The 57,671-nt window shown below is 43.8% G+C and carries 50 protein-coding genes and 4 pseudogenes; 24 read left to right on the top strand and 30 right to left on the bottom strand.

Annotated features, from left to right (window positions below; all coding sequences use genetic code 11):
• Positions 1-360 precede the first annotated feature (360 nt).
• Entirely contained in the window at positions 361-1,101 is a 741-nt protein-coding gene (locus tag QWZ07_RS04800) for an abortive infection system antitoxin AbiGi family protein (protein ID WP_192854275.1), read from the top strand.
• Between the two features lie 138 nt (positions 1,102-1,239).
• Here the strand turns inward: QWZ07_RS04800 and QWZ07_RS04795 are convergent, their stop codons facing one another.
• On the bottom strand, positions 1,240-2,439 hold the full coding sequence (locus QWZ07_RS04795; protein WP_132982278.1) for an IS4 family transposase: 1,200 nt from the start codon (positions 2,437-2,439) through the stop codon (positions 1,240-1,242).
• Between the two features lie 138 nt (positions 2,440-2,577).
• On the opposite strand from QWZ07_RS04795, the gene QWZ07_RS04790 reads away from it, so the two are divergent.
• The gene (locus QWZ07_RS04790) at positions 2,578-3,174 is read left to right on the top strand and encodes a DJ-1/PfpI family protein (RefSeq protein WP_009845952.1); all 597 of its coding nucleotides are present in this window, start codon (positions 2,578-2,580) and stop codon (positions 3,172-3,174) included.
• A gap of 134 nt (positions 3,175-3,308) precedes the next feature.
• Positions 3,309-4,010 carry a lipoate--protein ligase family protein gene (locus QWZ07_RS04785; RefSeq protein WP_192853610.1) on the top strand — a complete coding sequence of 234 codons (702 nt, stop codon included), beginning with the start codon at positions 3,309-3,311 and terminating at the stop codon, positions 4,008-4,010.
• A gap of 57 nt (positions 4,011-4,067) precedes the next feature.
• On the opposite strand, the gene tsaA is transcribed toward QWZ07_RS04785, so the two are convergent.
• Positions 4,068-4,469 (bottom strand): tRNA (N6-threonylcarbamoyladenosine(37)-N6)-methyltransferase TrmO, encoded by a 402-nt coding sequence (tsaA, locus tag QWZ07_RS04780; RefSeq protein ID WP_192853611.1) that lies wholly within the window; start codon positions 4,467-4,469, stop codon positions 4,068-4,070.
• Between the two features lie 33 nt (positions 4,470-4,502).
• Entirely contained in the window at positions 4,503-5,393 is an 891-nt protein-coding gene (locus tag QWZ07_RS04775; RefSeq protein ID WP_192853612.1) for a DMT family transporter, read from the bottom strand.
• A gap of 119 nt (positions 5,394-5,512) precedes the next feature.
• Between QWZ07_RS04775 and QWZ07_RS04770 the strand changes: the two genes are divergently transcribed.
• Entirely contained in the window at positions 5,513-6,103 is a 591-nt protein-coding gene (locus tag QWZ07_RS04770) for a TetR/AcrR family transcriptional regulator (RefSeq protein WP_192853613.1), read from the top strand.
• 62 nt (positions 6,104-6,165) lie between these two features.
• Here the strand turns inward: QWZ07_RS04770 and QWZ07_RS04765 are convergent, their stop codons facing one another.
• Complete coding sequence (locus QWZ07_RS04765; protein WP_192853614.1) at positions 6,166-6,975, bottom strand: SDR family NAD(P)-dependent oxidoreductase; 810 nt, start codon at positions 6,973-6,975, stop codon at positions 6,166-6,168.
• 357 nt (positions 6,976-7,332) lie between these two features.
• Positions 7,333-9,405 carry an alkyl/aryl-sulfatase gene (locus QWZ07_RS04760; RefSeq protein ID WP_065111578.1) on the bottom strand — a complete coding sequence of 691 codons (2,073 nt, stop codon included), beginning with the start codon at positions 9,403-9,405 and terminating at the stop codon, positions 7,333-7,335.
• Positions 9,406-9,593: 188 nt separating this feature from the next.
• On the opposite strand from QWZ07_RS04760, the gene QWZ07_RS04755 reads away from it, so the two are divergent.
• Complete coding sequence (locus tag QWZ07_RS04755; RefSeq protein WP_076671067.1) at positions 9,594-10,508, top strand: LysR family transcriptional regulator; 915 nt, start codon at positions 9,594-9,596, stop codon at positions 10,506-10,508.
• 88 nt (positions 10,509-10,596) lie between these two features.
• Here the strand turns inward: QWZ07_RS04755 and QWZ07_RS04750 are convergent, their stop codons facing one another.
• Complete coding sequence (locus QWZ07_RS04750; RefSeq protein ID WP_029226067.1) at positions 10,597-11,427, bottom strand: DMT family transporter; 831 nt, start codon at positions 11,425-11,427, stop codon at positions 10,597-10,599.
• A gap of 265 nt (positions 11,428-11,692) precedes the next feature.
• Here QWZ07_RS04750 and QWZ07_RS04745 point away from each other — a divergent pair, with 265 nt between their 5' ends.
• Together QWZ07_RS04745 and QWZ07_RS04740 are read left to right on the top strand one after the other, a co-directional pair.
• Positions 11,693-12,082: a VOC family protein gene (locus tag QWZ07_RS04745; protein WP_099167080.1), complete on the top strand. Its 390-nt coding sequence runs from the start codon at positions 11,693-11,695 to the stop codon at positions 12,080-12,082.
• A 51-nt stretch (positions 12,083-12,133) separates the two neighbouring features.
• Positions 12,134-12,661, top strand: a complete 528-nt coding sequence (locus QWZ07_RS04740) for a hypothetical protein (RefSeq protein ID WP_192853665.1) — start codon at positions 12,134-12,136, stop codon at positions 12,659-12,661.
• Between the two features lie 74 nt (positions 12,662-12,735).
• Here QWZ07_RS04740 and QWZ07_RS04735 read toward each other — a convergent pair whose 3' ends face one another.
• From QWZ07_RS04735 to QWZ07_RS04725, 3 genes are all read right to left on the bottom strand, one after another.
• Entirely contained in the window at positions 12,736-13,650 is a 915-nt protein-coding gene (locus QWZ07_RS04735) for a DMT family transporter (protein ID WP_192853615.1), read from the bottom strand.
• Between the two features lie 73 nt (positions 13,651-13,723).
• Complete coding sequence (locus QWZ07_RS04730; protein WP_225998500.1) at positions 13,724-14,962, bottom strand: hypothetical protein; 1,239 nt, start codon at positions 14,960-14,962, stop codon at positions 13,724-13,726.
• Positions 14,963-15,179: 217 nt separating this feature from the next.
• On the bottom strand, positions 15,180-16,742 hold the full coding sequence (locus tag QWZ07_RS04725; RefSeq protein WP_192853617.1) for a bifunctional metallophosphatase/5'-nucleotidase: 1,563 nt from the start codon (positions 16,740-16,742) through the stop codon (positions 15,180-15,182).
• Between the two features lie 317 nt (positions 16,743-17,059).
• Here QWZ07_RS04725 and QWZ07_RS04720 point away from each other — a divergent pair, with 317 nt between their 5' ends.
• From QWZ07_RS04720 to QWZ07_RS04710, 3 genes are all read left to right on the top strand, one after another.
• Positions 17,060-18,499 carry a 6-phospho-beta-glucosidase gene (locus QWZ07_RS04720; protein ID WP_192853618.1) on the top strand — a complete coding sequence of 480 codons (1,440 nt, stop codon included), beginning with the start codon at positions 17,060-17,062 and terminating at the stop codon, positions 18,497-18,499.
• A 99-nt stretch (positions 18,500-18,598) separates the two neighbouring features.
• The gene (locus QWZ07_RS04715; RefSeq protein ID WP_192853619.1) at positions 18,599-19,597 is read left to right on the top strand and encodes a LacI family DNA-binding transcriptional regulator; all 999 of its coding nucleotides are present in this window, start codon (positions 18,599-18,601) and stop codon (positions 19,595-19,597) included.
• Between the two features lie 193 nt (positions 19,598-19,790).
• The gene (locus QWZ07_RS04710) at positions 19,791-20,351 is read left to right on the top strand and encodes a sugar O-acetyltransferase (RefSeq protein WP_192853620.1); all 561 of its coding nucleotides are present in this window, start codon (positions 19,791-19,793) and stop codon (positions 20,349-20,351) included.
• A gap of 152 nt (positions 20,352-20,503) precedes the next feature.
• On the opposite strand, the gene QWZ07_RS04705 is transcribed toward QWZ07_RS04710, so the two are convergent.
• The 8 genes and pseudogenes from QWZ07_RS04705 to QWZ07_RS04670 form a co-directional block, all read right to left on the bottom strand.
• The gene (locus QWZ07_RS04705; protein ID WP_192853621.1) at positions 20,504-21,862 is read right to left on the bottom strand and encodes a GGDEF domain-containing protein; all 1,359 of its coding nucleotides are present in this window, start codon (positions 21,860-21,862) and stop codon (positions 20,504-20,506) included.
• 37 nt (positions 21,863-21,899) lie between these two features.
• Positions 21,900-22,769, bottom strand: coding sequence for a hypothetical protein (locus QWZ07_RS04700; protein ID WP_192853622.1), 870 nt, complete (start codon positions 22,767-22,769; stop codon positions 21,900-21,902).
• Complete coding sequence (locus tag QWZ07_RS04695) at positions 22,738-25,176, bottom strand: fimbria/pilus outer membrane usher protein (RefSeq protein ID WP_192853623.1); 2,439 nt, start codon at positions 25,174-25,176, stop codon at positions 22,738-22,740. The genes QWZ07_RS04700 and QWZ07_RS04695 overlap by 32 nt, the downstream gene beginning before the upstream one ends.
• Positions 25,177-25,220: 44 nt before the next feature.
• Complete coding sequence (locus QWZ07_RS04690) at positions 25,221-25,895, bottom strand: fimbria/pilus periplasmic chaperone (protein WP_048609919.1); 675 nt, start codon at positions 25,893-25,895, stop codon at positions 25,221-25,223.
• Positions 25,896-25,947: 52 nt separating this feature from the next.
• Positions 25,948-26,616 (bottom strand): hypothetical protein, encoded by a 669-nt coding sequence (locus QWZ07_RS04685; RefSeq protein WP_076671095.1) that lies wholly within the window; start codon positions 26,614-26,616, stop codon positions 25,948-25,950.
• Positions 26,617-26,738: 122 nt separating this feature from the next.
• Positions 26,739-27,383 carry a response regulator transcription factor gene (locus QWZ07_RS04680; protein ID WP_065111565.1) on the bottom strand — a complete coding sequence of 215 codons (645 nt, stop codon included), beginning with the start codon at positions 27,381-27,383 and terminating at the stop codon, positions 26,739-26,741.
• Between the two features lie 31 nt (positions 27,384-27,414).
• Positions 27,415-28,173, bottom strand: coding sequence for a helix-turn-helix transcriptional regulator (locus QWZ07_RS04675; protein WP_192853624.1), 759 nt, complete (start codon positions 28,171-28,173; stop codon positions 27,415-27,417).
• 389 nt (positions 28,174-28,562) lie between these two features.
• Positions 28,563-28,757 (bottom strand): annotated as a pseudogene (locus QWZ07_RS04670) (MFS transporter); the annotation flags it as partial.
• Between QWZ07_RS04670 and QWZ07_RS04665 the strand changes: the two are divergent.
• Positions 28,738-29,487, top strand: a pseudogene (locus QWZ07_RS04665) (LysR substrate-binding domain-containing protein); the annotation flags it as partial. The pseudogenes QWZ07_RS04670 and QWZ07_RS04665 overlap by 20 nt on opposite strands.
• 150 nt (positions 29,488-29,637) lie before the next feature.
• Here QWZ07_RS04665 and QWZ07_RS04660 read toward each other — a convergent pair.
• Entirely contained in the window at positions 29,638-30,135 is a 498-nt protein-coding gene (locus QWZ07_RS04660; protein ID WP_102382762.1) for a hypothetical protein, read from the bottom strand.
• A 494-nt stretch (positions 30,136-30,629) separates the two neighbouring features.
• Here QWZ07_RS04660 and QWZ07_RS04655 point away from each other — a divergent pair, with 494 nt between their 5' ends.
• Complete coding sequence (locus tag QWZ07_RS04655; protein WP_192853625.1) at positions 30,630-32,159, top strand: phospholipase D family protein; 1,530 nt, start codon at positions 30,630-30,632, stop codon at positions 32,157-32,159.
• A 120-nt stretch (positions 32,160-32,279) separates the two neighbouring features.
• Here QWZ07_RS04655 and nfsA read toward each other — a convergent pair whose 3' ends face one another.
• From nfsA to arcC, 3 genes are all read right to left on the bottom strand, one after another.
• The gene (nfsA, locus tag QWZ07_RS04650; protein ID WP_017087636.1) at positions 32,280-33,002 is read right to left on the bottom strand and encodes an oxygen-insensitive NADPH nitroreductase; all 723 of its coding nucleotides are present in this window, start codon (positions 33,000-33,002) and stop codon (positions 32,280-32,282) included.
• Between the two features lie 95 nt (positions 33,003-33,097).
• A complete protein-coding gene (locus tag QWZ07_RS04645; protein WP_192853626.1) occupies positions 33,098-33,718 on the bottom strand; it encodes a TetR/AcrR family transcriptional regulator in 621 nt (206 codons plus the stop codon).
• A gap of 124 nt (positions 33,719-33,842) precedes the next feature.
• Positions 33,843-34,751: a carbamate kinase gene (gene arcC, locus QWZ07_RS04640; protein WP_192853627.1), complete on the bottom strand. Its 909-nt coding sequence runs from the start codon at positions 34,749-34,751 to the stop codon at positions 33,843-33,845.
• Positions 34,752-35,147: 396 nt separating this feature from the next.
• Here arcC and QWZ07_RS04635 point away from each other — a divergent pair, with 396 nt between their 5' ends.
• From QWZ07_RS04635 to QWZ07_RS04605, 7 genes are all read left to right on the top strand, one after another.
• Positions 35,148-36,584, top strand: a complete 1,437-nt coding sequence (locus QWZ07_RS04635) for an APC family permease (RefSeq protein WP_192853628.1) — start codon at positions 35,148-35,150, stop codon at positions 36,582-36,584.
• A 16-nt stretch (positions 36,585-36,600) separates the two neighbouring features.
• Positions 36,601-37,692 (top strand): agmatine deiminase, encoded by a 1,092-nt coding sequence (gene aguA / locus QWZ07_RS04630; protein ID WP_192853629.1) that lies wholly within the window; start codon positions 36,601-36,603, stop codon positions 37,690-37,692.
• Between the two features lie 132 nt (positions 37,693-37,824).
• Positions 37,825-38,871, top strand: coding sequence for an ornithine carbamoyltransferase (gene argF / locus QWZ07_RS04625; RefSeq protein WP_192853630.1), 1,047 nt, complete (start codon positions 37,825-37,827; stop codon positions 38,869-38,871).
• A 175-nt stretch (positions 38,872-39,046) separates the two neighbouring features.
• Complete coding sequence (locus tag QWZ07_RS04620; RefSeq protein WP_192853631.1) at positions 39,047-40,312, top strand: RidA family protein; 1,266 nt, start codon at positions 39,047-39,049, stop codon at positions 40,310-40,312.
• 177 nt (positions 40,313-40,489) lie between these two features.
• On the top strand, positions 40,490-41,473 hold the full coding sequence (locus tag QWZ07_RS04615; protein ID WP_192853632.1) for an HAD family hydrolase: 984 nt from the start codon (positions 40,490-40,492) through the stop codon (positions 41,471-41,473).
• Positions 41,474-41,678: 205 nt separating this feature from the next.
• Complete coding sequence (locus QWZ07_RS04610; RefSeq protein WP_192853633.1) at positions 41,679-42,374, top strand: aspartate/glutamate racemase family protein; 696 nt, start codon at positions 41,679-41,681, stop codon at positions 42,372-42,374.
• A gap of 643 nt (positions 42,375-43,017) precedes the next feature.
• Positions 43,018-43,254 (top strand): HP1242/YdcH family protein, encoded by a 237-nt coding sequence (locus QWZ07_RS04605; RefSeq protein WP_012600119.1) that lies wholly within the window; start codon positions 43,018-43,020, stop codon positions 43,252-43,254.
• A 273-nt stretch (positions 43,255-43,527) separates the two neighbouring features.
• Here the strand turns inward: QWZ07_RS04605 and glpD are convergent, their stop codons facing one another.
• The 5 genes and pseudogenes from glpD to QWZ07_RS04580 all read right to left on the bottom strand — a co-directional run bounded on the left by glpD (position 43,528) and on the right by QWZ07_RS04580 (position 49,736).
• Positions 43,528-45,087: a glycerol-3-phosphate dehydrogenase gene (gene glpD, locus QWZ07_RS04600; protein ID WP_048669081.1), complete on the bottom strand. Its 1,560-nt coding sequence runs from the start codon at positions 45,085-45,087 to the stop codon at positions 43,528-43,530.
• 270 nt (positions 45,088-45,357) lie between these two features.
• Positions 45,358-46,147: pseudogene (locus tag QWZ07_RS04595) on the bottom strand (DeoR/GlpR family transcriptional regulator).
• 275 nt (positions 46,148-46,422) lie between these two features.
• On the bottom strand, positions 46,423-47,943 hold the full coding sequence (gene glpK, locus QWZ07_RS04590; RefSeq protein WP_017108878.1) for a glycerol kinase GlpK: 1,521 nt from the start codon (positions 47,941-47,943) through the stop codon (positions 46,423-46,425).
• A 59-nt stretch (positions 47,944-48,002) separates the two neighbouring features.
• A complete protein-coding gene (locus tag QWZ07_RS04585; protein ID WP_004732234.1) occupies positions 48,003-48,857 on the bottom strand; it encodes an MIP/aquaporin family protein in 855 nt (284 codons plus the stop codon).
• A 448-nt stretch (positions 48,858-49,305) separates the two neighbouring features.
• Positions 49,306-49,736, bottom strand: a pseudogene (locus tag QWZ07_RS04580) (PACE efflux transporter).
• Between the two features lie 127 nt (positions 49,737-49,863).
• Here QWZ07_RS04580 and QWZ07_RS04575 point away from each other — a divergent pair.
• Positions 49,864-50,745, top strand: a complete 882-nt coding sequence (locus QWZ07_RS04575; protein WP_076677256.1) for a LysR family transcriptional regulator — start codon at positions 49,864-49,866, stop codon at positions 50,743-50,745.
• Positions 50,746-50,837: 92 nt separating this feature from the next.
• Here QWZ07_RS04575 and arsB read toward each other — a convergent pair whose 3' ends face one another.
• The 3 genes from arsB to QWZ07_RS04560 all read right to left on the bottom strand — a co-directional run bounded on the left by arsB (position 50,838) and on the right by QWZ07_RS04560 (position 52,996).
• Complete coding sequence (gene arsB / locus QWZ07_RS04570; protein WP_017108881.1) at positions 50,838-51,893, bottom strand: ACR3 family arsenite efflux transporter; 1,056 nt, start codon at positions 51,891-51,893, stop codon at positions 50,838-50,840.
• Between the two features lie 102 nt (positions 51,894-51,995).
• Positions 51,996-52,337 carry an ArsR/SmtB family transcription factor gene (locus tag QWZ07_RS04565; protein WP_192853634.1) on the bottom strand — a complete coding sequence of 114 codons (342 nt, stop codon included), beginning with the start codon at positions 52,335-52,337 and terminating at the stop codon, positions 51,996-51,998.
• A gap of 134 nt (positions 52,338-52,471) precedes the next feature.
• The gene (locus tag QWZ07_RS04560; protein ID WP_192853635.1) at positions 52,472-52,996 is read right to left on the bottom strand and encodes an HPP family protein; all 525 of its coding nucleotides are present in this window, start codon (positions 52,994-52,996) and stop codon (positions 52,472-52,474) included.
• Positions 52,997-53,134: 138 nt separating this feature from the next.
• On the opposite strand from QWZ07_RS04560, the gene QWZ07_RS04555 reads away from it, so the two are divergent.
• The 4 genes from QWZ07_RS04555 (at position 53,135) to QWZ07_RS04540 (ending at position 56,656) form a co-directional block, all read left to right on the top strand.
• Entirely contained in the window at positions 53,135-53,707 is a 573-nt protein-coding gene (locus QWZ07_RS04555; protein ID WP_076668465.1) for a TetR/AcrR family transcriptional regulator, read from the top strand.
• Between the two features lie 78 nt (positions 53,708-53,785).
• A complete protein-coding gene (locus QWZ07_RS04550) occupies positions 53,786-54,583 on the top strand; it encodes a Cof-type HAD-IIB family hydrolase (RefSeq protein WP_102249465.1) in 798 nt (265 codons plus the stop codon).
• Between the two features lie 197 nt (positions 54,584-54,780).
• Positions 54,781-55,428 (top strand): DsbA family oxidoreductase, encoded by a 648-nt coding sequence (locus tag QWZ07_RS04545; protein WP_192853636.1) that lies wholly within the window; start codon positions 54,781-54,783, stop codon positions 55,426-55,428.
• A gap of 34 nt (positions 55,429-55,462) precedes the next feature.
• The gene (locus tag QWZ07_RS04540) at positions 55,463-56,656 is read left to right on the top strand and encodes a winged helix-turn-helix domain-containing protein (protein ID WP_192853637.1); all 1,194 of its coding nucleotides are present in this window, start codon (positions 55,463-55,465) and stop codon (positions 56,654-56,656) included.
• A 28-nt stretch (positions 56,657-56,684) separates the two neighbouring features.
• Here QWZ07_RS04540 and QWZ07_RS04535 read toward each other — a convergent pair whose 3' ends face one another.
• Positions 56,685-57,623 (bottom strand): LysR substrate-binding domain-containing protein, encoded by a 939-nt coding sequence (locus QWZ07_RS04535; RefSeq protein ID WP_192853638.1) that lies wholly within the window; start codon positions 57,621-57,623, stop codon positions 56,685-56,687.
• Positions 57,624-57,671 lie beyond the last annotated feature (48 nt).

Genomic DNA, 57,671 nt, shown 5'->3' with positions numbered 1-57,671 from the left:
CACTGTCAATTAAAAACATAGAAGTTTCTCTCCTGTATTATCAGAGCTTTTCTTGTTGCTTAGGGGATAGTGTTACCGCATAGATGAAGCAAGTAATGTCGTCGGTTCTCATGCTGATATACGTGGATTGCTCATCGTTTGATGAGTAGAGCCTACCTTACTTGTTCCGTCGTGGCACCTGTCTTCAGTCTATGCTCGTGGTTCAATACAGCCGAAGCTATATTGCCGTCCTAACGCCGTCGGTGTTTGTGCCACTCCCGATGCATTTAAGTACCACATAAGTGTGGCAGATCCTCGGTAGGGGAGAATCCATGTCATTCGTTAGTAGCTTCCAAACAAATAAAATTATGAGGTAACAAAATGGCTCCAAAGTCACATACTTTGTTTCACTTTACTCAAACAAAAGAAACTCTAAAACTAGTGTTTAAAAATGGTTTCTGGCCAAGGTACTGTTTAGAAGATATTCGATGGGTGAATCAGGATGATGCTGATTATATGGCATTTCCTATGGTGTGTTTTTGTGATATTCCACTAAGCCGAATTTCAGAACATGTTGGATTTTACGGTTATTATGGTTTAGGTATGACTAAAGAATGGGCGAATGCTAATGGTTTAAACCCGATTTTATATCTAGCTTCAGATAATAACTTAATGGCTGAAACTAGAGCATTAAATCACCATGCTCATCGTTGTTCTGAAAAAGATGAAATTACTGCGGCCAAAGAAACGATGCGATATCTATACATGCATATCAAGCCATCAGATGGCAACATGATTGTTGATGGAAAGCCGGTGGAAAAAGAGTTTTATCAAGAGTCTGAGTGGCGCTATGTACCAAAAAATGAAAATATTGAAGCTTATTTGACAAAGGCCAAGTTTGACGACTTAGAATTACTCCAAGTTGCCAATGCCGAAACGAAAGAACATGCAGCATTAAAGTTTTCACCAAAAGATGTAAAATACATTTTCGTGAAAAATGATGCTGATATTCCTGATATGATAAATTTTATTCAAAATGATCTGGACTTTCATTTGGCCGCAGATCTGAAAGTACTAATGTCTCGAGTGGTTTCACTAGAAAGTATCCAAGCAGACTTATAGTATGCTACTAACAAATGCATTAACACGATTTACTACACTCGGCAATCTCAGTTTGCCGAGTGTTTCTCGTTTTAAGGTGTCAATATTAAGTATAATTGCATAGTAGTAAATGTGTTATGCAGGCGCTGACGGATCCCCTCATAATTTCCCTAGTCCTGCGTTGTGTGTGAGCCTTTGATATTCGAACATTCCCCATTGATATTGGGATTCATTAATTTGATATCGCCGATGATTTCGTACCTCTCTCCCTAGACGAGGTATGGATAGAACTCGGCGGTGTTTAATGCTGTTGGCTTGGAAGTCAAAATGCCATTTGGCTTGTACTGCAATTAGGCCATTCCACCACATCAAGATTTCAGCGAGCAACGCAATAAGAAGCAGGATATCTAATCGCTTAGTACAGCGAGTTCTGTTGTGACGAAGTGCGATCCCATAGGCGGTACTCTTTAGATCGCGGAAGGCTTCTTCTATCTGCATACGCTTGGCGTACAGATTGGTAATTTGTACTTCATTTAAGATATGTCGAGGGACATTAGTCGCGAGTAGCCACGGCTCCTTTGCACTGCGTTGATAGAGATGTGTAGCGGAGTGTTTTTGGCTGGTTCTACTATGGCGCTGGGCTTTTCGGCCTTTTTCTAATCCCTTATAAACATAGGCTTCACAAGATATCGGTGATCTCTTTGCTAATAAGCAGTTGCCAAGATATTTGGGTTTATGGACAGCGTTTGGATAAAAGGTTTTATTTGAGACCCAAGGTTTTTGAGGTTGTTTGATTGATACTTCACCTCGGACACGACCTAACCAAAACCAACCTTTCTCCTGAACTTGGCGGAACCAAGTATTTCTAAAACCCGCATCAGAAACGATGATCGGACTGATTTTATTCGGCAAAATACTCTGCAATTTATCGAGGAATGTTTGGTGACTTTTCGGTGAATTGTATTGGCCATACTCAAAAACTTGTTCAAAGATTGTGACGGCTCGACCATCAAGTGCAACGGATGCTCTTAACGTCATATAACGAAGTTGTTCACGAACATCAGACCAATCCACAAGGATCACAGGGCATGGGTTAGCGCCCGTTATTAAGTAGGCATGCCATTTATAAATAAGGTCTTTTTCACGATGTAGTTGGCGATTTCCAAGCAGTCTATCAACGCGTTTGATCGCATGTTTTACCGTGGTATTAGTTTCTAGTTTGCGACCTAGTTTAGTCAGCGTTAAGTCTGAGCCGTCAAGTACACTTTTTGTAGCAAGTATCAGAGAACTAACGCGTTTTTTGTGAATGGAGGGGCATTGGTTTTGTATGGTTTGTTGTAGAATCTGAATGTCGCGCATTATTAACCCACTTGTTCGAAATGTGTGTTCAGCGATATTCATTAGATCAAAGACGGCGATGCACGTCTACCTCATTGTTTTTAAGCCTGATTATGAGGGGATTCGCAAGATGCAGGCGTTAGGCAAATAGGAATAAATATGGATATTGCTGTACTAACTTTTAACGGATTTAATGAACTGGATTCATTTATAGCTGCGGGCATTTTGAACCGCATGAAAGACGCCGGTTGGAATGTGCAAATAACGAGTCCATCTCAATACGTCACTTCAATGAACGGAGTGACAATCAAATCTCAACAGCCTCTCGAGTTTGCTAACCAAGCCAACGTCGTATTATTTGGCAGTGGTGCACTAACGTGCGATATTGCGAAAGACAGAGATATACTTTCAAGGCTAAAGCTAAACCCTGAAACTCAGTTAATTGGTGGACAATGTTCAGGTACGTTGCTCATGTCAGTACTTGGTTTACTGCATCAAATACCAGCTTGTACCGATTTAACAACGAAACCTTGGGTTGTCGAATCAGGAGTTACCGTTTTAGACCAACCCTTTTATGCTAAAGGTAATCTTGCGACAGCAGGTGGTTGTTTGTCATCAAAGTACTTGGCTACCTGGGTAATTAGCAAGTTGTCGAGTAGGGCGGATGCTGAATCGGCAATTCATTATGTCGCGCCAGTCGGTGAAAAAGAAAGCACGGTTCAGCACTGTATGTCAGTAGTCGGTGCGTATCTGTAAATTTTGCCTAACAAACGACTATAGTGCCAATAACTAACTTTTGGCGCTGTTTTCATTCCACATAGTCCCATATGTCATCAACCATCCCAGAACGCTAAATACTAAGTCACCACAATCTGTAGAGGAAAAGTGCATTGAAGTTAACGAATAAACTCGTACGTTACCCGCACATTGATGTTGATCGTGCGTTTGAAAAAGAAGCTGAGTTATTGCAGCAAATACAGACCGGTGAGATTGCGCAAGCCTTAATGCTTTGGCAAGCAAAAACGCCGACACTCGTTTTGCCTGCAGGTAAGAAGTGGCCAGTGAAGGTAGAGTCTAGAAAGCAGCTTGCGGAACAAGGCTGGCAACTCACCTCACGAAAAACCGGTGGCGCTCCCGTTCCCCAATTGCCGGGGATCATTAACCTATCGCACATTTACCATTGGCCTCGTGATGAAGCATACAATATCCAAAAAGCGTATCGACATTTATGCGATGTATTAACCCTGTTTTTTAAAGAACTGGGCATCGATGTGGATGTACACGCAACCCCCGGTTCTTATTGTGATGGTGACTACAACCTCAATATCAATAAACAAAAAATAGTGGGTACTGCGCAGCGTGTATTGCTTAAACAAGGGGGCGGCCAAATTGTACTTTCGCAAGCTTGTATCTTGTTAGATGCCGACTTGGAGAACATCGTTGCGCCTGTGAATTTTTATAATCAAATTTGCGATAACCCGACCGTGGTGGATGCGCAGGTTCATACACTGTTGTCCGCGCACTTGACGAGCCTTCCCAACGTAGATTCACTCTTTCAGCGGTTAAGCCAAGCTTTCATCAAGTATGCGTAATGTCTTCCTTTCGCTAACGCACAGCTCGATCTTGGTTTAGGAAGGCCAGTTTCTCGCTTATCCCTTCTCTTTATAGATTGCAGGCTTGATATCCAACAGCGGTGTGTTGTTCAAGCAATCTAAGCCTCTTACGGTCACTGTGCCATTCTCTATTTTTTCAATCGGCAGTACGGCAGCACCGATTGGGTTTGGCCTGTGTGGTGAGCGCAGTGCGAAGGTGCCTTTGGTCGGTGTCTCTTCATCCCGGCTTTGGATCAATTCATCTCGTTTGCCGCCTTCTAACCAATACAAGATCAATATGTGGTCGCCACGGTTTAAGCCAAGCAAGCCTTGTTGGTAAACGTCATCTAAGATTATTTCACAGATTGGGCCGTTGTCCGGTTGGATGTTATTCGGACACTCCGAAATCGAGTGATACGGCGTAGTAATTCGACCAATTAATTTCAGCTCTTCAGACATGTTTAGCTCCTATTTAATTCTTTATTAGTCTCTTTATTTGTCATCATTTTTCATCGTCACTAAGGTGTAGATGAAGATCGTAATCAAGATCACCACACCACCGATAATACTGGTCGTTGGCGGGATCTCGGTGAAGAAGACAAACGCCCAAACTGGCGCTAACACCGTTTCTAACATCAGAGTCATTGATACCTCTGGTGCGGTAATGTGGCGTGTTGCGACCATAGATAACACTCGTCCAACCGGTGCGGTAAACAAGCCCATCATGCCCATGATTAACCACGTTTCAACGCTGTAGCTTGATGGTGTTGCGAAGAAAAACATCACAACCGCGAGCAACAAGCCACCTAGGCCAACGCTCGCTAATCGGCTGACGTCTTGATATTTACGCAGCAAGGTAAACATCATAGATAAACAGATCACAGCGAATACCGCTAAAGCATCACCCATCCAATTACCCGAAGAAAACGAGCCTGAAACGACAATCGTAATACCAACCATCACAGCCACAATCGCAACCAAAGTCGAACGGCTGGTGGCTTCTTTCAATATTAACCAGCTGAAAATGGCGGCAACCGCAGGGGCTGCACTGAGGATCACAAAGGTATTAGCGATTGAAGTCATCTTGATGCTGAACACCAAGCCCGATGCGCTGCCGAGCATAAGAATACCCGCTGCTAACAATGGCCAACCGCTTTGTGCTACTGCCTTTCGTATTCCGCGTTTGTCGTTGAATTTAAGCAAAATCGGCATCGAAATTGCGCTGAATAAGCCGAACAAGAAGGCCGTATCAAATCCGCTGACACCCGCATAACGAATAAAGATGGGGTCAATACTCATTAATACGGCACCTGCGATCGCAAAGGTAAAGCCGAGGGTTCGAGTGTTTCTTACTTCAGTTTTAGGGAGGTTCATTGTTGTCATTTCTCTATCCAATTATCTGTTATCAATAAATCATACTCACGAGTATGATTTTAAAAATTAGTTGAGTCAACACAAATCATACTTTAAAGTATGATCTCTGTTTTGGGGTGGATGAAGTAATGAGCAAGATTGAGCAGAATAAAGAGAAGAAACGACAGGCTATTTTGAAAGCGGCTAAAGCTGTTTTTTTAGCTGAAGGTTTTACGCTCGCGAGCATGGATGTGATCGCAAGTGAAGCCCAGGTGACTAAACAAACGCTCTATCGATATTTCTCATCAAAAGATGTGTTGTTCAAAGCGACATTGCAGCAAATGGGGGCTCAGTTTGATGAGCATTCTGTCGAGCAGTTAAAAATCTCTGATAATTATCAGGCATTGTATGGGTTCGCGACGGCCTTTTTGGCGTTTCATTTGTCGGACGAACATATCGCTACGTTGAAGCTATTGATTGCAGAAGACGGTAAGTCTCCCGCTATCTTGGAAAGCTTTATGTCGGTAGGTGAAAACGAAACCGATATTGCACTCGCTCAGTTTTTCACGGATAGGTTTGATACCGAAGATGTCGCCACGAAGGTTACTCTGTGGACGGGGATGCTATTAAGCTTAAGAAGTGGTGTGTTAATGGGGATGGTCAAACCAAACCTACAAGATATTGAGCAACATGCTCGCGCAAGTACGGAATTTTTGTTGGCTGCGCTGAATACAGATTGATGTTATGGAGTGCTCCCAAATACGGAGCACTCATTGTATCTGACTAGTGAGCGTGGCATTAGCTAGAGCTGTTCTGCAAGCAACTGGTCGAGAGTCGTCACCAGCTTCTGATTTTTATCCGAATTTAATGCATCAGCATGAGGGTCTTTAAATAGCCCTGAGTCATTATCAAAATACTTCCCAGAAGCGTTAGAAAACTCTTCCGATAGTGCCGCTCGGCATAAGATATCAGCGCCAATCCCTAAGTCATTACCTTCCAAACCATACGCATCTTTAACCAATTTACTGCCAAGAAATGAGGCCGGATTAACGGGAATGATTAGGGGGCCTTGATCTCCTAATTGGTGCGCAAGATGGATTGACCACATCGTTAACGCTAATTTACTTTGTGCGTAGATGGGGCCATCTAAAGCGTCAGGATTTGGGCTGATAAGCGCCTCGAGATCGACCGATGACTGAGCGGCTGAAGATAGATTGACGATGCGACCGTTGGCATCAAAAAGTGGTAGCAGCTTTTGAGTCAGTAAATAAGGGGCAATGGTGTTGACGCTAAATCGGACATCGAGATTGTCTTTGGTGGTGATCTCGGAAACCTTGTAGACGCCAGCGTTGTTAATGAGTACATCGAGCTGTTCATGCTTCGACGTTATTTGGTTGGCGAGGGCTTCAACTTCAGAAAGAGAAGAGAGATCAGCAACATAACTTTCGATAGTCGCATCCTTGGATAATCGAGAAAGGCCGGTTTCTACTTTGCTGAGTTTTGTTGGGTTACGCCCATGGATAAGGATGTGATGCCCTTGTTGGGCTAACATTTTCGCGGTCTCTAAACCGATACCATCTGTCGCACCTGTAATCATGATCTTTTTTCGCATCTTCCTTCCTTGAATAAAGAGTCCGGACAACTTTTATAACAAAGTTTGATTGCACAAAGTTTCTACTACTTCACATGCTGAGATATAGAAAGTACGGATGTGTATTGCGATTGAGAAACCGTGAAACAAGGGTGTGGTTTAACAAACACAGTACTGTTTTTCTGGGCTTGATAAGAAGTTTTACTCAATGCTATTTGAGTGCTGTGAGTGGGGGTTCTTATTTTATTTTCTTGATATCGAATAAAGCTCAAATCAAAAAAGCCTCAACCAGTTTAATGGTTGAGGCTTGGTCGTATTAGCCTTGTTTCAGCCTATTTAGGCCAGTTTGACGTTGTAATTATTTTACCTTAGAGCGGCTTAGTGAGCGTGCTCGTGTGAATCTTGGTACAACTCTGCATCAACTTCTTCGCCTTTGTTTGGACGAGGAACAATCTCAAAAGAGGTATCCGCTTCAGTCAATGAAGACAGCAGTTTGTTCAACGATGTTTTGTCTCCTTTCACGCCCGCTTGGCCATCTTCCAATAATTGGTTGAGTGTCGTTTTCTTCAGTACGATGTCTGATACATCTGATTTGTTGATGATCAGTGTGGTATCGGCATCTTGAAGTTCAGCTACTTGAATGTTGTTGAGGTTGCCGTTCGACATCTCTACGTAGTAGAACTCTTTCACGTCAGGTAATTGGATATTCATGGTAAACGGCGTGTCTTGCGCCTTCAATGAATCCACTTTTACCGCTAAGTAATCCAGCAAGTTTTCGATGGTCATGTTCGCCAATACATCCGGAGAAGCCGTTTTTGGTGCGCCCGGCTGTGTGCCGATACGCAGTTCTTGAGCACCCGTTAGGTAGATGTTTCTCCAACCTGCACCTTCTGATTGGTAGCCTAGCTGTTCATAAGTGTCGGCCAGTAAACCACGCGCTTTTTTGTTCTCTGGTTCCGCTTGGACAACCTTGTTCAGTGCTGTTGCAACGAAGCGATATTCGCCTTCTTGGAAATCTTGCTGCGCTTTCTCAATCACTGCGTCACTGCCACCCATGTATTCAACAAACTTAACCGACTCTGGGTGAATCTGTAGCGGGTTCAGATTAGCTGGGTTCATGTCGAAGTAACCAAGGTACATGTTGTACACCGCACGAGCGTTATGCGAGTAAGTACCGTGGTAACCATTAGTGTGCCAAGACTGTTGAATACTGTCTGGCATGACTTTGTAGATCTCGTCGCCAATGTCTTGCAGAACGACACCATTGTTCGCAAGGCGAAGTGTTTGGTTATGAGTGAAACCGTAAGCGTCACGCTGCATTTTTAGGTAGTCAGAGATTTCTTGTTCGCCCCAAATTGGCGATGAGTGAGAGGCAAATAACACCTCGGTATCTTCACCCCAAGTGACCAACATCTCGTTGATTTTCTTAGACCACTTCAAGCCATCACGTACTTTTGCACCGCGTAATGTGTAGAGGTTGTGCATGCCTTGATACGTTAGTTCACCAGTCCAAAGTGCCTTCATGCTCGGAATGTAGGTCACCATTTCTGATGCCGCTTCAGTGCCTGATGCATCCATGAATTGCATTTCTAGGCCGTCGATAACCAGCGTTTCAATTTCTTCGTTATGGTTAAGTTCGTAATCCGGCAATACGTAAGTAATGGTACCTGTCGACAAGCCTTTCGCGAGTGCCGCATCCACAATACCGTGCTCATGACGATTCAGTGTTGCGCCATATTGATAAGCGGTACGACGAGACATCGCATTACCTGCCAGTACGTTTTCGTCGACGATTTCTTTAGTGATGTTTTTAGAACCGTATACTTTTACGTCTGGGTAAGCTTCTTTGATTGCTCGTGCACCACCAAAGTGATCGGCATGTGAGTGTGAGTAAATCATCGCTACGACAGGTAAGTCGCCACCATCGGGCACGTTGTTCTTAAAGAACTTTAATGACTTAGCCGCGGATTCTTTTGTGAGAAGAACGTCGTAAGCAATCCAACCATTGTCACTGCGGATGAAAGATATCGACGCCAGATCAGCACCACGAACTTGATACACCTTGCCCGGGACAACTTCGTACAAACCTTCAGCAGCTTGGTTCAGCACGGCTTGACGCCAAAGCGAAGGGTTCACTGAATCGGGCGCTTGATCGGCATTGTTCACGCTAGGGTCGATGAAGTTGAAGCTGTTACGAATAATATCGCCAGTTTCTTGATCGAAGCTCGCAATCAACCCTTTGTTGTTATTGTCGAACGCGCGAGTGTCTTCGAAGTTCAGCGTTTTCGCGAATTCTTGGTTTGCTTTCGTCGTCATCTCGGTCGCGTTTTTGCCACCCTGATCGCCGATATCGCTAAAGTGTGCATGGTCATGGTTAGCTGCAACAGCAGGAAACGCAAGAGAGATTGCTAGGAACAGTGATGCATTTTTGAAAGTGCGTGATGGAGTCATAGGTGCCTCTTCAATTCGGGATTTCGTTTCGTTGAGGTAATTATATGACTAAGACATATAGCAAAAAATAAAGTAAGCTTTAGTTAATACATCACGATTGGCTATGTATTGAGTCGTGTAATGGTTAGGGAACGAAGATAAAACCTGACCTATGATTGGTTAAGACCACATTGACAGGGAGAGTAACGGTGAGCGACGTGGAAAAGTTGGATTTAAATCTATTGAGCGTGTTCTTAGAAGTGTATCGATTAAAATCGATCACACTTGCATCGGAATCGCTTGGTATGACTCAACCTGGAGTCAGTGGCGCTTTGAAACGGCTGCAAGCACAATTGGGTACAGACCTTTTTATTCGAGAGGGTAGAGGTATAACGCCGACCAATGCAGCGATGCAGTTGGCGTTACGTGTAGAGCCCGCACTGGACGGGATAACCAGCGCGGTCAGTACGCTAAAGCAGTTCGATAATCAGCAGCATCATGTGTTTCGAATTTTGGTCAACGAGATCGGTTTAACCAAGCTTCAGCCTCTTGTGGAAAAGGACGATACGCTTGGTAACATCTCGATTGAATTCAATATGGTGCCAAGCAATGAAGAAGATCTGCTGCAGAGTTTGAGCATGCAGCAAGCCGACTTAGCGATCGATATTCACTATCCACAAGTGAATGGTTATATGAACCAGAAAGTGATCGAAGATGAGCTCGTGTTGATCGCAAAGAAAGGGCACCCAAGGATTGATGGATCGGTGACGGAAGCGCAGTATTATCATGAGAAACACATCACCTTCAGAATGCGTCGTTCTCGCCTTTATACCGCAGATTACTTTACGAAAAGCCCGATACAACAGCGAAAAGTCAGCTCCGAATGTGATTCATTGATGACGATGTGTGTGTTGGTCTCTGGCTCCGACTGTGTTGGTAGTACGTCTCGTGATTTTGCTAATCAGTTTGCGGAGCGATTCCAATTGCAAGTGCTCGACCAGCCGTTCGAGGTCTTGCCCATGAAGCAGTATATGATTTGGCATAAACGAACAGATTTAAACCCGGCACATCAATGGTTAAGAACCAAGATTCAGCAATACATGACGAGTTCTCAAAGCTGTTAACGATTTAATGAAAAACGGCCTCCATTTGGATGCCGTTTTTGTCTCTGTTACATCAGAATTTTAATTAAGGTTTTTGGGTTAAGCCTGTTTATTGCGCGCGTTTTTGACGAGCGGCTTTGAGCATTTTCATTGGCGACATTCCAGTCACCAACATGGTGCCTGTGATAACAAGAATCGAACCAATGATCGTGTTGATACCGATGGCTTCATCTAAGAACAAGTTGCCCCAAAGAATACCAAATACTGGAATCAGGAAGGTCACCGACAATGCCGAAGGTGCGCCCAATTCAGAGATGAGATTGAAATAAAGTAAGTATGCTAAACCAGTACACACCGCGCCGAGCAAGATGACCGAAGTCGTGATCGTGAGATCGGGTGCTTCTCTCATCGGAATAAAGAACACAAATGGCAATACGATCAATACTGCCGCCCACATACTGCCGTGTGCGTTATTGAACGCCTCAACTTTTGGTGCTGTTTTGGTGTAGTTAGAGGCGATGCCGTAGCTGAATGCAGCCATCACGGCAGCGAAAATTGGCACAATCGCTTCTTGGCCGATGTTCATCGCGTCCCAACCGACCAACACACATACGCCCGTGACACCAATACCTAACCCGAGTAACACCTTCTTCTCAAGTGCGGTTTTTGTCCATATCGCCCCGATGATCGCAGCCCAAATTGGCGCTGTGGAGTTAAGGATGGCAAGGGTCGACGCATTGAGTGTTTGAGCCGCATAAGCGAAAAACAAAAAAGGAAGCGCAGTGTTAAACAAGCCAAGAATGAAAAAGTGTTTCGCATGAGCATTAAAAGAGAGCTTCCTTTTCAGATAAAAAGAAACCAAGAGTAGGGTGATTGCCGCGCACAGAACTCGCGCTTCAATTAGGACTGCTGGGCCTAAAGGATTGGCTGCAATTCTCATGAAAAGGAACGAGCCTCCCCATATGGCAGCTAGCATGATCAGTTTTAAAAAGCTCACAGTTAAATCTCGGATTATGTAAAACACCGACTATTGATCAAAGCTATATATTACACAAGCTTAGATGTTAATACTGTGCAGCTAATTGTTGTGATTTTGATAATTAAATGACTTATAAAATAGGAACACCGTTGATCAATTATGTTCTGTTTATCCTTCCTGATTTGGCAAGTAATCTAGTGTCATACGTAAACATGAGGTGATAAAAATGAAGATCGAACACATCGCGATTTGGACCAAACAACTCGAAGTGCTTAAACGCTTTTATGAGGATTACTTTGGTGCGAAGTCTAACCAGAAATATCACAATCCAAGCAAAGGTTTCTCTTCATATTTCTTGTCTTTTGAAAGTGGTAGTCGCTTAGAGATCATGGAAATGGATTCGGTTCCTGAATCGAAAGATGATATCTATGATCAATTCACGGGCTTCATTCATATGGCGATTTCACTAGGATCTGAAGAGGCGGTCGATGAACTCACAAGTCGCCTAATTGAGGATGGATATGAGCGCCTAGACGGACCAAGACGAACAGGTGATGGCTATTATGAGAGCTGTGTACTCGATCCCGATGGTAATCGCTTGGAACTTACCGTTTAATGTAGAGACTTAATTGAGTTACTCATCTACTAACGGAACTGAGGTATGACAATGATGAAGCTTGCTGTAACTTTCCTTTTTAGTCTTGGGCTTATGGGATGTGCTACCTCAGAACCGGTGTATGAACCAGAAGCTGACTCGAAGCCTGAGCAACCATCACAGCCAATAGGCTACCTTGGTTTTAAAGCTCACCAAGAGTGGGCCATTCAATTTAATGACTGTACTGTCTACGATTTTACAGGAGCACAACCCTACCAGTGGTTTGATCGCACTTCCGCCTCTGTAAGCTGTTATACATTTAAGCCAAACGATGCTATTAAGCCTCTGTTGGTTTACTCCGATGCTGACTTCAACAGCAATATACTGACTCCAATTGACCGTTTTCAAGAGTTGCAGGTATCAGAATCCGGCTGGGGCAGTTTCCCCATCGTCTACGAGACAAACGGCACCAATTGGTTGAAAGTTAAAGAAGGTTGGATTCACCTCACTTTAGCCGATCAGACACTTGTTCAGTTCTATCCTGGAACCCAAGACCAATCTGGAAAATCTCAACATGACCAGTATTTCGAGCAGCATTGATTTGAGAGAAGAGAAGCCCCAATTTAATACAATAGGGGCTTGATGGTATGGATGTAGCAGTGATTAGCTTCGAGTTATTTGTTCTTTTTAGCCTTGATTACAAAAGGCATGATGGCACTCAATACGATAACAGCTGCGCCGACTAGAGCGACAGAGTTCGGCAGTTCAGCAAACAACAAGTAACCAAGAATCATTGAGTAGATCATTTGTGAGTACTCAACATTTGAAACCACGTTCGCTTCTCCCCATTTGTAGGCCGTCACACCAAACCATTGACCAATAGACGAGATCACACCAACCAATATCAACAGCAGGAATTCAGAACCTGTTGGCCATTTCCACTCAATAATTGCCGGAACTAGAGCGACTGCACCAACGAATATCGCTTGATAAGCCAACACCACGACCTTGGATTCTACATTGGCCATTTTTCTCACACAGATAACTGCTATCGCGGCACCTAATGCAGCAACCAACCCTGTCCCGATATAGAACAAAGACTCACTTTCTAACGTCGGTTGCACAACCAGCATTACTCCCGTAAAACCCAGAAGAATCGTGGTCATTCGTGCGAATCCAACATTTTCTTGCAAGAACATCTTTGAGATGACCGCAACAAACAACACCTTCATAAACCCTAACGCGGTCGCGTCGGCAAACGGAATGTTACTTACGGTTAAGAAGCTAAAGTAGAGGGCGATGAACGCCCCGGTGACGCGCCACGCATGCATCGACACCATCTTAGGGTTGAGCATCGCATCCATGTTACTGACGATAGAAGGCATTAACAGAGTCACAAAAACAAGCTGACGAAACAGTAGAATTTGGAAGATGTCGATGGTATGGCTTAACTCTCGCACGATCACACCCACTAAAATAAACAGCGCGTTCGAGATAAGCGCGAGTGCAATTCCTTTAGCTGGGTCGGATAGCGAATTAAAAAATGACAGCAGTGGTTGAGGCACTGCAAAGGAACGATTGATAGACATGACATACCTCGATGTAAATTGAGTATGAAGTCTAAAGCCTACACTGGTAGACGGGTCAAACAGGATTGTTCGACTATTTCCTATGTGGTGAATTTGCAGCGTACTGGTTAAGTGCTGAGGCTATCTCTGTGATAGAAGTGAAGTCAAATTCGCCAAAAAACGCGCTTCTCTGTTGGCTGTAGGTGAAGTTGTATAAATAGGTAAAGATCGTTCGCCAATGTTTAGCCATCTCGTAGGAGAGCGTTTTTTGATGTTCAAGTGGCAGCCATTGGTGGAGCTGTTCAAGGTAGTCTTGATGCCATTCAACACCATTAAACTCAAGAGTTGGCTTTTTATTGGCCGTTAATGCACAGAAGGTGATATCCCAGTAGCCGCTTGGGTAATGCCGAGTTTGTGTCGACCATGTTTCTCCCCACCATCCAATGCTTTTGTGCTCGATAAGAGAGGGCGTAACGGCTAGCGATCGCTGTGCGTATAAGTAGTAGAGGTTGTAATTGCCAGATATCACTTCTGGCGTCAGGTTGGTGATCGCACCGCCTCGAATAAAACTCTCGTGTTCGAGAAAGAAATCGAATGAATGGTACTTAGGTAATAATTTGGAAAGGCTTATCCAGTGAGCATGGGCGGCGTAAACAGGACGAAGTATCTCGCCATTGTTTGATTGGCATTCTGCTTGGATCGCATAGCCTAGTTCGTCAAATTTAGTTCTGGCGAAAATCTTGTCATATGTTGCCTGAACCATTTGAAACGAAGAATCTGACAAGGCAGGGAGTGCTTCCACTGTATCTAAATAATAAAGCCCAACAGTCTCGGTTTGTGTTCTATTTAGGTACAAATTATCGGTATCTAAAACATGAAAGCCGTAGCGACATTCTGTTGTAGATAGGTTCCAGCATTTTAGGCTGTGCCCTTGTCCTGAACGTGACAGCGAGGTAAAGCTTGCCGTGTGCAGAGATAGGCAGCCTTCAGATTCACCTAGATATTGTTGAATGTATAACTGGTTGAGTTGCCTCAGTAGCGAAGATAGCTGCTTGATACGTACATAGAAAGTCTTACTGTTGAGTTGCGATTTCTGAAGGAGCTCACAAGGTAATGTTCCAGACAACAACAGAGCCAGTAAAGGCTGAAGTGTGCGAGCAATTTTGTTTGGACTTAATAAGCTGAAAACGGATGAACATTGCTGGCATTTAAGCCGTGGCGTGCCGATTCTGGTGTAACCATAAGCGTGAGTGTAGGTCTGCTTTAGACAAGTAGGGCATTCGACATTGGGCAATTGGAGTTGGTTGGATTCAATTTGTCTGGTTAAGGACAAAATAGGTTCGTTTTCCAATATCGGAGTAAATGCCCCACATAAGGGGCATTTGTAAGACGCAAAACCAAGTTGAGAACTAGTTTGGTAGAGGCTTAGATCAGGGTTAGCAAGGTTGCTACAGTTATATGTTTTACAGCAATTGAACTGAGTTCTCATGAGCGTTGTACCTGCTAATCCCTGATACATATTTTATGACGTTGGCTGTTGGATATCTCTGTTACTGACGACTTACATCGACTTGACGACCAAGTTCAGGAACTATGATGTTTTTGCGTTCTTGGAAACCTTTAATCAGTACTTGCATGACCGGATCTCCGTTCGATAGTGTTTCGCCTTTATTAAATACCGTGTAGCCATCGCCACCACTGGCTGCGTACGAATATGTCGCAACTTTGTACTTCTGATTCTCGGATACGGGCTCGCCGTTGATACTCAAACTAATTAAACGCTCACCTTCCGGTTTTGTACTGTCGTAAGTGGCTTTAATCCCTGAGAATTGCGCCAGACCGTAAGGTAATGTGTAGCTGTATTCAAGCAGCTCTTGAACGTTGTCACCCGTGAGTTCGACCACTGTTAGTGTGTCAGTAAACGGGAAAAGGTTCATTACATTTTCACGAGTGACTGCACCTGGATTTAGGTCAACACGTAGGCTGCCTGAGCTGATCATCGCGATGTCGGCTTGGCCTGCATCTTTCATCAAATCAGCCACAAGGTTACCAACATTCGACTCTCGGTAATAACGACGTGAAGCGGCACGATCAAGGGTTGCCAATTGGTCAGCCAGCGTTGGATTATCATCTCGCACTTTTTGAATCAAAGCGTATGTTGCTTCATCACGTTTAAGCTTGGCTGACTCGACAGGGATCAGTCTCCCGCCTAAGAATTTCACATCGTGTTTTTCAGTATCGACAGTAAATTTAGTGTAGCCAAGGTGCATGCCCTGACCAAAGGTTAAGCCGATAACGGTGCCGGTTTTTGGATGTACAACGGGTTCGATTAAGCCGTTGTCAGAGTGACCACCGAAAATAACGTCTACGCCTTTTAGCTTTCCTGCCATTGCGTAATCTTCATCGAATCCGCGCTGAACTTCAGCGTCGGCTTCTTTGTCGGTTTGCATTGGAGCCGTCTTATTTTGGTGCGTTAGTACCACGATCATGTCGACATCATCGCGGATCTTATCAGCCCATTTTTGAGCGATTTCCGTAGGATCTTTGACGGTTAACCCTTTACGGTTTCCTTTCCACATTGTGTTGTAGAACGCGTCAATTCCCATGACACCAATCACGCCGATTTTAACTCCATCACGTTCAATGATTGTGTAAGGTTGAGCAAACATAGAATCAGAAGCTTCATGGAAGATATTCGCGTTGAGTACAGGGAAACGAGCACGAGGCATGGTTTCTACCAATGATTCCCAACCGTATTCGAATTCATGATTACCGAGTGTGATTACGTCATAACCCATTGAGTTATATAGGTCGAAAGGCAGCTTGCCTTCCGATTTTTTAGAGAGTGCGCCCGTATAAATGTCACCAGCGTCTAATAGGAAACTGGTTCCTTCCTCAGCTTGTACGTTTTTGATCAACGTCGCCAAGTAAGGGATACCGCCAATCAGCTCAATGTCATCATTCCAGAACGCATCTACGGGCTCGTAAACACTTTCAATATCGTTGGTATGAAGCAGGGTGATTTCTTTTATTTCGGCTAAGGTTGGCATTGAAGCCACTGTCGTTAATACGGAGACAGCAAAACATAAAGGTTTCATTTTAAGGTTTTTCATAGCGTGCTCATGTCAGTGAAGGGAACGTTTGCCATTTTAGGGAGGGAGGGTTAAATGAGTGTGAGTCAGTACACACTCCTTACTTAGATCTCGCGTCTAATTACCTGTATTTACCTTTTGAGTTGGCCGTTGTTTTGATGATATCAAGGCTCACTCTTAATGAGGTTTCATTGAGCCTTCGATCAAAAAAAGATCAAAACCACCTTGCTGAAACCGGTTTCAATCTGTATCTTTGCTTTTATTGAAATCGGTTTCAGGGCTGTAATGAGCTCTCAAATCCTGATCTTTTTCACGAATAACTTGTAGCGAGTAATGGTATGAACAACGAATTTCCGAACGATTTTTTATGGGGTGGTGCGGTTGCAGCGCATCAACTAGAAGGCGGCTGGGATGCGAATGGCAAGGGTGTGAGTGTCGTCGACGTATTAACAGCGGGTGCTCATGGTGTACAACGTCGAATCACCGATGGTGTGATTGATGGCGAAAACTACCCAAACCAAGTCGCTGTTGATTTCTACCATCGATACAAAGAAGACATTAGGTTATTTGCTGAGATGGGCTTTAAGTGCTTCCGAACCAGTATCGCGTGGACGCGTATCTTCCCAAATGGTGATGAAACTGAACCGTGTGAAGCGGGTTTAGCATTTTACGATGATTTGTTTGATGAGCTGTTGAAATACGATATTCAGCCAGTGGTAACACTGAGTCACTTTGAAATGCCTTACCATCTAGCCAAAGAATACGGCGGTTGGATGAACCGTAAAGTGATCGACTTCTTCGTTAAGTACTCGACTACGGTAATGGATCGTTATCAGCACAAAGTGAAATACTGGATGACGTTTAACGAGATCAATAACCAGATGAACACCTCGGCAGACATCTTCGGTTGGTTATGTTCTGGCGTGAAGTTCCCACAATGTGAAAAGCCGCAAGAAGCAATGTATCAAGCGGTTCACCACCAGTTTGTTGCAAGTGCTTTAGTGGTTAAGAAAGGTCACGAGATCAACCCAGATCTTCAGATTGGCGCAATGTGTGCGATGGTGCCTTTCTATCCTCGTTCTTCAAAGCCAGAAGATATCATGGTGGCACAGCAAGCGATGCGTGATCGTTACTTCTTCTCGGATGTGATGGTTCGTGGCCACTACCCAAGCTACGCCAAGCGTGACTGGGCAATCAAAGGCTTCAACATTGAGATGCAGCCTGAAGATGAGCAAATCTTGAAAGAAGGTAAAGCGGATTACCTTGGCTTTAGCTACTACATGTCGAATACCTTGGATTCTTCTTCTCACCAATCTACAGAAGAAGCGATGGACGGCGGTCATGAAAACTCGGTCGATAACCCGTTCATCCAGTCTAGCGATTGGGGCTGGCCAATTGATCCAACCGGTTTGCGTTTCTGTTTAGCGTCTTTGTATGAACGTTATGAAGTGCCATTGTTTATCGTTGAGAACGGTTTTGGCGCTATCGATACCATCGAAGAAGACGGCAGCATTAATGATGACTATCGTATTACTTACCTTGGTGACCACATCAAAGAAATGAAAAAAGCCGTTGCGATCGATGGCGTTGACTTGATGGGCTACACCCCTTGGGGCTGCATCGATTTGGTGTCGTTCACCACGGGCGAAATGAAAAAACGCTACGGATTCATTTATGTAGATAAGCACAACGATCAATCTGGTTCTTTAGAGCGCAAGCGCAAGAAGTCGTTCGAGTGGTACAAAGGCGTGATTGCATCTAATGGTGCCACTATTTAGAATGCATTTCCCAGCGCAGTTATACGAACTGTGAGCTGTGATTTTGCAATGAATTAGTCGGCCTATGTCGACTAATTTTTTATAAAGGAAAAGAAGCCAATGGTAACCATGCTTGATGTCGCGAACCGCGCAGGCGTATCTAAGTCGACCGTTTCTCGTGTCTTAAATGGCAAGAACATCGTGCGCCCAGATGTGGCGAAAAAGGTATTCGATGCGATACAAGAGACAGGTTATCGGCCAAACCTCTTAGCTCAGCAATTGGCGACCAAGAAGACCAACTTCATCGGCTTTGTGATCACCAATGAGTTGTTCAATGGCCTTTACTTCTCTTCCTTGATGTATCACGCCGCTTCCTACAGTGAAAAGTCGAATCACCAATTGGTGATCACCGATGGTAAACACAGCGCAGAAGACGAAAGAAAGGCGATCAACTTCCTGCTGGATATGAAGTGCGCGGGCATCATCATTTATCCGCAATGTTTAACGGAAAGCGAGATCGCTCAGATCATCGAAAGCACTGATACACCGATTTTGGTGCTCAATCGTGAAATGCCGTCGAAGCCCAATCACGCGATCACCACCGATCATTATCAAAGTGCTTGCTTGATGGTTGAACACATCATCGAGCAAGGTCATACAGATATTGCGGTCATTCGTGGTAAAGCCGGCTCTTCGACCGATGAGCTCCGTTACCAAGCCTATCAAAATGTGTTAACTAAACATGGTATTGCATTGGATGAGTCCAAAGTTGTTCAGGGTGATTGGACAATGGGGAGCGGTTACCACGCGGCTCAAGCTTTAGTGGAGAATAAAGCAAGCTTCACTGTTATCTTGTCGGAAAACGATGACATGGCGATTGGCGCGATCAAGGCGTTAACTGAACTTGGGTATTCATTGCCTCAAGATGTTTCTATCGTTGGATTTGATAACAGTAAAGTCGGTGCGTTTCTAACGCCAAGCCTAACGTCTGTCAGCGTGCCATTAGAGCAAATGACACAAAAGGCGATTCTGAAAATTGTCGGTGATACTGAGCAATCTGAGGCATTAAGTACTACTGGCAGTTTGGTGATTCGCGACTCGGTTGCTCCGCGTGTTTAGGCTCAGTTAACCGTGATTGAGTTTCATATTTTACCTACAAAAAGTGACGAGCTGCGCATCTCTTAAACCAAGCTTAAACACTCATTATTCACTGTTATTTAGATGTGCGATATTGCGTTTTTGGTTCGATGAATTGACCACCATTAGTTAAGTAATGTGACACTAGCTAAGTGATGGGAAACAGGTAAGTAACGTGAAAACAGAAAAACAAAAAATGCTAGCGGGTGAACCTTATAAAGCTTGGGATAAAGAGCTATATTCAGCGCGAATTGAGTGTAAGAAAACGCTTCAAAAACTTAATAACAGTATTCCCGATACACCAGAGTGGGAAGCGGCGACGCAAGAGCTTATTCCGGGTTGCGAGAACGCGCACTTAGAGCCCCCATTTCGTTGTGATTACGGCTCAAACATCAAGCTGGGTAAGAACTTCTACGCTAACTTTAACTGCGTGGTTTTAGATGTCGCTGAAGTGACTATTGGTGACAATGTGTTGCTTGGCCCGAACGTTCAAATTCTTACCGCAGGCCACCCACTCGATGTGAAAGGCCGAGTAGAAGAAGGCGTCGAATTTGGCATACCAATTAACGTTGGTGACAATGTTTGGTTAGGTGGTGGTGTGATCATCTGCCCTGGCGTGACTATTGGCGAAAACAGCGTGATTGGCGCGGGCAGTGTGGTAACTAAAGACATCCCAGCCAATGTGGTTGCAGTCGGCAACCCGTGTAAGGTTCTGAAATCGATCGATAACGAGTAAACATCGTTGTTTTCGTTTGAGTGTAAGACCTACTTATATTTCAGGTAGGTCTTTTTGTATGTGTAATCACGATAACTCATCGAACTATAGGGGCTATGTGACGCTCCTTTGAACTTCAATAACTGTCGCCGTAGTTGCTCAAACTCATTGGTTTAGATAAGGGAACTTTGAACTAAATTTCGCCCTCGATTTTTAGCTTGATACAACATTTCATCAGCGGAAATAATGGCCTCTTCAATCGACTGCCCAGTCGATAAATCCACAAGCCCAAGCGAAGCTGATATTCCGCCTTTAATCATATTTCTGAGTTGTGGATCGTAGGCGATTTTATCTCGGATACGGTCTGCAAGTTTAATGATATCGGATTGACTTTCCGTTTTGAGAATTACGATGAATTCATCTCCACCGATACGATAGCATTCATCGTTGTTTCTTACATTTTCCAATAATATCTCGCTTACCCGAACTAACACGTTGTCGCCGACATGGTGCCCGTAGTTGTCGTTGATCAGTTTGAAATGGTCTAGATCAATGGCAATGACTCCGATACAGCGATTGTTTTTACTCGTTCTATTATGGCGAATGCGAGAGTTTGCACTTTCTAAGTACGAGCGGTTCTTCAACCCTGTTAATGCATCTGATTCTAAAGCAATTGAAGTTCGATATTGATAATGAGAAAAGGCAATCAGTAACACATAGCCGATCCCTAACAATGCGATGACCTCAACAAAGCTTTGAATCTCCCCCTTTATCTCAGCGACGGAACTGGTCATATTATCAAAGATAAAAAGGGTCGCACGGAGTTGTGGCAAAGGAACTTCAACGAGATGGAAGTACCGAGAATTGTCATTATTTAATCGAAAAAATATGACGTCTAGTAGTTTCACTTTACTTACATAGAAAGCGGAGTTTTCTGAAGTTTGTATGGTGTGCGTATTCGAGAAATCTAGATTTATCTTTTCTCCAGAAGGCATAAAGTATTGATGTTGATTGTCTCTTATCAAAAGAAGCGTATTGGCTGTACCCTTGACTCCTGGGAAGTAATATTGCAGGTCGACACTTGCCTCGTGGTAAAGGGATGACTGCCGCGACACGAGCCCTGCGATTAAGCTGGTATGAGGCTTTGGATGATTGATGTTAAATCCCCATAGTGTTGTTTCCCCATTTTTCATGGCAAGAAATTGAGGTGATGACGTGCTGACATTGAATCGTTGTGCGATGCGTTGAGTGTCAGAACTTGAGAAAGGTTGTGCAGGCTGATAATAAACACCGCCCAGATTAGGTTTGTTGGAGTTTGTCGCTCCAGAACGTAAAGAAGCGCCTAAAATATTCAATGTTCGAACGACATTACTTTGAACCAGCGTTTGAATGAGCTCGCTTCTGTGAATTTGATCTTTTTCGATATAATGAATGGTTTTACGTATTTCACCAATATGAATATAAAGGATGACCAAAGCGAAGCAAGCCATTACCCAATGTCTTTGTTTCATAGCTAAATTGATAGCATTCATATTGGTGTACCTTTGTTAAAAATGTCACTGCGCTACTTTAGTAAATAGGGTCTATCGCTTTCACTTGGATATGTAATTCGTCGCGGTAACTTCCTGCTCGTGACAGGTTGGTGTTGTCAGTGATCGAGAGTGAAAAAGGAATGATGTGCTGACCGCGATTATAGGTTTTTATGGATGTCATACGGTGCAATCTAGAGACCTCTATCCCATCGGCGGTAAGCTGATAGGTAATAGTCCAATCAGGGTTCTGAATGTTGATCAGTTTGCCATGTCGAGGTTTAACCCAAAGCTCTGTTTGAGAATTAGAACGGATCACAAAGTCCGCTTGATAGCGCTTGCCACTATATAGTTCACCGAGTTGCCAACTGTATCCAGTTGCTGAGCGGTGAATGTTGTTCCCACGGCCTGACCAATCAAAGGTAACGAAAGACTTTATCTTGTAAGTCGCGGTACTTGTTAGCGTTGATACTGGGTTGTCCTCATACTTGAGCTTGGCAATAAAAGGTACGATGTATCTTGCAGCGTAGTTAATTTTTGCTCTCGGGTCGACCAAGTAAAAACGGACCGGAGAATTGTATTTTGCGTATAGCAAGTACTCTCGTTCTTTGGGATCGTAAGCAAGTAATGTTTGGCTTTGGTTGACGAAATAAGGTCCATTTTTGTCCTGTGTATTGAGGATTTTCAACCGAACCGATTTTAATGAACATTCGCCGCTTTGAGTGCGTAGCTTTTTGAGCTCGTATTGAATTTTCGCAAATCCCGATTTATCAAACTCAATCGGACCATTGTTAAGTTGGGTTAAGCTCCATACTCCGTTGCAACTCTGTGCTAGCAATGGTGAAGGCAGCCAGAGAATGCATAATGTGAGCAGGCAATTAGTTTTTTTCATTGGAGGTACTTTGAACATTGTTTGCTCCTTGTTTTAGTTGAATATCAGAAAGCCTCAACAGGTTATCGTCTGATTCAGGGATGCTGATGCTCCCCGTTGCGTCGGAGTTGATCGTTTCGATTCGATAATCACCGCTGCCTATGCCTTCAATAACGAACCTTCCGCCTTTGTTGGTGAAGAATGGATAAGATGTGTCATCGAGATCGGTTAAATAGCCTTGAGTTAACGCAAGCGGTTGACCGTTAGCTAGCAGTAACTTGCCTATTATGGTTTTAGATTTATTGGACCCAACGGTGATGAGATGACTGGTATAGGCGCCTGGGGTGATGTTGTACATATAATTGCCGATGTCATAACCAACAGGTGCATCTGGCGCATCAACAGTAAAACTCTGAGTGATATGGGCTGTAGAGAGGCTGATAGCATTGGGGTAACCTTGCTGAGAAATCGCTTCTGCATGCGCGTCTTCATCGCTATTTATCAGGGCATCCGACTCTAAGCTTTCATGAACTTGCACTAAAGCCGCCGCACCGTATATTGGGCGTGACCAAGAGAGATTGCTGTCACTAATCGTGAATGCTGTGCTGGGTCTAAACGAGGTGACTACAGTGTCTTCGGTATTGGTCGAGTTGTAATAAGTAATATCTCCATCATATCTAACCCGGTTGCCTATGTAGTCACCACGTAATTGGTACTGTCCTTGGCTTGATTCGATATCAGCAGCTAGAGAATAGCCATATTGGCCGACTTGGTTTTTACTTGGCTTACTGAAGCTTGCTCGTAAGATCTCAGTATCGCTGGCATATCCTGCATCTGCGGTATATTGGCCGTCATCAGAACTCCATGTCCAATCGACAGACACGATCCCCTCTGTGTTCGAAATTCCCTCGTTTGGGTCTTCTTCATGAGTGATACCTAAACCAATCACCACATTGGAGTAAGACCAAGACGTTGAGGCTTCTGCGGTCCATTCCGTATCGAAACCATTCTGTTTATCAAGGTTATATGAGAGGGATAAGTAAACATCATCGGTAATGCTTAAGGTATAGCTGACAGCTGCCGAATGGCCTGTCGTTCCTTCTTCCGTCCAGGGTTGATAGGAATAGGTATCATAAGATTCAAGCGCGATACGTAAGTTGGGGGCACTGTAATTGTTTTGATCCCAGAGCGAGGCGGCATAATCGATGCTTGCGATATAACCGGTTTCATCATATTCACTCGATTGGCTGCCTGATAGTCGAAAGCCAAGATTACCGATGGGGGTACCAAACGTAGAGATCCCTCCCAGTATGAATCCGTCTTTATGATAAAAGCCATTTAACCCAAGCGTTAAGTGTTCGGTTAAGCCATAGTCATAATAGGCACTGGTGATTAAACTTTGGGTATCGTACTTATAGTGGCTGTCTGCTATTTCTGAAGGAGCACCAAAATACACGCCAAAGTCAGATATACCCTCTTTAAGCAGTTTTGAATTGTAGAACACGCTGTAGAGAATGGAGTCTCGTCTTCCTGATTGATATTCAATATCTAAACGAACGTCGTTGCTACCTGAAGACAGCGGCAAGTTATCGAGCATGTAACGTCCTGGTGGAAGTCGAAACTCTGTCACGTAAGAACCATTAATGTACAGTTCGATATCGGCAGACTCTTCAAGCACTAAGGCTTGAGTGCCTCCTACCTGAATACTGCGATTCGGTTGTAATGCTGAGTAATTACGTTCGAACCCGATTCCGCCAAATTGCTGGCTAGGCAGGTGACCTGAAGTGCTGTTGACTTGGTCGCCAAAAGTCACTCGATAAGGGATTTCTGCACGATCAATAAAGGCCGATATATCACCACGATAGAAAGTTTGTTCCTCATCGGTGCCACCATCAAAATAGCCTGAAAGTTTATAATTAACTCCTCGTGCACCAGCAAAGTTCCCTGTAGAGACCCACTCTATATTCCACTTTTGTTCTTCACTTTGAGTCTCAACTCCTCGTGTATCAGATAGGCCAAAGTTAAAGTTATTGATGTTGGTGAAGAAGGCCGACGTGGAATAAATGGGAGGAGAGTAAGGGGCGCTGAAACTTAGCGCTTGCTCTTTTCGTGCATCTTGAACGAAAGATAATGAGATTGACATGTCAGACGATGAGAAGGAGAGCAACACGCCCCAATCTTTTAGTGTTTCAACTGAAATAAAAGTGTCGTTGTACGAAGATAACTTACCTGATACTTCATTTGTAAGCGCTGAACCAATCAGTGTATGCAGTTGAACAGTATGAACTTTGGAGATAGTTTTGCCATCAGAGAAAGCATCGATATCGCCCACAGTTGAGCCCAAATAGTTGATTGGGAATGGAAATAGCCAATCCGCGCAAAAGGCGTGAGGTTGGGTTAGCAAACATAGAGAGACGCACAGAAGAACTGTGTAGTATCGGCTCATGTTTACCTCCCAATAAAGCTCGTGTAGAAGCCGGTGGTTCAGTGTTAATCATTTTTTTTAATGGTGATACCAGTGACTTTTTTGAACTCGTTTGGAATAGGGTAATAGGCGGTGGCGCCAGGCATTAAGTAACCACTTGTCTTAGTGTCTATTTGGCTCCAAGGTAGGTCTTTTTTCTCGCCATTCATTTGAAGTTCGAATACTGAATGAAGCAAGTTCACTAAGACTTGGCTGGTGTTTTCTACCACTATGTTCCTGTCTTTAATCGAGGGCTTCATAGTCGGCTTTATTGAGTTAGGAGATACAAAAGCTAAGGTCGAAAAACTAAGAAGTGTTTTTATTTTACTGTCACTATCTTCAGGCCCTTCAACTTCTAGTTCGTTGAATTCGATTCGGTACAGTTTGGTCATTGTGAGAGCATCGCTAGGGATATAGCGCACCCGAATTTTTTGAGAACTTTGTGGATCTACCATTATTTGAGGAGGCAAAATGAGAAAACTATCCTCATTAAGCGTTAGCACCTCACCGGTTTCATCGTAACTTACGTCATACACCACAACTTCAATTGGAAGTGAGCGGTCTTGAGGATTATTGATCGTATAGCTTGAGAGAGCCTTTCCTCCAAATTCGTTCATTTCTTGATACATGGGGGTAATTTCGTAGCTGAAAGCGGCGGTGTGGAAGAGTAGCAGACTGATAAATAAAGTAATGTTTTTCATAAAACCCTTCCTAGGTAAAACGAGCCCACGTTTGCGGGCTCTAATTTATGAGCTAAAATCCACACATGCGATGACAAGTTTTCGCTTGGAGTTTCACATACACTGTAGAGCGATAATTACCGGCTCTTGCTAGAGCTGCACCCTCTGTAGTAATACTAAGAGGAACTTCTGCAATTCTTGCTTGTTGGTGTTCGCCACTCCATTTAACTTGGAAGTTACCTGTCGTATGACCAAACAAACCATCACTTGCATTGCTTGTATCGAAAATGTCAGTTTGATTTGCTTGTAGCGTGTAATCGATACGTTCTTTACCAATGGCCATGCCAAAACGAGTCATTTTGAAAGGTGTGGCTGTCATATCGACTTCCATTGATTTTCCGTAGTTACACCACGCGCGAAGGCTTGCAATTGGCTTACTAGCAGTTAGCCCTGGGAGCAAATTCTTGCTATCTGCCAACATGTTCGTTAAGTGGATATCGCCATTCACAAACTCTCCGGCTTGTGCTGACTTTAAGTTGAGTACACAACGTTGTGGAATCGTGCCTTCCATGCGAATGTGTGCTCCATCAGTGTTACTTGCATTGGTGAGTAGGGCGCTAGTTGCGCCACCAAACTGAACTACATTAGCTTCTAACTTGGTCCCACCTGAACCACCACTAGCAAAACTATTTACACTGAACATGACACCGGCTACTGCTACCGCTAATATTAATTTTTTCATAATTATTCCCTCATTACTCTTGTTATTCCAGACAACAAATACATAGTAATTAGGATTTTAAAAACATACCTCGCAACGAGGGGTGATATATCGAATAAATAAGTATGAAAACAGTGCTAGTTTTAAAAGGTTAATTCATGAGCTTTAGCGAATAGTTCATGTCGAGAATGTACATTCAACTTGGACATCACATTGTAAGCGTGTGTTTTTACTGTATTTATGCTGACATTTGTATCGTTTGCTATTTGTATATTTGAAAATCCTTGAATCATTAATTCAAAGACTCTTTGCTCTTTCTTTGTTAAAAAAAACTTTGATGTTACTTTTTCTGTGATGGAATACGATTTTTTATAAGTACTATTGATGCAAAGGTCAATAATAAAGCTTTCCATAATATGTCTAGGAAACCAAAGCTCTCCTTCTTGAACAGATTTAATGGCTTTTGGAATAAATTCAAAATGATTCACTTCTATTTGGCCAAAAAAACCAAACTTTAGGTAATCGTAACAAGAACTGCATTTAATATTGATGGCGATCCACTTATCTTTTCTATTGATAATGGAAACACCACACTTGTCCGGCATCGGTATCGTACTTCTGTCTAAAAGCACAATGCCTTTATACTCAAGATCAAGTTCAGAATACGATTCGATAACTTGAAGTTGATTGAGTGGGAAAGAAAGTTTCAATAAATCTCGGATTACTCGCGACAAGGTATTGCTGCGAGTGATCAAGCATGTGTAAGGTGCTGGTCGATTATTTTGCATACTTTGAGCCTTCCCTGGCAACAGAAGCGAATTAGATATAGGCAGAACGTATTGAAGGGCTTGTGAGCCACTGTCCTTGTCCAAATCGAGATATCAGTTGGTTTTGGTTTTTACATTGTGTTTTGTGAAGAATACTTTTGATTTGGGTTCTTACTGTCTCTTTGGAGACACTGCGTACTTGCGCCACTTCTGACCCCGTTAACCCCTTGATTATTAGTTCTAAAACATCAAGTTCTGACTTTGTAAGAATTGGGGGAAGGTCTGTGATTGTAGGCTCTGCGTAGCGGTTCCAATGCAGTAACATTGTATGGTGAGCTATCCTAGAATTTGCCCAAGCGATCGTGATGTCACAGATGAGCTCAAGTAGACGGAGTTCTTCTGGTTTTAGTGCATTGATGCTGTGAAAAATAATGACGATCTCATAATTGTAAGAAAGTTCATCTGTGATTGAGTAGTTATTTAGAGCATGTTCAAGGATTGACAGATCTCGATGATCAAAAATTCGATTTTCGATTATTGTATCTTGATTATGGAATAATTGACCTTTTTTGTTCATTGAGATCAAAGACAGGTAAGAGTCAAGCTTCTCTGTCACTCGTTTTGAGATAGAAATTCGTCCATTAGTGCTTTTGATATATTTGAAAACAGGGTTTTTGCTTTTTGATATGATAACTAAAGTGGCATGTTCAATCCCAATGCCTGTGAGGCTATCTTTAATTTCTTCTTCAAATTCAGAAGGGGATTTATTAAATCCATGACCCAACGTAATAGTGTTTTCTGATATCTGCATCTCTCATTCCTTAAGCTTACAGCAAGTGGATAGTTTTATATTGTCTTATTTTTTACTATCTCATCTAGATATTAGTCAATAATTGACGACTTTATCATCACCCAATTGGGTGAAAAATAAATAATATAGCTTTGATTTGAAAGTTTTACATTATTAACAATTGGTTTTGATCCAAATCAAAGTTAGTGGGTAAATTATTAAAAAATAAATTAAATAACTAATTGGTATTAAAATTAATTATTTAATAATATCCGCTATTACTATTTCTGGAGCAACGTTGATTATCTAATATTAGTTATTGCTGGCACACTTTTTGGTAAGGGTGATTTCCAATAAAGGGAATTGCGAATAGATAGGTCTATTCACCACTTTATTTTCAGTGTGAACAACTAGATATTTTGAATAGTGGTGCTTGTTTTTTGGCCTCTATTATCTAACGCACCACTGAATCGAGTCAGAACAAGGGCGATCAAAACAATCACAGCACCTACCCAAGGGGTGTTCATTAATCCAGACTTAGCAACAATCAAACCACCACCCCACGAGCCTAATGCAATACCTACGTTGAAGGCAGCAATGTTCAACCGAACAACGAGACGCGTGGAATTGACGGAGGAAGGGCGTCAGTTTGTCGATTCAGTAAGATTGGGGTTGCAGATGATCCAGAGCACGGAAGAGGAAATCGTGTCGCGCGGTGAGTTGCCAAAAGGTCGTTTAAGAGTCGATGCCGCCAGTCCATTCGTATTCCATCAGCTAGTGCCGTTGGTGCAGTCATTCAAAGAGGCTTATCCAGACATTGAATTGGAACTTACTTCCAACGAAGGCTTCGTTGATCTTCTAGAAAAAAGAACCGATGTTGCGATTCGAATCGGTAAATTGTCCGATTCAACATTGAACGCTCGCCCGCTAGGAAAAAGCTTACTCCATATTGTGCCGTCACCTGATTATCTCGCTAAGCGTGGGCTACCCACCAAACCTGAAGATTTGAGTTCGCATCAAATTGTGGGTTTTTCAGGGAACAAAGTGCTTAACCATTGGCCTTTACCAAACCAAAGTTATGTCGCGCCTACCGTGACAGCGAGTAATGGTGAAACGGTGCGTCAACTGGCACTAGCTGGAAATGAGATTGCTTGTTTATCGGGATTCATGGTTCAGGAAGATATGGCAGCGGGTCGTTTAATCCCTATTCTGGAACAAGATAAACTTGCCAATACAGACCGAGAGCGAGTGAATGCGGTTTATTATAAATCGTCTTCTGTCTCTAGACGTATCTCGGCGTTTATTGATTTTATACAGCCAAGGTTGAGCTTGTAGGAAACAATGAAACATTCTTTAGCAGCACACTGCCAATCGTTATTTGAGTCGTTTCAGGTTGGGTATTCGTATCAATGTGTAGAGAGCGCATGTTTGTATTGAGGTTTGATAGAAGGATGTGATCTCAATATTGTTTACTCACTTTTCTGTTTAAAAACCGCCTGCCCACGCATCAAAATCGTCAATGTTGTCGAGCTCTTCCTTGGTTCTTGGCGCTGGGTAATAAGGCAGTGCTAACCTTTGAACGGAAGGTTGCAGTTCCCAATCGGGTGTAATCTTGAGTCGTGTTAACTCATCGTTGAGGCGCACAAACATATAGTAGCCGTCGGCATGGGTATTCGCGTAACTAGCGATGGTCGCAATGTCACCAGAAGGCAATTTTACGTCTCTGCCTAGTGGGTAAAGTTGATGCAAAGCGAAGCTGACTTTAGGGTCTTGCAACTTTCCTTGTTTAAAGCGTTCTAAGCCAATCGCGGTTGAGGTCGTGCGAGGCTTCCAACCTGTGAGGAATAATCCACTCAAGCTATCTTGGAACGGTTTACCTTTTCGATTGCCTTCATTGCTAATGAATTGAACCGTAAGTTTATCTCCTGACTCTTCCAGAATTTCTAAAAACTGTTCACCAGTGCGATCGACTAAAAGCTTCATAATATACAAATACCATTAAGAATGAGATGCGATAAATGCTACTACTTTAGGGGAGGTTTTGGTAGGGGATATGAAGGTTATGCAGCGTGAACAATGTTTTCGGTGTTGATCCTTACATGCCCTTTAGATCAACAACAGCTTTAACGCTTACGTAAGTAGTGAGTTTGCACTATCTCATCAAGGTAAGTCGTGGCGCCTTTTAGTATGAAATCAAGCGATGACACTAGATCTCCAAACAATGGTGAAGTATCACCCAGACAGAACAGAACTCACCATCAAAATGGTAGAAAACCCGCTGAGTTTATATTGTTTGGCGCTGACTCAACTTAAGTGATTTGTAGACTATTTACTGACCTTTAAATTTATACTGGATAATTACCTATAAATTTCAGGCTTTAGCAGTAATAATCAATGAATAGACCTGAACAGCTTGTGAGTCGCAAAGCTGTCGGGACAGTTTCTAAAGACGTTACCGTGAAAAGGAAGTCAGACACATGCCTGTGCTCCAACGCATCAGTTTAACCTTAATTTTAGTCGCTATTCTCGGCGGCTGTTCTTCATTACCAGAAGGCATCGACCACCCAGCAGAACCGTACACCTCTTATGGACCAAGCACTTTGTCGGTTTTAGCGGATGAATATCAACCAGCATCAGAACAGGCGACTACCGCTGTTCGTTTACAAGAATCCGGTTGGGATGCGTTAGCGCAGCGATTGGCGTTGGTTGAAAGTGCAGAACACACCATCGATATTCAATATTACATCTGGAACTCTGACGAATCAGGCAGGTACCTAGCGAGTCGTTTGTTAGCCGCAGCTGATCGTGGTGTTAAGGTTCGAGTGATGCTCGACGACATCAACCTTAACGAGCGTGAAGGCCTATTATCGGCACTGGATGCACACCAAAACGTCGAGATCCGAATCTTCAACCCAACACCAACACGCCGTGGTTTTAGTAAGTGGTTAAGCTTCCTTGGGGATTTCTCCCGCTTAAACCGCCGCATGCATAATAAGTCGTTTACCGTAGATGGCATCTTGTCTGTGGTTGGCGGACGTAATATTGGTGATGAATATTTCGACCTTTCTGACGAGATCAACTTCCGAGATCGTGATGTATTAGTGATGGGCTCAGTCGTTACCACGATCCAAACCAGCTTTACTGAGTATTGGGACAGCCGTTGGTCTTACCCTGTCGATATGTTAGGTGACGAAGAACAACCGGATCTTTCAAAGATTGACGATATAACTGTTCCACAATACAAAAACTACCCAGAGTTGCCATTAAATCGTGAAGCGGCAGATAGCTTGTTGAAAGATACTCTTGATGAGATGACTTGGGTGAATGCTCGTTTTGCTTATGATCGCCCAGTGCCTATCGATTCAGACAATACCGATGAACCGAAAGCAACGGCGGTTCTTTTAGGACAGCTTGCAAGTGAATCGAAGCAAGAGATCTTACTTGAATCCGCTTACCTTGTATTCGATGACGGTCAACTCGAAGAGTGGCAGGTATTGAACAATAAGGGCGTTGAGATAAAAGCGCTCACTAACTCTATGGCGTCTAATGATCTTGTGACTAATCACTCCGCTTATGCGGGCAGACGTTACGACATGTTGGATCATGGCATCGAACTGTTTGAGTTAAAACCAGAATCCAAGCTATGTGAAGCTTCAACTCAAGACGTGTCGAAATGTGCGCCTGAGACGGCCTATGGTTTACACGCCAAATCAGTTGTATTTGACCGTAGCATCGCGAGTATTGGCTCATTCAACTTCAACTTACGTTCTACCTACCTCAATACTGAATCGGTTTTGATCATCGAGAATAAAGATATTGCTGAAACGTTAGCTGAAACCATCGAGCAAGCGATGGGTGAAGACAACAGTTGGCGCTTGGAACTCGAAGACGGTGACGTGTATTGGTATTCAGGCGAGCAAAGTTGGGACAGCGAACCAGAAACAGGCAAGTGGGAACGAATGCAGTCAGGCTTCCTGCAGCTGTTGCCGATAGAGAAATACCTCTAAGAGTATCAGTATCCCAGAAATGAAAAATGTCAGCGTATTATACGCTGACATTTTTGTTTGTGATGACGAAACGGAGCTAACCTCTCTGAACCTTTCTCTGTCTTCAGAGCTGTTCTCGAGCTATCGTTTGGTCAGTTGTTTACTGTTCAAGTAAGGCAGAATGTGCGGGCGAGATTCGCCAGACAACTTCTGTGTGATCTGTTGTGACCAACTGCTTTGCTTCTGATTGCTTGAGCGGTTCGCGTAGTAGCTTTGCATTGAATCGTCGTAGCTGGCAATTTCATCTAAGCTCAACGGTTGGTATTGATTTTCGTGCATGACCACGTGAGCAGGAAGGCGAGGTTTGACTTCAGGCTGCTGCGCAGGGTGACCTAAACACATACCAAATAGCACGGCCGTGTGTTGTGGAAGTTCCAGTAGTTCATCGACTTGTTGCGCGCTGTTACGCAAGCCACCGATGTACACGCCACCTAAACCAAGAGACTCCGCAGCCAGCATACAGTTTTGCGCCATGATGCCAGAATCGACTGCGCCAATCAGGGTCAGTTCAGTAAAGTCGGTTTTCACTTCAGGGTTGATTTGAGCGTGGCGTTGATAGTCGATACAGAACACCAAAAACTCAGCCGCGTTCTCAACATAAGCTTGGTTACCTGCGTATTCGGCTAGCAGTTTTCGCTTCTCTTTGTCTGTCACTCTCACGATAGAAACAGCCTGTAATAAGCTCGATGATGACGCGGCAAGGCCTGCCTGAACAATTAAATCGAGTTGCTGCTGCTCTATTGGTTGATCTGTATATTGACGAATGGAGCGGTGCCCCAGAATGGTTTCAATCGTGCTGTTCATAACTCTCAGACAGTCCTTGTTTTTATGATGTCTTACAAATCACCATAACGACATTTGTGGTTGGGGTAAACCTCAAAAACTGCCTTTGTCGAAGACTAATGAGTTTGGCTTTTCATTGTTGTAGGGCAAATGTGAGGGATGTATAACTGAAGGTATGATTCCGTCAGTCTAACGGCTTCATTGGCCAGTTCAGGGGTGATGTGTCCATGTTGGCGATAAGACAAAGAGTATATTTTATCAGCGACTTGCAGTGAGATAGCGAAGACGTTGATGGATTGTGGTAATTGAGGAACATCAAAAAACTGTCGATAAATCGTTTCTACTTCTTTACCAAGAATTAAGTCATTCTCGGTGTCTGCATGACCCAACTCCGTGAACGTATGACGACCCAAAATAAGCTTTTTGGCAATAGGGTGATCGTTGTAATAATTAACATACGCTGTTTCAATCATGCGGTTGATGTCAGTCCAATGATTAACATGCTCGGCATCTATACATTTACCTAGCAGAGAGTCGAAATCAATAAATACGTCATCTAGCAAGTTATGGAATAAGTTCTCTATATTTGGGTAGTGATGATAAACCGTGGATGTTGCCATTCCACACTCTTTAGCAACATCATACATTGAAATATCAGTAGCTTCGCGGCGTTCCATTAGTTGCACAACAGCATCATGAATTCGAATTAACTTTTCTTCGGTGGTTACTTTGCGCATCTAATGATCCTCATTGTTATTTGGAACACAAAAAACATAAAGGGTTTTCAAGCAAAGTTCCAATTGGAATACCAAAACTTAGACTTTATTACCCTTTATTTATATAAACCATGATAACCCAATGTTAGGCGTTAATATGTGTCCCCGTTTTACCTTCTATGATCTCTAGTGCGCTAGATAGATCACCAATGTGTCCGTGTTGTTTTGTCTTTTCAACAAAAAGACAGCATGCGTCTACCTTCGGCCCCATAGAACCTGCTGGGAATGTGTATTTCTTCATTTGTGCAACAGATACGTTTTCAAGCTTCTCTTCTTTGGGTGTTCCCCAATCTAAACAAACATGAGACCCATCGGTAAGGATCAGTAAATGTTCTGCGCCGATTTCTTCTGCGATAAGAGCCGCTGTCATGTCTTTGTCGATTACTGCTTCAAAACCTACATAAGCGCCATCTTTTTCGACGACTGGAGCACCGCCACCGCCACCACAAATAATTAGGTGCTCATTTTCTAGTAAGTCTTTGATGGCTTTTATTTCTAATACTTCTTTGGGTGAAGGTGATGGAACCACACGACGCCAGTGTGCGCCGTCAGGTTTCACAATCCATTGGTTGGTTTCTGCGAGTTGTTTGGCTTGTTCTTCTGTATAGACAGGGCCAATAAACTTGGTTGGGTCGGCGATCGCAGGGTCGTTCTCGTCAATCACAATACGAGTCAGAATCGTGGTAGTAAAGCGGTCTTGAATCGCAGCATTCAACCCTTGCTGAATAAGGTAACCAATCATTCCCTGAGTCTCAGCGCCAAGTACATCAAATGGGTAAGGAGGACAATCTTTGTACGCATTGTTTTGTAATGAGAGTAGCCCTACTTGAGGGCCATTTCCGTGCACAACCACTAAACGGTAGTCTTTACTGAGTTCAGCCAGAGAGCTGGCGGTTTGTGCGATGCTCTTTTTTTGGTTTTCACAACTCATTACTTCACCACGTTGTAGTAAAGCGTTCCCACCGACAGCAACAACAATAATAGGCTTCGACATGTTTAACTCTCCAAATAATATTTTGCTCAGTGCAAATAAGTTGGTTTGAATTGTATTTAAATATTGTCAGTGTCGTGGGGATAAAAATCACAATTCGATTTGTGCTCAATATTTGATGTTTTTAGTCGCCTATATGTCACAGAAAGTCCTAATTATCGCTAGATTAACTAGATATGTGATCTTGGTTTTGAAATAGAAAATGTATTTATTAATCGAATGGTTATTGACCAAAATCAAGTATTCCGACTTTTAGCATTATAAATCTAATATTTGTTGGGTTTATTTTGTTTTTACCCCGAACTCGTTTGTGTAAAACCGATATTCAATTTTCATCCCAGTTCACTACATCGCTTTGCCGTTTAATTAATCCCGAATTAGAGATTAAGGAGCTAAGAGATGAGTAACGAAACGCAAGGAAAAATGGGGGTTACGGGAATTGCACTCTTTACACTGTGTGCAGTTTTGGTGGTCGACACATTAACCGCGTCAGCCAGTATTGGTGTCAGTGCCATTGGTTGGTGGGTGTTAATGCTGGTCTTCTTTGTTATCCCATATGGCTTAATTACTTCTGAATTGAGTACCACTTACCCAGGTGAAGGTGGGATATACGATTGGGTAAAACAAGCCTTCAATTTTAAATGGGCAGTCAGAACAACGTGGTTTTACTGGATTAACGTTGGTTTATGGATGCCCGCGGTATACATCATGTTTGCAGGGATGTTTGCTGAGCTCTTCATGCCAGATCTGTCTTTATGGGGACAAATCGCCATTTGTATATTACTGACGTGGCTAACGGTTTTGATTTGTAATGTGTCTGCCGACATCGGTGTTTGGGTCACAAATATTGGCGCTATATTAAAAATCATCGTGATCAGTACATTGGGTGTGGGCGGCTTTATCTATGCAATGAAAAACGGCGTTGCCAACGAGTTTACGTTGCCCGCAATGATGCCTTCATTGGATTCTGCGGTCTCTTTCTTACCCGCGATTGTGTTCAACCTAATGGGTTTTGAACTGGTTGCGACCATGACTAAAGAAATGAAAGACGTTCGTGATATGCCTAAGGCCGTCTTCCTCTCTATCGGTATCACCGCTTTCTTATACATCTTCGGTACGGTAGGCATTTTGATGGCGCTACCTGTCGAAAGCATTGGTTTGGTGTCTGGCCTTATCGATACGTTTAGAACACTTTTCGGCACTGGTGTGGTTGGTACAGCGATGGTGTACATCTTCGGCACTTTCGCTTTGTTAACGCTTATCGGCAACATGGTGAGTTGGACAATGGGTGCCAGCCGAGCTGCTGCTGAAGCCGCTCAGGAAGGTGAACTTCCAGCCCCTGTCGCGAAAGTGTCAGAGAAAGGTTCCCCGGTTGGTGCAAACAATATTACTGGTACGGTATCAACGGTCGTCATTCTGTCTTACGCGCTGTTTGCTCAGGGCAATGATGATCTGTTCTGGTCGATATTTGCCTTCTCCAGCTGCATTTTCTTACTTCCTTACCTGTTCATGTTCCCGGCATACCTAAAGCTTCGAGTGGTTGATGGTAAACGCGAACGCCCATTCAAAGTTCCGGGTGGTATGGCGGCTCAATGGGTGATGTCGATTATTTGTTTCTTGGTCGTCCTTCAAGCCGTGATCTTGTTTATTTTCCCTGAGGCTCTTGATTTAACCGTTGCAGATTGGGGATACACAGGACCTGTTTTGATTGGTGTGATTGCCACCATCCTTGCTGGTGAATGGATTCTTCTAGGCGCTCTAAAACGTAAGAAGCAGCAAGGTTCAGACGATAACGACACGACCGAGACACAAAATAAAAAAGAAGCTCAAGCATAATTTAAGGGACATAACGATGAAAAAACTGATTGATACCACTCCAAAACATGATGGCTTCAGAATGCCAGGGGAACACGAGCCACACAGCGAAATTTGGATGGCTTGGCCAGAGCGCACCGACAACTGGCGCAATGGAGCAAAACCAGCACAAGCGGTGTTTGCTGATGTTGCCACCAAGATCAGCCATACGACACCAGTCACCATGCTCGCGAGTTCAGACCAATACGATAACGCAGTATCTCGTTTACCAGAGGACATTCGAGTATTGGAAATCTCGACTGATGACTCTTGGATGCGCGACATCGGTGCGACTTATGTTGTTGATGACAGCGGTGAACGCCGAGGAGTGGATTGGGAATTCAATGCATGGGGCGGGTTTGTGGATGGATTGTATTCACCGTGGAACCGCGACAACCAAGTCGCTCAAAAGATGTGTGAAACCATTCGTGACTCTCGATACCGCGCTCCAATAGTACTAGAAGGCGGTTCAATTCACGTTGATGGCGAAGGCACGCTCTACACAACAGAAGAATGCCTATTACACGAAAGCCGCAACCCAGATATGAGCAAAGAAGAACTGACGGAAGTGCTTTGTGAACACCTCAATGTTGAGAAAGTTATCTGGCTGCCTCGTGGTTTGTATAACGATGAAACTAATGGCCACGTCGACAACATTCTCCACGTCGTGAAGCCGGGTGAAGTGGTTCTCACATGGTGCGATGACAAGAACGATCCTCAATATGAGATCAGCAACGAAGCCTATGACTACATCACCAGTCAGACTGATGCCAAAGGCCGTCAGATAAAAGTACATAAGCTGCCAATGCCAGGTCCTCTTTTCATGACCGAGGAAGAAGCGGCAGGTATCGATATCGCAGACGGAATGGAGCGAGAAGCGGGTGAGCGCTTAGCGGCGTCGTATGCCAATTACCTGATTACCAATAACCAAATCGTGTTGCCGTTGCTCGATCCACGCTACGACAACGATGTTATCGGAATCTTGGAAGGCATTTATCCAGGCTACGAAGTGAATGGCGTCCCAGCTCGAGAAATTTTGTTAGGTGGCGGCAACATCCACTGCATCACCCAACAAGTACCAAGAGTTTAGTTACAACAGAAAAACCAATTTAATCCCAAACGCAGCGGTTCTTAAAAGTGATGGCATGTATTCAAAATCAAATCGCCATGAAAGTGAACTTGAAAGAACCGCGCACAAAATTATGAAAAATAGGAACTTATTATGAAATTACCTTCTTCTAGCGCAACTGAACTAAACAAAGCAAACCTAGAGCATATGGTCTCCATGAAAGACTTCTCTGTTCAAGAAATGGACAACATGATGGAGTTGATGACTCACCTGAAACAGGCGCGCAAAGACAACGCTATTCCGCCACTGTTCAAAGGCAAGTCAGTAGGGATGATCTTCGAAGCGGGGTCTACTCGTACACGTGTTTCTTTCGAAGTGGCGGCAACATTATTGGGTGGTCATGCACTATTCCTATCACCAAAAGACATTCACTTAGGTGGTAAAGAGTCGATTGATGATACTTCTCGTGTTTTATCGCGTATGTGCGACATCATCATGGCTCGTACCAATAGCCCCGAAACACTCGATGGCCTACTTGAAATGTCGACAGTGCCAGTGATCAACGGCCTTGATACGCGTTTCCACCCAACTCAAATGCTTGCGGATCTCTATACGATCAGAGAACACATCACTGATGGACGTAAGTTGTCTGATCTCACCTTAGCATTCATGGGTGACGCGACGGATGTGTGCCGTTCACTGATGCTGACTTGTGCTAAGTACGGTATGGGCTTTAAGCAAATTGGTCCTAAGAAATACCAAATGGAACAAGAGTGGATCGACATGGCGCTGAACTTCTGTGAAGAGTCTGGTGGCACGATTGAAATTACTGATGATGTAGAGCGCATCAGTGACTGTGATGTGGTGTACGGCGATAGCTTCTACTGGGTCACGCAAATGGATGAGAAGGAAGAGCGCCTTGCGGCATTCATGCCTAACTACGTGATTACTGAAGAGCTAATGGCTAAGGCTCGCCCAGGCGCAATGCTGCTGCACTGCCTACCTGCGAATGACAAAGAAGAAGTGACTCGCGGCGCACTAGAAAGTGAATACTCAGTGGCGTTCGATGAAGCCGAAAACCGACTCACTGCGCAGATGGCAATTTTAGTGTACTTCACACACAAAGATGCGGTTATCCCAACACAAGAAACCGTTAAGCATCACGAAGAAAAAATCAGCAGCTTCCTAAGCACGCTGTAGAGGTTTATTCGTGGGGGCATCAGTGCCTCCACTGTTTAAAGTGAATTAAGCTGGACCAGTATTTATCACGATTTATTGGTTCGGCTATTTTTGTGCCTTTTATTTTGAAATGTCGATAAACACGTGGCCGATTGGCTCTATCTGACATCAATACTCGAATAGGAGATGTATCGACATGAGTGCCGATATTATTAAAGTTTCAAGAAACACTGAAGATGCACCGCTGAGCCCTTTCTCAACACAATCGGTGGCATTTTCACACTACAATAACCTATCTGCTCAATTACCGACCGATCCTAAAACAGGCAGCCTGATCTCTGGCTCTTTAGAAGATCAAACAAAGCAGTGCCTATTAAACATTCAAGCGATTGTGGAGAGCATTGGACACCATATGCACGATGTAGTGAGAGTAAATATATACTTGAAAAACATTGCAGATATCGATGTAGTTAATGGAACCTACGCGTCTTTTTTCCAACACTACGTCCCAACATACACGGCACTCGCTGTTGCTGATTTACCGCTCGAAGGTGCTCATTTACAAATGGATGCAGTGATCTCGAATGGTGAAGGCACTTACCCACAAGCGGCTTGTGAGTTAGTAAAGATCGCAAGAAATACTCAACACGCACCAGTCAGTTCTTTATCGACTCAGACGGTGGCTTTCTCTCACTATAATCACATTTCAGCTCAGCTACCGATTGACCCGCAATCGGGCAGCATCGTTGTTGGTAGAGCAAAAGAGCACGCGATTCAATGCCTCAAAAACATCAAATCGATACTGGAAAATGTAGATGTTCCGTTTGATGACATCGTGAAAGTGAATATCCATGTGAGAAGCCTTGATGACCTTGCAGCAGTCAATGAAGTGTATACCACCTTCTTCCCGGATTCCGCGATTGCGAGGGCTGTCGGTTACATGCCAGCGCGCTCGGTGACGGTTGTAGAAGGCCTAGCAATGGGAGCGTTAGTGCAGATGGATGCGATCGTGTCACACGGCGATGGCACTCCGCCACAAGCGGTTGAAGATCGACATGGAATAGTGATTAAGGCAAACAATACCAAAGCTGCACCAATCAGTGGGCACTCCACGCAAACCGTGGCTTTTTCTCACTACAACAATATCTCCGCTCAGTTACCGCTAGACCCAACAATTGGGGCAATTGTTACGACAGGCGCAAAAGAGCAGACGATGCAGTGCCTAAATAACATTAAAGAAGTGATTGAAAGTGTTGGCCACGTGATGGATGACATCGTGAAGTTGAATATCCAATTAAGAGACATGGCAGATCTAGATGTGCTTAATGACGTTTGTACGCACTATTTTGACGGTCCATTACCTGCGCGTACGGTTATCGGTGTGTCTGATGTTCCTATGGGGGCTTTGGTGCAAATTGATGCAATTGCTTCCAATGGTGAGGGAACCCCGCCTAGCTTTTAAGCGTTCTATGTAGCATCAAAACAACGAGGGTTGGCCGTGAGGTTAACCCTCGTTTTACGTTTGTTCCAATAGAAATATGAGTATTGGTTATAGTGTCCATAAGTGGAAAATCAGAGTAGACCAACTAGGATGAATTGAATTAAACCCTACAATTAATTCAACAACATGGTAGTTGCTATGAAGAAAATAACCCTTTTATCTGTCGCGATTTTATCTAGTCTCTCTTTCTCGTCTTTTGCTAAAGACTGTGACCCTAATCTGCTGCCTTCTTGGAAAGATAGTGAGAGCAAATCCGCTATCGTCGACTATGTTGGGAAAACCACCAAAGCTGAGTCTGATACGTTCGTGGCGATTGAAGATCGTATCGCCGTGTTCGATAACGACGGTACGCTTTGGTCGGAAAAGCCTTACTACTTCCAATTGGCGTTTGCGTTAGACCGTGTAAAAGAAATGGCACCAGATCACCCTGAATGGAAAACCGAAGCCCCTTTTAAGTTTGTGCTTGAAAATGATATCGAGGGCGTCCTTAGTAGCGGTGAAGAAGGGTTACTGAAAATCATTATGGCGACACATTCTGGTATGACTGTTGAGCAATACCAACAAGACGTTGAGAAATGGTTAGAGATAGCAAAAGACGGACGTTTCAATAAAGCCTACACAGACCTGACTTATCAGCCAATGAAAGAGATGCTGACTTACCTACAAGAGCATGACTTTAAGACTTACATCGTGTCAGGCGGAGGCGTTGACTTTATGCGAGCGTGGGCTCCAGAAGCTTATAACATCCCGCCAGAGCAGATTATCGGCAGCGCGCTTAAATATAATTACAGCTACAACGATGGTAAGCCGATCGTTACCAAAAATTCGTCCATTTTGACGATTGATGACAAAGCCGGAAAGGTCACTAACATTCAGCATATCATCGGTAAGAAGCCTATTTTAGTAGTAGGCAACTCAGATGGTGACCAAGCGATGATGCAGTGGGCAACGAGCCAACCCAACTCAATGGCTATGATTGTTCACCATACCGATGCCGAGCGAGAATGGAAGTACGATCGTGAGTCCCATGTTGGTAAATTAGATAAAGCACTCGATGAAGCGAACTCTAGAGATGACTGGACACTGATCGACATGAAATCAGATTGGTGTGAGGTGTACTAACGCTTAGTTTACCTTTGGTCAAATCATAAAGGCTCGGATTTTTAATTCGAGCTTTTTTGTTCGCGGACGTTTTTGAAATCAGCGGTTTGGAATGAACGTTTAAAAACAATGAAGGCTTAATGCCTCGCTATAAGCAAGAACGTACTATAAGTTCTTAACTCATGACGGTTTAATCGGATAGTCGAAAAAATAAAGGAATAGAAACATGAAAACGATCGGTTTGCTCGGCGGTATGAGTTGGGAGTCGACAGTAAGCTACTACAAATCCATCAACGAGGGCATTAAAGCGACCCTTGGTGGGCTCAATTCTGCAAAGGTTTGTATGTACAGCGTGAACTTCGATGAGATAGAAAAGCTCCAACATCAAGGTCGTTGGGAAGAGACAGCCGACATTTTATCGGACGCGGCTTTATCGGTAGAGAAGGGTGGGGCTGATTTCATTCTGATTTGTACCAATACCATGCATAAGGTCGTTCCTGAGATCGAAGAGAAGATCACGATCCCTATCTTGCACATCGCTGATACCACCGCGCAGAAGCTGCTTGAACAGGGCGTAAAGAAAGTAGGATTACTTGGTACGGCTTTCACGATGGAACAAGATTTCTACAAAGGCCGCCTGACTAACAAGTTTGGTATCGATGTTGTGATTCCAGATGAGAGTGACCGACAGAAAGTGCACAACATCATTTATCAAGAGCTGTGTCGAGGCGAAGTAAAAAAAGAGTCTCGAGATGTATATCGTCAAATCATCGAGAAGCTAAGCCAGCAAGGTGCTGAAGCCGTTATTCTGGGCTGTACTGAAATCGCCCTGCTGATTCAGCAACAACATACCGATGTGCCACTGTTTGATACGACAGCAATTCACTCTGAAGCGGCAGTACGTTTGGCGACGAGCGACTAACATTTAGCGACTCGTTTTTTAGATCCTCGTCATGGATCCACAACTGTCCTCTTTCAGTTTTTGATCGATTTTTATTCAGTTGAGTGAAAGTTTTTTGTACAAAAGCAGGTCGTTAATTAATGAAGCGATGCTTTGTTCATTAACCAAGGCTTTATCGTTAGGTAAGGCTTTAGTTAATGACTGAGGTATCTGCACTTAAAAGCACTATGCTTTAGTCATGACTAAAAGAGGATTAATTATGAAATGGCTTATCTTATCTGTAACGCTATTGTTTGTGGCAGGATGCCAATCTACAGGCTCTGACACATCTTCACATGATCAAATGAATAAAGTGGATACGAGTGGGTGTAGTAGTTAATCTCTTTTTCAGAAACACCTTTTTAGCTGCTGTTATTATCATTTTTGTCACTGTTCTTATAAAGACCCCCATAAAAAGCCTTGTGATTACACGAGGCTTTCTTCTATGTAAAACAGCGTATCCCACCGACTGATGTTGTAAATTTGTAAATTTGTAAATTTGTGAATCTGAATTGTCTATATTCTAGGCTGTGTACTGGATCTCATTTGTTATTTGAAGCACTTGCTAAGGTTAATAATGAAATGTGCTTAATACCAATCACTTTACTCAACTTAAGAGGTTTCTATGCTAGGTGAAAATCACTCTCTTGTTCACGAATTTCCTGAAATGAAAGACAAAATTGCTGAGCTTGCTAAAACTGACGATGGCTTTGCAGCAGATATGAAGACATACGACAACCTTGATAAAGAGATTCGTAAACTAGAGCTGAAAGATTCACCCATTGATGACGGCTCGATGCACCAACTAAAACATGATCGTTCTGAGCTTAAAGATTCACTGCATGCTCGTTTAATTGCCTAGCTAGCGGGTTATTTTGCTGAATAGCTAAATTAAATAGTTAGTTAGCAAATTGCAGATTGAGACAATAAAAACTCCTTCGGGAGTTTTTTTTGTTTATGCGTTCCAGTCTCTATCTGAACGCATAAGAATATTTGGATACAAGAAACCGTAGATATAGGTAAATTCAATTAGCACTAAGGTTTTGTCAATAGGGCGGATATAAAAAAGCTTAGCGCGGGGGACGCTAAGCTTCGTTGTTAAGTATGTTCTTGAACCATGTTTAGGCTGGTGGGATTAGCCTACTTGAGAAAAGCTCACTACCTTGCTTTGTAGTTTCTCTTTCAGGTAATCCGTTACTGCTTGCTGCTCGGATTCGCTCATGTACAGGCCAAGTTTGGTTCTGCGCCACAAGATGTCTTCATCAGTCATCGCCATCTCTTCATTGATCAAGTAATCGATTTCAACTTGATAAACGCCATGGGCTTCGCTTGAGAATTGGCTGCCAAGGTCAGCTTCGCTATTCGCACCTTCCAGTAGTTTCCACGTGTAAGTACCGAATTGAGTCACATAACGAAGTAACAACGCTTCAGACGCCCAAGGGTATTTAGTGTGGATCATCTTCGCAAGCTGCTCTCTGCTACAACTAAAGTTACCGCCTGGAAGCGTGTTGTTGGCTGTCCAAGGCGCACCCATGTTGGTTAGGTGTGGTTCTAACTTCTTAAGTGCTGCTTCGCCTAGCTTACGATAAGTGGTCAACTTGCCACCGAAGATCGAAAGTAGTGGTGCTTGATCCAGCTCTGCGTCTAATTCGAGCGTGTAGTCACGAGTGATCGCTTGCGGTGAATCAGATTCGTCGTCACAAAGTGGTCTTACGCCACTGTATGTCCAAACCACGTCTTCACGGCCAAGCTGTTTAACAAAGTGCTGGTTAACGATATCAATCAAGTAATCCACTTCGACATCATCAATGGCAACGTTGCGTGGGTCGCCTTTGTATTCGAGGTCGGTAGTACCGATGATCGAGAATTTATCTAGGTAAGGGATCATGAACACAATGCGATTATCTTTGTTTTGCAGAATGTACGCTTGTGGTTCGTCATGAATGCGTGGCACAACAATGTGTGAGCCTTTGATCAGACGAATGTTACGAGGCGAAGCCTGCTCTAATCCATCATCAAAGAACTGTTTAACCCAAGGACCAGCAGCGTTAACAAGCGCTTTTGCTTTGCGTTCAAAGCGTTGGTTTGTCATCACATCAAGGATCGTCACATGCCAAATACCACCCTCACGGTGCGCTTTTTCAACACGGCAGTAGTTGCGTACTTCAGCGTTGTTTTCTTTTGCTGCCAAAACGTTGAGCAATACCATTCGCGCATCATCAACCCAGCAATCTGAGTATTCGAAACCGGTCTTCATTTCTGGCTTCAGTAAACCTGATTTAGCCAAGTTCACCGTTTTACTTCCAGGAAGTGTGGTGCGTTTACCCAAGTTATCGTAAAGGAATAGGCCACAGCGGATCATCCAAGCTGGGCGTAAAAATGGTCGATGAGGTAAACGGAAACGCATTGGTTGAGCAACATGAGGTGCTTTTCTTAACAATACTTCGCGTTCTGCAAGCGCTTCCGAAACCAAACGAAACTCGTAATGTTCAAGGTAACGTAAGCCACCGTGGATCAGTTTTGAACTTGCAGATGAAGTAGCAGAAGCAAAATCATTTGCTTCGTATAAGCCAACGTTGAGACCACGACCTGCTGCATCTGCCGCGATACCTGCACCATTGATGCCGCCGCCAATCACGATCAAGTCTAAAGTGGAAGATGTACTGTTGTTTGAATTATTTTGTTGAGCACTCATGATTTTGACCTCTTGCTGAGCGAACGAGCATTTTAGAACATAAGTGAATCCTATCTTAACTTTCGTTTGCGGTCATTTATTATTTTCGTTTATACGCGTTTTATGTGATTTGGACATAAAAAAACCTCTGCTTATGAAAGCAGAGGTTCAAATAAATCTAATTCGAGCATAGAAGCGACACTGGTAGTGAGCAAGTTTTACTTTTTTAACTTTTCTATAAAGAATCGTGATTCATTTAAGAAAGTGGCGTCACTGAGCACTTATGTTGAGTTATTCGCTCACAGGACGAGCGGTATCAATCACTTCTAATGGTATTGCTGAATCTTTAAGGATGTTGAGAATCTCTTCCGGTGGCTGCTTATTAGTAAACACCATGTGCGCTTGAGAGATATTGCTTGCCGAGCTTAACCATGGCGTTACGACCAAACTTTGTGTGGTCAACGGCTAAGAAGATGCTGCGGCTGTTCTCGATGATGGCTTGTTTTACTCGAACTTCGTGATAGTCAAAATCGAGCAGTGAGCCGTCAAAGTCGATGCCACTGATACCTAAGATGCCGAAATCGAGGCGGAACTGCTTCACGAAATCGAGTGTCGCTTCACCAACAATACCACCATCGCGGTTACGTACTTCACCGCCCGCCAAGATAACCTTGATCTCTGGGTTCGGTAGAAGGATGCTCGCAACATTGATGTTGTTGGTCACGACTCTCAATTGTTTGTGATTTTTGTTGAGTGCGCGTGCGACTGATTCTGGTGTAGTGCCGATATCAACGAACAGGGTTGCACCATCTGGGATGTGTTTAACCAGTTCGTCTGCAATCACGTCTTTTTCGTTGAAGTTAAGCGCTTTACGCGTGTTATAAGAGGTGTTTTCCGAGCTTAAAGGAATGGTTGCACCACCGTGATAGCGACGGATTTTGTTGCTATCGGCCAGTTCATTGAGGTCTCGTCTGATGGTTTGTGGGCTGACATCGAACTTTTCAACGAGCTCTTCGGTACTCACATATCCTTGTGTTTTTACCAGATCTACAATCTGCTGGTGTCTTGGTATCTGCTTCACTTAACTTACCACTCCCTGCGCGCAAAGGGCTCTAGCGCGTCAAAATCGAAAATATAAACTCACGCTATTGTGCTCGAATTGATGAAAAGAGAGAAGTAATGATGGTAAGGAATCATGTCTAAACCGCAAAAACGCTGCTCAAAACATGGAATTTGAGCCTGAAACGCAAAAAAGAACACAAAATAGTGCTCTTTTTAGTTTCGTTTGCTGAGGTTCGAACAATCTAATCGACTAAGAAGGGATTATTCGTGCTCCTCTGTTAACTCAAGCTTAGATTACTCTTCGTCGTCATCGTGCAGTTCAGACCAAACCTGTGCACACTTGATAGCACGCTTCCAGCCTTTGTAACGGCGGTTACGCTTCTCTTCGTCGTGGTGTGGCATGAACGTGCGGTCAAGAACGGCTTTGTCTTGAAGCTCATCAATGCTGTCCCAGAAACCAACCGCTAGGCCAGCAAGGTAAGCGGCACCCAGAGCGGTTACTTCCGTTACTTCAGGGCGGTGAACTTCAGTATCTAGCACGTCTGATTGGAATTGCATTAGGAAGTTATTCGCTACTGCGCCGCCATCAACACGTAGTTTCGCTAGCTTGATGCCCGAGTCAGCTTGCATCGCGTCTAGTACGTCACGCGTTTGGTAAGCAATACCTTCCAGCGTTGCACGAATGATGTGGTTAGAGTTAACACCACGAGTTAGGCCGACAATCGTACCGCGAGCATAAGCATCCCAGTATGGTGCGCCTAGGCCAGTAAATGCAGGAACCACGTAAACGCCGTTTGAAGAGTCTACTTTGGTTGCGAAGTACTCAGAGTCTTCTGCACCAGCCAGTAGCTTCATTTCATCACGTAGCCATTGGATAGATGCGCCACCCATGAATACTGCACCTTCAAGTGCGTATGCAGGCTCACCTTTAGGACCACATGCTAGTGTTGTTAGTAGGCCATTCTTCGATGTTACTTTCTCTTGGCCTGTGTTCATTAGAAGGAAACAACCCGTGCCGTAAGTATTCTTAGCTTGGCCTGCTTCTACACACATTTGACCGTAAAGTGCAGCTTGTTGGTCACCCGCAATACCCGCGATTGGGATACGCGTACCGCCTTTACCACCAAGGTTCGTTTGACCGTAAACCTCTGAAGAGCGCTTCACTTCAGGCATCATGACTGCTGGAATGCCCATTTCATCAAGTAGCTTCTGGTCCCAGCATAGGTCATTGATGTTGAACAACATAGTACGTGACGCGTTGGTGTAATCCGTAACGTGAACACGCCCTTGAGTCATCTTCCAAACTAACCAAGTATCAACCGTACCGAACAGTAGTTTGCCAGCTTCAGCGTCTTCACGAGCGCCTTCAACGTTGTCTAGAATCCATTTTACTTTGGTACCTGAGAAATACGGGTCAAGGACTAAACCTGTATTGTCACGTACGTAGTCTTCTAGGCCACGCGCCTTAAGGTCTTCACAGATATCTGCTGTACGGCGACACTGCCATACGATTGCGTTGTAAACCGGTTTGCCAGTTTCTTTGTTCCAAACAATGGTGGTTTCACGTTGGTTAGTGATACCAATACCCGCTAGCTCGTCGCTGCGAATGCCTGCTTTAGCAAGTGCTTCAACCAATGTAGAGCTTTGAGTTGCCCAGATTTCCATTGGATCGTGCTCAACCCAACCCGCTTTCGGGTAAATCTGAGTGAATTCTCTTTGAGAAGAGCTAACGATGTTTGCATCGTGGTCGAGGATTACAGCGCGAGAACTTGTGGTGCCTTGGTCTAGGGCAACAATGTATTTTTGCTCGGTCATGGTAAGAATCCTTTTTCTTTCGTTATTTATATTTTAGTAAATGTAAGGTCGCTTAGGGATTAAGCTTGAGCTTGTTCAGCTTCTTCTTCTGTTTCACATTGGTTTGGAATTGTGCAGCCTTGGCCTTCTACTGGTAGGTAAGCACCGATAACACGTGGGTACAACCAACCACCAAAACACGCACCAGCAATTGGAGCAAGAATTGGAACGATGAAGTAAGGAATATCACGAGCACCGCTTAGTGCGAAATCCCAACCTGCAAAGTAAGCAAAAAGTTTTGGCCCAAAGTCACGAGCAGGGTTCATCGCAAAGCCAGTCAGTGGACCTAAAGAACCACCAATTACTGCGATAAGAATACCGATCAGTAGAGGATTCATTGCACCGCGAGATGCGCCGTTGTTTTCATCACCTAACGCTAAGATAGCGAACATCAAAACAGCAGTAATCACAAATTCCACAGCAAAAGCGCCAAAGAAAGAAAGTGAAGCATGTGGGTATGTTGAGAAAATACCTGCTGTTGATAGTGCGTCTTGGCTGCTACGAACAAAGTTATGTGCGATTTCGTAATCAGTAAATAGGTTGCTGTATAGGCTGTATACCAGCGCAGCAGAGCAGAATGCGCCAAGCAGTTGCGAAATGATGTAAGGCACCACTTTCGCTTTATCAAAGCCATGGAACATGGCCAGTGCGATGGTTACCGCCGGGTTAATGTGTGCGCCAGAAACGCCAGCAGTACAGTAAATTGCAATCGCAACGCCGAAGCCCCAGATGATGCTGATTTCCCATTGTCCGAATGTCGCACCGGTTAATACCAGAGCGGCCACACAGCCAACGCCAAAGAATATGAGTAATCCTGTACCGATAAATTCAGCCAAGCATTGCCCAAATAAAGAAGGGTGTTTGTTTGTTGTCATGTTCGAGTCCTTTTTAGTTTTGCTTATCTAGCACGTGTATTGTGCATATATTTGCGAACTCGAAAATAAACGAACATCAAAAGTGAGCGTTTGAGCATAAAATTGTTAATTAAAGTCACTTGAAATGTTAATCCGAACACTTTTGCTCGAAAAAGATGCTCGCATGAACGTCATTGCTCGAATTGATAGGTTGCGAAGTCGCTCAAACTACCTATATGTAAATGAATGCGCAACTGGTACGAGGAGTTTGTGTTTGGATTTGTGATGCTACTTCGTGAGTGGCGGATTATTAGACTTAATTAGGGAGGGCTGTGTGATGTTTTTGCTATGTAACAAGGGCGTTAACAAATGAGCTTATATGCATAAATGAATAAACTGCCAACTAAGTTGTAGTTTGGCAGTTTCAATTTGGATGTTTGTTCTTGTTATAAGTTAAGAACTTACAGCTCTAAACCAGAGCTGCAACCTTTCCTCTCGCAACCAACTGAGCTCGGATCGAGTCATACACCCAGTTGAACGCAATCGCGTACAGCACGAAGAAGATAACAATTCCGATATCCATTACTAGTACTGTCCAGAAATCGAGTTGAAGTACCCACATCAGTAGCGGGAACGTCACCAGCATCAACCCAGTTCGAAACCTAAGCCGTGCAGAATACGTGTTTTCTTGGTTCGTTTGCTGCGGTCAGCGCCGTAAATCTTGTCGTAACCGTAGTTGTAGACGTAGTTCCATGTCATTGCTATCAGCGACAAAGACAGCGCCAAGCCTGCCATTTTTACAGCTCCGCCCCCAACAATGTAAGTTGCCGCCACGGCCATCAAAATCAAAGCTGCTAATTCAAATAGCACCATGTGTAACATGCGTTCTTTATGTGACATCTTTTTACTCTCTTTATGTTTTCTAGCCTCTATGGGCTAATGACTTGTCTAGATAATATCTATTTAAGTGATAATATAAAGATAGTTAGCATCACATATGGTGATAGTAAGTATTGGGAGAAACTGAATGTACAACATAGAACAGTTGAAGATGTTTGTGTATGCCGTTGAATTAGGGTCATTTTCTGCCAGTGCTCGTGAGTTGGGCAAGGTGCAGTCGGCGGTGAGCCAAGGTATCAGTAATCTTGAAATAGATTTTAATGTTCAACTTTTTGATCGTTCGACACGCAAACCAACGCTGACGGCGCAAGGTCAGCAGATCTTCAAACAGGTCAAAGCGATTATTCTACAAGTGGAAGATCTCAATTCATCGGTCAATGCCATCAATAATCAAGAGGAAGGGCTACTGCGTATCGCTTTAGATGATGCCTTGTTACTTCCTTCATTGCCGAAGGTGTTGGATAAGTTCAGCCGAACATTCCCAGCGACAGAAATTGAGTTAATGGCAGCGGCGAGTACCGATGTGAACCGCTTGGTGTCACAAGACCGCGCAGATATCGGCCTGATGTTTACTGACCTCGCTTTTCATGCCGATTCAGAGCCGTGCTTTATCGGTAATCTGCCTTTTGTTGCTGTGTGTCATCCAAGTCATGCTTTAGCTGAAGTGTCGGTTGCGAAGTTGCCCGACTTTATTTCTCATCGACAGCTTATTCTACGAGGCAACAAAGGTAAGGTGATTGACCATTTCCCTGTAGTCGCGGGCAAGGTGTGGTGGGCGAACAGCTTTGTTGCCATCAAGGAGATGATCGTACATAGCTCAGTGGGCTGGGCATACTTACCGAGTTACTTGGTGGAACATGAGATTCAACAAGGAAAGCTTAACCAGATAAACGTCTCGTTTGACCATAAAACATGGTCGCCTCCTGTCGATTTGGTGATCTCCAAGAAAGCGATGAAAGGGCCGGGCTTGCTGTGGTTGGAAGACAACCTCAAAACCTTACTCGATTGATCTTTTCCAAACCATAGACAAATGAAAGGGCTTACCCCGAAAGGTAAGCCCTTAGTTTTTCTAATCTGCTGCTAGATGCTAGATGCTAGATGCTAGATGCTAGATTTAACCGTCAGACCGTTGTAGTACTTGTCTTTCATCTTAAGCGCAACGTTCACTAGGTAAATCAGCACGGGCACTTCAATCAGTGGACCGATAACGCCGGCAAACGCTTGGTCTGAGTTGATACCGAATACAGAGATTGCTACAGCAATAGCCAACTCAAAGTTGTTACCTGTCGCAGTGAAGGCAATAGATGCGTTTTTGTCGTACTCAATGCCCATCTTCTTACCAATGAAGAAGCTGATGAAGAACATCGCTGTAAAGTAGATAGTCAGTGGAACCGCAATCAACAATACGTCCATTGGGAGTTCAACAATCATCTCGCCTTTTAGGCTGAACATCAGCACGATAGTCGCCAGTAGAGCAATCAGAGTGATTGGTGAGATACGTGGAATGAACACATCGTTGTACCACTGCTCGCCTTTCATCGACACAAGGATCTTACGGCTTAGGAAGCCTGCTAGGAATGGGATACCTAGGTAGATAAGTACACTGTGTGCAATATCGATCATCGAGATATCAACCATCATGCCTTCGTAACCAAATACTGGTGGAAGAACGCTGATGAATAGCCACGCCATAAAGCTGTAGCTCACCACTTGGAATGCACTGTTTAGAGCAACTAATGCCGCACCGTATTCTTTGTTACCGCCGCCGATGTCGTTCCAAACCAGAACCATTGCCACACAACGAGCAAGACCAATCAGAATCACGCCGACCATGTAACCTGGGTGGTCACCTAAGAATGTTAGCGCCAACACAAACATCAGAATTGGGCCGACAAGCCAGTTCATGATCAAAGATAGTTTGATCGCTTTCTTATCTTTTACCACGGTGCCTAACAGGTTGTAGTTAACCTTAGCCAGAGGTGGGTACATCATTAAGATAAGGCCAATTGCCAGTGGAATGTTGGTTGTGCCAACAGACATTGATTCGTTCCACTGTTCGATTTGTGGGAACAAGGTGCCAAGCAGTACACCAATGCCCATGGCGATGAAGATCCACAGCGTTAAGTAGCGATCGAGAAAACCTAATTTTGGTTTCATTATATTATCTCTTTGGTTGTTATCGTTAATCGTCGAAAAACGATATTTAAAGGCAAAAAATACGCTTAGTCTATTGTGTTCGACAAACTAAGCGTGGTTAATCTATTTTAAAATGATGTCGATAAGCGATTCAAATTGCTGAATATTATCTCGGTTAATGCGATAGCACATCTTCGGTGGTATCGATTCGGCAGTGATGAAGCCAGAGGTTTTCAAGATTCTTAGGTGCTCTGATACTGTTGATTGAGCCAAACCTAATTCACTCACCAAGTCACTGTTCAAACAGCCGCCCGATTTTTCTAACGTTGAAAGGATACTCAATATACGAACTCTTGCCGGGTGAGCGAGCGCTTTCGCTAGAGTTGCCATTTGCTTTTCAGCTTCGACATCACCATGTCCGATTGGCAGAGCACAGCCACCAGTTGTAGAGCAAGTTTCGTTCATATTGATGTTTCGCTTTCCATAATCGTTAAAAGACGATTAATAGTAAGCCCATTTTATATAAGGGTCAATGTGATCTTTCAATTTGCTTTTAAATTGGATGCCAAAATCCATATTTATCATTGAAATTCAATGGACTAAGACTTGGATGAACCAAACCAGTATAACGGCCACTTTTGTTGTGAATCGCTGTTATTCAATAGCGCACTGATACAAACTAAAGCGATGGTGCCTACTAATACGGGAGTGAATAAGAACGTCCAATCCACATGTGCGGTACCTGCCAAGGCTATCACAATCGGATTAGCGCCAGCGGGTGGGTGAACCGCTCGACAGTATTGCATTAGCATGATGGATGAGCCGACAGCGATTGCCATAGTCAAATAAGAATCCCCAAAGCCATATAACGCGATTAAGCCCACAGCAGCTGAAATAAAGTGTCCCGCAATGACGTTTCTAGGTTGAGCTAACGGCGATGTTGGCACCGCAAACAGCAGTACGCACGTCGCACCAAATGGAGCCATTAACCACGGGAAACCAGAACTTTCGGCTAATAGACACAAGGTTAAGATGCCCAGTGTACCGCCAATAAAACCTTTAATAAGCTGGCTAATGCTTGCTTTCGGAGGAAGGGCTCCACCACCAGATAGTTTGCTGATCATAATCGTTTCCTCTTCGTTATCTCTTTTATATTAAGTGTACAGATCTGTACCGTTTGATTTGAATGATACAGATCTGTACACTTCTTGCAATGAGAAATTGAGCTCTACGATTTCAGAGCGATTTGAGGTTGATGAACGATGAGTAAAAAAGATCTGATTCTGGATGTAGCAGAATCGTTGTTTAATCAGTTTGGTTATACCGCTGTTGGGGTGGATATGATTAGAGATGAGGCTGCGGTTTCCAAAACATCCATGTATCGCCATTTTGGTTCGAAGACCAAGCTGATTGAAGCCGTGTTAGAAAGGCGTCATCAGCGTTTCGAGTCGAGTTTAGAAGCGGCGCTATCATCAACGTCTGGATTACAAAACCAACTGGATGCGCTGTTAGATTGGCACCTTGCATGGTTTGAACAACCTGACTTTAAAGGCTGTATGTTTATGCACGCGCTAGCCGAATTTAAAGAGTCGGAAGATGACATTGCGATGCTCTCGCGACAGCACAAGGTTTGGCTCAAAAACAGCATTCGTGATGTGGTAAGAGGTAATGAAGAAGTAGACACTGCAATACTCGAATTACGCAGTGAATCGGTTATGACTTTTATCGAAGGACTTATTGTAAGAGGTGAATTTGGTCAGCTTGATTCAAAGTCAGACTCAAACAGACAAGCCTACCGAAAAGCATTGCATTCACTGGCTATTCTAGCGATATAATCGAACGCAGAACCGTTACACAAGATAACGAAAAATCATAATTTACACTTTAATCTTTACTTATAGGTAAGCCCTCAAATGCCACAACAGAACATCAAATTTATCGCTGCTGATATGGACGGCACTCTGCTTAATGAACACGGAAAGTTAGACCCAGAATTCTTCAATCTTTATGAGCGACTAGAAGCTCAAGACATCATTTTTGCTGCAGCATCGGGCCGCCAGTACTACAGCTTGATGGAAACCTTTTCCCCGCTAAAAGATCGTATGATGTTCGTTGCTGAAAACGGCACATTAGTGATGCACAAAGGCCAAGAGCTCTACAGCTGCTTACTTGATACTGATGCCATCAAAGACATCATCAAAGAAGCGCGTGCCATTGAAGGTGCACATGTGGTGCTTTGTGGTAAGAAATCAGCGTACATCGAAACCAAAGATGAGCGTGCTCTAGCGGAGATCTCTAAGTACTACCATCGCCGTGAGCAAGTAGAAGATTTACTGGCGGTAGAAGACGATTTCATCAAGGTGGCTATCTGTCACTTCGACGGTTCACAAGAGAAAGTGAACCCAACTATTGATGCCAAATTCGGTGAGAACTACCAAGTGGTTGTGAGTGCAAAAATTTGGTTGGATGTGATGAACGCTGAAGCGTCAAAAGGTGCGGCGATTAAACATCTACAGAACACATTAGGTTTCACTTACGAGCAGACCATGAGTTTTGGTGATTACCTAAATGACTTGGAAATGCTTAAAGAGAGCTATCACTCTTACGCGATGGAAAACGCACATCCAAAGTTAAAAGAGATTGCGCGTTTTGGCGCGCCAAGTAACGTCGATGCCGGTGTATTCCAAGTACTTGAGAAACTGCTAGCGTAACGCGGTTAAGCTCAATCCGATTTTTATCAAAGCCAACTCGTGAAGATGAGTTGGCTTTTTTGTTGGCAGCTAGTGTGTTTATCTGTATTGAACGATTGTTCAAGGTGGTGTAACTTGTAGTTAATCAGTAGTCTTAGTGATAAAGATGGGTATTCACTTGTATTGGGTACGCTTTATCAACGATATTTGGAATGACGATGAGCAAGAAACTTCAACTTGATATTATTTCTGACGTAATGTGCCCTTGGTGCGTGGTCGGCTACAAAAACCTAGAGCAAGCCGTTTCTGAACTTGGCTTAGAACAGCAGATTGAACTTGAATGGCAGCCGTTTGAGTTGAATCCCGATATGCCGCAAGAGGGTGAAAACCTGCGTGATCATATCATGAGAAAATACGGCTCTAGCGCAGAAGAGAGTCAAAGTTCACGCGAACAGCTTGCGGCGCGTGGCAAAGCGGTTGGTTTCGATTTCAATTTCTATGACAGCATGAGAATGGTCAATTCACGTCACCTGCATGTGCTGCTCGATTTCGCGTTGGCGCATGGCAAACAGACTGAGTTAAAGCTACGCTTCTTTACTGCTCATTTTTCAGAGCAGAAAGATCTGTCTGATCTTGAGGTTATCGCACAAGAACTTGAAGCGGTTGGCTTAGACTCAACGAAAGCGCTGAAACGCCTAAAGAACACCGATAACTTGAAGCAAATTGAAGCGCAAGAGTTTGAATGGCAACGCATGGGAATCTCAGCGGTTCCTACCGTGGTATTCAACCGCAAGAGTGCAGTCACTGGTGCGCAGACGGTAGAAACATACAAGCAAATTCTTCAAGAGCTTATTGCTGAATCATAAGCTGATTATTGGTATCAATTAGAGTCTGAATTACATGGAATCATTGTCACTCGCTCAAGCGCAAAAAATTGTACTGCTTTCGCAAAAATTGCCACCTAAAAAGCAACGCAATGGCGGCACTTTGGCGAACACGCTGTCTGCGATTGAAAACCTTGGGTATGTTCAAATTGATACCATCTCTGTGATTCAGCGAGCTCACCATCATACGCTGTGGAATCGTAATCAAGACTACAAGCTTGATCATCTGGATAAGCTGTTAGAGCGTCGAGAAGTGTTTGAGTATTGGTCGCACGCCGCCGCGTATTTACCCATGCGTGATTATCGTTTCAGCTTGCATCGAAAGAACGGGTTTGCGAGTGGTAAGCTTAAGCATTGGTATAAAAAGGATGATGCACTGATGGCGCATGTTCTCAAACGTATTGAGAACGAAGGGCCATTAATGGCGAAAGATTTTGAAGGGGATAGGCCAAACCCTGGAGGATGGGGCGGTAAACCGGCCAAACAGGCACTAGAAACTTTGTTTATGCAAGGTGACTTAATGGTGCCAAGCCGAGTGAACTTCCATAAGGTGTATGACCTAACTGAACGAGTTTTGCCGAGTGGTATTGATGCCTCAGAACCAACGGAACAAGAGTACATCGAGCATCTAATTACGCGTTATTTAGAAGCTAATGGTGTGGGAATAGCGTCGGAGATGAGTTATCTACTCAAGAACACTAAGCCATTGATACAGAAGACACTCCAGCAGATGCTTGAAGATAAGCAGTTGATGAAAGTGGGTGTTCAAGGCTCGGATTATTATGTGTTGCCGGATGCTTTTGAGCTGTTGAATCAGCCTCTTTCTCGAACCAAGTTAAAGATACTGTCTCCGTTTGATAATTTGTTGATTCAACGAAAGCGAATGCAATCACTGTTCAACTTTTATTACCTTCTTGAGTGTTATGTTCCAGAAGCCAAGCGCCAGTTTGGTTACTTTAGTTTGCCGATTTTATGGCAAGGTGAACTGGTGGCACGAATGGATTGTAAGGTCGACAGGAAGACCCGTTTGCTCAATATTCGTAACTTGGTTGTGGAAGATCGAATCAAAAACCATGAGTCGTTGGTTCATGCTTTATGCGATGAACTAAAACACTTCATGGTGTTCAACCAATGTGATGAGATGATCGTCCATAACACCACGCCCTCTGATCTTGGCAAGCGCTTGATGAGCCAATGGCAAACAGTCTAGTGTTCTTTGTTGTTTAGAAAGCGCTTAGTTACTCAGAAAGAGTGGCTAACAAGAATTCGACAAAGGTTCGGTTCTTCAACGACAGTTGCTTGGTTTTGTAGAGTAAGTGAATCGGTTTGGGTAACGGTGCCATGCCGGGCAAGATCTCCAATAGCATTCCACGCTCAATTTCTTCTGCAACTAAGATAGTCGGCTGTAACAAGACGCCTACGCCTTGAAGGGCAGCATATCGCAATACATCCCCATTATTCGACATCAAACGTACTTGCCCTTTATTCACCGCGCTATGTGTTGCTTGGTAGTTCTGAGGGGCTAGGAGTTGCGATTCACTGTTTTGCGTATTACGAATTTGTGAATCACGACCATTCACATCACGACGACTGCTATAGCTGAATCCAAGCGATGGGTGTTGTGCGAGATCTTCCAACACGCAGATCTCAGCATGTTGGTTAAGGTACTCAGGAGCCGCGCAGTAACACATCTCATAATCCCCTAAGTATCTGGCGACTAAACTGGAGTCAGACAGCTCACCAATTCGCACAATCAAATCAATATCGGATGAATAAGGATCGACAAGATCGTTGTTCAACACGAGTTCGACATTAATCGTCGGGTGATGCGCGAGGAACTTAGCCACAATCGGGGCAAGCACCTTGTTCCCATAGGTGACCGGGCAGTTTATCTTTACCGTCCCTTGTGGCTGGTTCTCCAAGGTTTGAATTAGGTTTTCAGCATTGCTGATGTCTTCGAGAATTCGCTTACATTCTCGATAATAAAGTTGACCTGAATCGGTTAAAGACTGCTTACGCGTGGTGCGATGAATCAGTTGAGAGTTGAGGCTCGTTTCAAGGTGGTGGACATGTTTACTGATCATGGTTGCCGACAAGTTGAAGTGGTTGGCGGCACTGCGAAAGCTGCCTTGCTCTACCACGTAAATGAAGACTTTCATGCTGGTTAACTTATCCATTGAACACTCTCGGTTGATAAATAATAAACAAAAGGAGAGTTTATCAAT

Origin of the sequence: Vibrio lentus (assembly GCF_030409755.1) — a bacterium.
In the GTDB taxonomy this organism is placed as follows: domain Bacteria; phylum Pseudomonadota; class Gammaproteobacteria; order Enterobacterales; family Vibrionaceae; genus Vibrio; species Vibrio lentus.
The sequence above is the reverse complement of the archived record's forward strand: the minus strand, read 5'-3'. Positions and strand labels throughout refer to the sequence as shown.

Excerpts from the sequence above, each read along its gene's own strand:
- QWZ07_RS04800 (WP_192854275.1), top strand. The coding sequence starts at position 361 with ATGGCTCCAAAGTCACATACTTTGTTTCACTTTACTCAAACAAAAGAA.
- QWZ07_RS04795 (WP_132982278.1), bottom strand. The coding sequence starts at position 2,439 with ATGCGCGACATTCAGATTCTACAACAAACCATACAAAACCAATGCCCC.
- QWZ07_RS04790 (WP_009845952.1), top strand. The coding sequence starts at position 2,578 with ATGGATATTGCTGTACTAACTTTTAACGGATTTAATGAACTGGATTCA.
- tsaA (WP_192853611.1), bottom strand. The coding sequence starts at position 4,469 with ATGTCTGAAGAGCTGAAATTAATTGGTCGAATTACTACGCCGTATCAC.
- QWZ07_RS04775 (WP_192853612.1), bottom strand. The coding sequence starts at position 5,393 with ATGACAACAATGAACCTCCCTAAAACTGAAGTAAGAAACACTCGAACC.
- QWZ07_RS04770 (WP_192853613.1), top strand. The coding sequence starts at position 5,513 with ATGAGCAAGATTGAGCAGAATAAAGAGAAGAAACGACAGGCTATTTTG.
- QWZ07_RS04765 (WP_192853614.1), bottom strand. The coding sequence starts at position 6,975 with ATGCGAAAAAAGATCATGATTACAGGTGCGACAGATGGTATCGGTTTA.
- QWZ07_RS04760 (WP_065111578.1), bottom strand. The coding sequence starts at position 9,405 with ATGACTCCATCACGCACTTTCAAAAATGCATCACTGTTCCTAGCAATC.
- QWZ07_RS04750 (WP_029226067.1), bottom strand. The coding sequence starts at position 11,427 with ATGAGAATTGCAGCCAATCCTTTAGGCCCAGCAGTCCTAATTGAAGCG.
- QWZ07_RS04745 (WP_099167080.1), top strand. The coding sequence starts at position 11,693 with ATGAAGATCGAACACATCGCGATTTGGACCAAACAACTCGAAGTGCTT.
- QWZ07_RS04740 (WP_192853665.1), top strand. The coding sequence starts at position 12,134 with ATGATGAAGCTTGCTGTAACTTTCCTTTTTAGTCTTGGGCTTATGGGA.
- QWZ07_RS04735 (WP_192853615.1), bottom strand. The coding sequence starts at position 13,650 with ATGTCTATCAATCGTTCCTTTGCAGTGCCTCAACCACTGCTGTCATTT.
- QWZ07_RS04725 (WP_192853617.1), bottom strand. The coding sequence starts at position 16,742 with ATGAAAAACCTTAAAATGAAACCTTTATGTTTTGCTGTCTCCGTATTA.
- QWZ07_RS04720 (WP_192853618.1), top strand. The coding sequence starts at position 17,060 with ATGAACAACGAATTTCCGAACGATTTTTTATGGGGTGGTGCGGTTGCA.
- QWZ07_RS04715 (WP_192853619.1), top strand. The coding sequence starts at position 18,599 with ATGGTAACCATGCTTGATGTCGCGAACCGCGCAGGCGTATCTAAGTCG.
- QWZ07_RS04705 (WP_192853621.1), bottom strand. The coding sequence starts at position 21,862 with ATGAATGCTATCAATTTAGCTATGAAACAAAGACATTGGGTAATGGCT.
- QWZ07_RS04700 (WP_192853622.1), bottom strand. The coding sequence starts at position 22,769 with ATGTTCAAAGTACCTCCAATGAAAAAAACTAATTGCCTGCTCACATTA.
- QWZ07_RS04695 (WP_192853623.1), bottom strand. The coding sequence starts at position 25,176 with ATGAGCCGATACTACACAGTTCTTCTGTGCGTCTCTCTATGTTTGCTA.
- QWZ07_RS04690 (WP_048609919.1), bottom strand. The coding sequence starts at position 25,895 with ATGAAAAACATTACTTTATTTATCAGTCTGCTACTCTTCCACACCGCC.
- QWZ07_RS04685 (WP_076671095.1), bottom strand. The coding sequence starts at position 26,616 with ATGAAAAAATTAATATTAGCGGTAGCAGTAGCCGGTGTCATGTTCAGT.
- QWZ07_RS04680 (WP_065111565.1), bottom strand. The coding sequence starts at position 27,383 with ATGCAAAATAATCGACCAGCACCTTACACATGCTTGATCACTCGCAGC.
- QWZ07_RS04675 (WP_192853624.1), bottom strand. The coding sequence starts at position 28,173 with ATGCAGATATCAGAAAACACTATTACGTTGGGTCATGGATTTAATAAA.
- QWZ07_RS04660 (WP_102382762.1), bottom strand. The coding sequence starts at position 30,135 with ATGAAGCTTTTAGTCGATCGCACTGGTGAACAGTTTTTAGAAATTCTG.
- QWZ07_RS04655 (WP_192853625.1), top strand. The coding sequence starts at position 30,630 with ATGCCTGTGCTCCAACGCATCAGTTTAACCTTAATTTTAGTCGCTATT.
- nfsA (WP_017087636.1), bottom strand. The coding sequence starts at position 33,002 with ATGAACAGCACGATTGAAACCATTCTGGGGCACCGCTCCATTCGTCAA.
- QWZ07_RS04645 (WP_192853626.1), bottom strand. The coding sequence starts at position 33,718 with ATGCGCAAAGTAACCACCGAAGAAAAGTTAATTCGAATTCATGATGCT.
- arcC (WP_192853627.1), bottom strand. The coding sequence starts at position 34,751 with ATGTCGAAGCCTATTATTGTTGTTGCTGTCGGTGGGAACGCTTTACTA.
- QWZ07_RS04635 (WP_192853628.1), top strand. The coding sequence starts at position 35,148 with ATGAGTAACGAAACGCAAGGAAAAATGGGGGTTACGGGAATTGCACTC.
- aguA (WP_192853629.1), top strand. The coding sequence starts at position 36,601 with ATGAAAAAACTGATTGATACCACTCCAAAACATGATGGCTTCAGAATG.
- argF (WP_192853630.1), top strand. The coding sequence starts at position 37,825 with ATGAAATTACCTTCTTCTAGCGCAACTGAACTAAACAAAGCAAACCTA.
- QWZ07_RS04620 (WP_192853631.1), top strand. The coding sequence starts at position 39,047 with ATGAGTGCCGATATTATTAAAGTTTCAAGAAACACTGAAGATGCACCG.
- QWZ07_RS04615 (WP_192853632.1), top strand. The coding sequence starts at position 40,490 with ATGAAGAAAATAACCCTTTTATCTGTCGCGATTTTATCTAGTCTCTCT.
- QWZ07_RS04610 (WP_192853633.1), top strand. The coding sequence starts at position 41,679 with ATGAAAACGATCGGTTTGCTCGGCGGTATGAGTTGGGAGTCGACAGTA.
- QWZ07_RS04605 (WP_012600119.1), top strand. The coding sequence starts at position 43,018 with ATGCTAGGTGAAAATCACTCTCTTGTTCACGAATTTCCTGAAATGAAA.
- glpD (WP_048669081.1), bottom strand. The coding sequence starts at position 45,087 with ATGAGTGCTCAACAAAATAATTCAAACAACAGTACATCTTCCACTTTA.
- glpK (WP_017108878.1), bottom strand. The coding sequence starts at position 47,943 with ATGACCGAGCAAAAATACATTGTTGCCCTAGACCAAGGCACCACAAGT.
- QWZ07_RS04585 (WP_004732234.1), bottom strand. The coding sequence starts at position 48,857 with ATGACAACAAACAAACACCCTTCTTTATTTGGGCAATGCTTGGCTGAA.
- QWZ07_RS04575 (WP_076677256.1), top strand. The coding sequence starts at position 49,864 with ATGTACAACATAGAACAGTTGAAGATGTTTGTGTATGCCGTTGAATTA.
- arsB (WP_017108881.1), bottom strand. The coding sequence starts at position 51,893 with ATGAAACCAAAATTAGGTTTTCTCGATCGCTACTTAACGCTGTGGATC.
- QWZ07_RS04565 (WP_192853634.1), bottom strand. The coding sequence starts at position 52,337 with ATGAACGAAACTTGCTCTACAACTGGTGGCTGTGCTCTGCCAATCGGA.
- QWZ07_RS04560 (WP_192853635.1), bottom strand. The coding sequence starts at position 52,996 with ATGATCAGCAAACTATCTGGTGGTGGAGCCCTTCCTCCGAAAGCAAGC.
- QWZ07_RS04555 (WP_076668465.1), top strand. The coding sequence starts at position 53,135 with ATGAGTAAAAAAGATCTGATTCTGGATGTAGCAGAATCGTTGTTTAAT.
- QWZ07_RS04550 (WP_102249465.1), top strand. The coding sequence starts at position 53,786 with ATGCCACAACAGAACATCAAATTTATCGCTGCTGATATGGACGGCACT.
- QWZ07_RS04545 (WP_192853636.1), top strand. The coding sequence starts at position 54,781 with ATGAGCAAGAAACTTCAACTTGATATTATTTCTGACGTAATGTGCCCT.
- QWZ07_RS04540 (WP_192853637.1), top strand. The coding sequence starts at position 55,463 with ATGGAATCATTGTCACTCGCTCAAGCGCAAAAAATTGTACTGCTTTCG.
- QWZ07_RS04535 (WP_192853638.1), bottom strand. The coding sequence starts at position 57,623 with ATGGATAAGTTAACCAGCATGAAAGTCTTCATTTACGTGGTAGAGCAA.